Source organism: Kallipyga gabonensis, assembly GCF_001286805.1.
In the GTDB taxonomy this organism is placed as follows: Bacteria; Bacillota; Clostridia; order Tissierellales; family Peptoniphilaceae; genus Kallipyga; species Kallipyga gabonensis.
In genome coordinates this window covers 229,987-286,593 of record NZ_CXYV01000002.1, presented here as the reverse complement: position 1 = coordinate 286,593, position 56,607 = coordinate 229,987, and the positions used below count along the sequence as shown (strand labels likewise).

Below are 56,607 nucleotides of genomic sequence, written 5' to 3'. Positions count from 1 at the left end.
TCGGAGGCGGAAGCCCCGTTGGAAGCGACGCCATTGGGACCGCCACTGGGCTCACCGCTACCGCCTGCGAGGCCACCGCCAGCAGCGGCACCAGCCCCGCCGGCACCACCAGCGACACCATCGCCACCGGACCTACCAGCCCCGCTGGAAACCGACTGGTTCTTCTTGGCTTCCTCCGCCATCTGCTGAGCATTGGTCTGGGAGAACTGGCCCATTCCCTGTCCCATGGCGTTCATACCGACCCCCATGCCCATGAAGGTTTGACCGGCACCGGCTTCATTTGATCCCGCTGCTTCCAGGCCGCGGGCGATGGACCCTTGGACGTAACCTTCCCGGATGGAGGGATCGCCAAGCATTGCCCCCTTGTTCCGCATCTCGACTAGCTTGCGGGATTCTTCGTCATAGGAGATAGAGGCAATGGCCACATTTTCCACCACCATCCCTCTTTCTTTCCGCCACTTGTCGTCCAGGACTTCCTGCATATAGTCAGCCAGTTCCTGGCCGTGGGAGTTGATATAGACGATTCGTTCTCCTTCACGGGAGAAGCGGTTTAAGGCAGTCTGGAAGGCCGTCAGGAACTCATTGCGGTACTGTTCATTGACATCCTGCATGGTCACGGAGGCCGTCGCATCGTGGTCGGCTACCTCCCTATAGAAGAGAATGGGGTCGACAACCCGGATGGTGTAGGTGCCGAAAGCCCGGAGAAAGAGCTCCGCATTATAGGTATTATCAAAGTAGGAAACGGGGCTGGGGGTGCCGAACTTAATTCCCCGAATTTCCTGGAGGTTGATATAATAAGCTTGTTGCTTCAGCGGGGTTGAACCGGAAAAGCGGAAACGATTGAAGGACTCCTTCACCCATTCGCCCAATTCCCCATTCATAATGGAGGGCATGGAGGAATGGTCCACCTTGAAATAGCCGGGCTCTGCCGTGTAGTCGATGATCTTTCCACCATCGATGAGGAGCATGCATTGGTTAACGCCGACGTGAATGATGGAGCCATTGGAAATCGTATCGGGGGTCTTCGTTGTGTTGGAATTTCTCCGATCATCCTTTGACCGGGAGACTCCGGGTGCGGTGATGACTTCCGGCCCCATGTAGGCCGATTCCACCGTTTCCAGCCAGGCATCGCCTAAACCGCCACCGATGGCCCCTGCCGCTGCTTTAATTAATCCCATTCTTTCCTCCTTGCACTCAATTCAAATGCGGGTTTTTCGCCCGGCTCTCCCGCCGGATTTTCCGACATCAATGACAGCTTTGTCGGTGGAAAGGGACAGGATGGGTAAAAATGAACAAGTCCCAAATCCAACCTTAAAAAATGTATACCCAATTCCGGGGATTCAAGATCGGATCAATGAAGAAAGGAAGCCTATGAAAAACAATAAAAACAGGAAACCCAGTAAGATAACTTACTATTATATTATCGTCCTGGCTGCCCTGATTTTAGCCCAAATTTTTTTGGTTCCCGGCCTCCGACAAAAGCAGGTCAAGGAGGTACCCTTCTCCGCCTTTGTTGAGGATTTGAACAAGAACCGGGTCACCAAAGTCTCTCTCAAGGAAAACCGTTACGTCTTTGAAGCCAAGGACGACAAGGGGAATACTCAGGTTTATGAAACCGGGCCATGGAACGACCCCAGCTTAACGGAAACCCTCAAAGAAAAAGGGGTGGAATTCGGAGCGATAATACCTTCAACGCCCAATCCCATTCTGACCTTCCTTATTACCTTCTTGATTCCCCTGGCGATTTTCTGGTTCATTGGTCGCCAGCTCATGAAGAACATGACCGGATCGAACGCCATGTCCTTCGGCAAGTCCAATGCCAAGGTTTATGTCAAAGCGGAAACCGGCAAGTCCTTCGCCGATGTGGCCGGTCAGGATGAAGCCAAGGAATCCCTCAATGAAGTGGTGGACTTTCTGGACAATTCCAGCAAATATGAGCAAATCGGGGCCCTTTGTCCCAAGGGCGTCCTCCTGGTTGGCCCCCCGGGCACCGGAAAGACCCTCCTTGCCCAGGCTGTGGCCGGGGAGGCGGATGTTCCCTTCTTTATCATTTCGGGTTCGGAATTTGTTGAGCTCTTTGTCGGTATGGGAGCCTCCAAGGTCCGGGATCTATTTAAGGAAGCTAAGAAAAAAGCTCCCTGCATCGTCTTTATCGACGAGATCGATGCTATCGGCAAGCGTCGGGATGGACGGGGTTTAGGCGGAAACGACGAGCGGGAGCAGACCCTCAACCAGCTCCTCTCAGAGATGGACGGCTTTGATGCCAATACCGGAGTGGTCATTTTAGCAGCCACCAACCGGCCGGAAATCTTGGATCCCGCCCTGACCCGACCCGGCCGTTTTGACCGGACAGTTCGTGTGGAACTTCCGGACGTTCGGGGCAGGGAAGACATCCTCAAGGTTCACGCCAAAGATGTCCGCATGGTCGAGGATGTGAATTTTGCCCAGGTCGCCCGGATGACAGCGGGAACTTCCGGTGCCGATTTAGCCAATATCATTAACGAAGGGGCTCTCCGGGCGGTCCGTCAGGGACGGTCCAAGGTGACGACCGAAGACCTCATCGAATCCGTTGAGACGGTCATTGCCGGTCAGCAGAAGAAGAACGCCGTCATCACCGACCGGGACAAAAAGATCATCGCCTACCACGAAGTCGGTCATGCCCTGGTTGCCGCCATGCAGAAGCTATCTGCCCCGGTGACTAAAATCACCATTATCCCCAGAACATCCGGTGCCCTGGGCTATACTATGCAGGTGGATGAAGAGGAAAAGGTCCTGGAAACTCAGGAGGACCTGGCCAAACGGATCCAAGTCCTGACCGGGGGGCGGTCAGCGGAAGAATTGGTCTTCCATACCCGGACAACCGGAGCTTCCAACGACATCCTTCAGGCCACCCGTTTAGCCCGGGCCATGGTTACCCGGTTCGGAATGACGGAGGAGTTCGGTTTTCTCGCTTTGGAAACGGTCACTTCTCCCTATCTGAGCAGCGACACCGACCTCATGGCCGGTCCCGGAACCGCCTCGGAAGTGGACAAGATGGTCCAGACCATCATCAGTCAGGCTCATGAGGAGGCCTATGCTACCTTAGAGAAATACGAACGTCAGCTCCACGACATCGCCGGCTATCTCCTGGAAAAAGAAACCATCACCGGAGAGGAATTTATGGACATCCTCAACCGGTCCCTGGAATTCTACGGGATGGAGAGTTTGGAAGAAAAGAAGACAGAAGAGGAGAACCATGACCAAAGGAATGAATAAGGAAAAAGTCTTTATCACGGGTCACCAAAACCCGGATACGGACTCCATTTGTTCGGCGCTGGCCTATGCCGAGCTCAAGAACCGGATCGGGGATGTCGAAGCCATCCCGGTCCGCCTGGGAGAACTCAACCAGGAAACCCGCTTTGTCCTGGATTATTTTGGAGCCAAGCCGCCCCAGTACCTGGAGTCCATCCAACCCATCTTGGGTGACATCAATTTCGACTCCTCCTACGGAATTTCTCCGGGAACCTCCCTCTACCAGGCCACGGAAATCATCCAAGCCAACTTCCAGAACAACCTGGCGGTGGTGGATGAGGAAGAGAAGCTGATCGGGATCATTGCCCTGTCCAACATTGCCAACTCCTATGCCAACATTTGGAATGACAACATCCTGGGCCGGTCCCAAACGCCTCTTTCCAACATCATGGATGTCCTTTCCGCTGAGATCCAATACCTCCCGGATGACCCCCGGACCATCTCCGGCGACATTGCCATCTACGCCATGAGCCACGTGGACAATGAACTCATTAAAGAAAATGACATTGTTCTGGTGGGTGACCGGGAAAATGCCCAGGAAGACGCCATCAAGAAGGGGGTTGCCCTCCTCATCCTGACCAACAACACCAAGCTGAGCGAGGACCTGGCCCGCCTGGCCGAGGACTACCGGGTCACCGTCCTTTCCACGGGCCTCTCCACCTTTACCGCCACCCGCCTCCTTCCCCAGGCCGTTCCGGTGGGCTTCCTCATGACGACCGAAAACATGGTCTACTTTCATACCACCGACTTCCTTCCGGATGTCCAGCAGAAGATGGCCACAACCCGCTTCCGGTCCTACCCCATCGTGGATTCCCAGAACCGGGTCGTCGGATCCATCTCCCGTTACCACTTGATCAACACGGAAAAGAAAAAGGTCATCCTGGTCGACCACAACGAAGCTTCCCAGTCCATCCCCGACCTCAACCAGGCGGAGATCCTGGAGATCATCGACCACCACCGGGTGGCCAACGTGACCACGGCCGGTCCCATTTACTTCCGCAATGTCCCGGTAGGCTGCACCTCCACCATCATCTCCCAGATTTATTATGAGCAGGGGATCCGCCCCTCCCGTCTGGCCGCCGGCCTCATGTGCTCGGCCATCATCTCGGACACACTCCTCTTCCGGTCACCGACCACGACCGAAGCCGACCGTCAGGCTGTCGCCCGCCTGGCCCCTATTGCCGGAATCGATCCGGAAGATTATGCCATGGAAATGTTCACCGCCGGGACCGACCTGACTTTCAAAAAGGCCAAGGACATCCTGACCGAGGACGTGAAATTCTTCGACATCCACAAGCACAAGATCCGGGTTGCCCAGGTCTTCACCATGGAAGACAATATCCAAGGGGAGATCACCGACAAGCTCTACAAGGAGATGAACCGAATCCTCAAGGAGCAGGGGGACGACACCTACCTCCTCCTCATGACCAACATCTTCCGGGAGTCCTCCCGGGTCATGGTGGCTGGGGACCATGCCGACCTGGTGGCCAAGGAATTCGGCACCAATCTTGTGGACCACACCTTTGTAGCTGATGGCCTCCTCTCCCGGAAAAAGCAGCTCATCCCCAAACTCAACCATGCCCTTTCCGAGGTCGATGGCCATGAATAAGCCCGGGGCCATAAACCATCGCCGAATAGTTGCCGGCGGACAGGAGCCGGAAGGCCTGGGGGTTTCCCAAGTCAAGGCCGACCGGGAAACGGAGCTTATCCCTGTCCGGGTCCAGGGCTCGGAGGAGGTCCTTGACCGGGCGGGAGCCCTCATCCGCCAGGGGGAACTGGTCGTCTTCCCGACCGAGACAGTCTACGGCCTGGGGGCGGACGGGCTCAACCCGGAAGCCGTCCGGTCCATCTTCCGGGCCAAGGGCCGGCCTTCCGATAATCCCCTCATCCTCCACATCGCCGACTTTGACCAGTTGCCGGCCCTGGTGGACCAGGACCTGGCCCCCTTCCAAGAGCTCATGGAGGACCTCTGGCCCGGGCCCATGACCCTGGTCTTCCGCCGGTCCGCCCTCATCCCCGACCAGGTCACGGCCGGCGGGGATACGGTGGGGATCCGGATGCCCTCCCACCCCATCGGACGGGCCTTCCTCCGGGCGGCTCAAAGACCGGTGGCCGCCCCTTCGGCCAACCTCTCGGGTCGGCCCTCGCCCACCAATGCCCGGGATGTTTACCAGGACATGGCGGGTCGCCTCCCCCTCATTCTGGACGGTGGCCCCTGTGACATCGGGATCGAATCCACCGTCGTGGACCTGACGGTGGAACCCGCCCAGGTCCTCCGGCCGGGCTTCTATACGCCGGACATCCTGGCTCCCTACTTACCGGGAGTGGCCCTGGATCCGGGCCTGGGCCCCGGCCAGATCCTGCCCAAATCCCCCGGGCAAAAATATAAACATTATGCACCGCAGGCAGAAATGACCCTTTTTGTGGATAAAAGTGATAGTATGGAAAAGGCAGTAAGCGATATTGTCACTCGTTATTTGGAGGCGGAGTCTCCCGGTCAGGTGGGTCTCCTCCTTTTTGAGGAGGATGTTGACCCCGTCCGGGAAGCGGTCAAGTCGGCCGGCGGCCCGGAGCCCTATATCATCACTCAGGGTACCCGGTCCGATCTCAGCGAGATGGGACATAGCCTCTTCACCAACCTGCGACGATTTGATATGGCCGGGATGGCGGTCATTCTTGCCATGGGAGTTCCCCCCCTGGGTTACGGAGAATCCATCATGAACCGGATGCGGAAGGCGGCGGCCGGTCGCGTCATCGAAGAATAGGAGGAAATATGGAAAATGTCAGAGTCCTGGACCACCCTTTAATCAAGCACAAGCTCACCATTCTCAGGAACAAAAATACGGGGACCAATGAATTCCGCAAGCTGGTGGGGGAGATCGCCATCCTGGCCGGCTATGAGGCAACCAAGAACCTTTCTCTGGAAGAAATTGAAATTGAAACCCCCATGGAGAAGACCACAGGTTACCAGTTGTCCGGAAAAAAACTCTGCTTCGTTCCCATCCTTCGTGCCGGCTTGGGTATGGTGGACGCCTTTCTGACCATTGTTCCCTCTGCTCGGGTGGGTCATGTCGGCCTCTACCGGGATCCCGAGACCCATAAGCCGGTGGAATACTATTTCAAAATGCCGGCGGATGTGAAGGATCGGGAGATCTTTGTCCTGGACCCCATGCTGGCCACCGGCGGATCCATGATCGACACCATCTCTTCCCTGAAAAAATATGGCTGCGAGTCCATCCATGCTGTTGCCATCATCGGGGCACCCGAGGGAATCAAGGCCGTCCATGATGCCCACCCGGACGTGGACATCACTCTGGCCGGCCTGGATCGCCAGCTCAATGAGGATGCCTATATCCTTCCGGGCTTGGGCGATGCGGGCGACCGCCTCTTCGGGACGAAATAAAGAAGGTATTTGGAATCATTTCCCGAAAAGAAGGAATTCGAAGAGACACGAGCGAGGATAAATATGACTTATATTAGAGTTCGAAGGAGTGAGCCCCTTCGGGGGACGGTTCCCATCTCCGGGGCAAAGAATGCCGCCCTGCCGATTTTAGCCGCCTCCCTCCTCGGCAACCAGGAGATTATCCTGGAGAATATTCCCCCCTTACGGGACGTTGACGTCATGGTCGAGGTCCTGCGGTCCCTCAATGCCAAAGTGGACTACATTGGAGAGGATGTCATCCGGATCGACCCCACCACCGTCGACCGGTATGAGGCCCCCTATGACCTAGTCAACCGGATGCGGGCCTCCTTCATCGTCATGGGCCCCCTCCTGACCAAGTTCGGACGAACCAAGATCGGCCTGCCGGGCGGCTGCTCCATCGGCAAGCGACCGGTTGACCTCCACCTCAAGGGCTTCGCCGCCCTGGGTGCAGAGATCGACCAGGAGCCCAACGTCATCGGAGCCAAGGCCCCCTCCAGTGGCCTGGTGGGCGGACGAATTTACCTGGACTTCCCCTCTGTTGGAGCCACCCAGAACATCATGCTGGCGGCCTCCATGGCCAGGGGGGAAACCATCATTGAAAACGCGGCCAAGGAGCCGGAAAACGTGGACCTGGCCAACTTCATCAACAAGATGGGGGGGAAGATTCGGGGAGCCGGGACATCGACCGTGGTCATCCAGGGGGTGGACCACCTGACCGGTGCCCGCCATTCCATCATCCCCGACCGGATTGAGGCAGCGACCTTCCTGGTCGGAGCCGCTATGACCGGAGGCGAGGTGACGGTGGAAAATGTCCTTAGCGAACACATCCGCCCCGTCCTGGCCAAGCTGAGAGAGGCCGGTTGTGACATCAATGAAGATGAGGACCAGGACAGGATCACCATCCACGCCTCCGGCCGACCCAAGGCCATCAACATCCGAACCCTTCCTTATCCGGGCCTGCCCACGGACGTCCAGGCCCAATTCATGGCCATGATGACCACGGCCAAGGGTCAATCCAAGGTGGATGAGACGGTTTTTGAAAACCGCTTCATGCACGTGGACGAGCTCAATAAGATGGGGGCATTGATCCTGACCGAGGGCAACGAGGCCATCATCCGGGGGGTCGACCACCTGGTGGGAACCAAGGTCCAGGCCACGGACCTTCGGGCGGGTGCAGCTTTGGTCTTAGCCGGCCTGATTGCTGAAGGCGAAACTCAGGTTTACAATGTCTTCCATTTAGACCGGGGTTACTACAAGTTTGAAGAGAAACTCCGTGGCCTGGGAGCCGATATTTTCCGGATGGAGGAGGACGACTAGGCCGGAGGGCCGGGTCAAGAAAGGAAAAACCATGCAGGTTGAAGGGGTTGTGGACCGGGTCCGCTATCACAGTCGGGAGAACGGATTCACCGTCTTCGTGCTATCCACGGGAGACGGTCCCTTAACTTGCGTGGGGAGTTTTTTGGACATCAATCCGGGGGAGGCCTATGTCCTGGACGGGGACCTGGCCATCCACCCCAAGTTCGGTGCCCAATTTTCGGCAACAAGCTGGACAAAGAAGGAGCCATCAACGAGAGAACAGTTGGTGGCTTATTTGTCGTCCGGACTTTTTCCCCATATCGGAGAAAGCCGTGCTGAAAAATTGGTAGATCTTTACGGGGAGAAGACCCTGGAAACCATCACGGATCATCCCGAGGCTCTTAGGAAAATTCGGGGGATTGGGAAGAAGAGGGCGGAGGAAATCCACGGGGTCCTTCTTGACCAGGCCGCTAACCGGGCCTCCATGATCTACCTTCAGTCCCTGGATTTGGGGATGAAGCTGGCCTCCCGGATTCTGGACAAGTATGGGAGGAATACGGAAGCCATCATCCGGGAAAATCCCTACCGCCTGGCCGAGGACATTGATGGAGTGGGTTTCTTAACCGCCGACAAGCTGGCCCGGAAGCTGGGGGTGGAGGAGGATTCCTTCTTCCGAACCCTGGCCGGCCTCCACTATCTTTTCCAGACCCGGATGGAGGAAGAGGGGTCTTCCTTTTGGACGGGCGACCGGCTGGAAGAGGAGCTGGAAAAGCTCCTGGGCCTGTCCTCTTCCCACTTGACCCCGGCTTTAGAAAATCTGGAAGCCCAGGGGAGAATTCACCGGGAAGGGGGACCCATCCCCGGCCCTGAGGACCGCTGCTATCCGGACTGGGCTTATTCGGCAGAGCAGGTCACCGCCGGACGTCTGGCCATCCTCATGGAAGAGGACCGGGAGGACCTGGTCATCGATAAGAGCAAGGTCGAAGAGGCCATGGGCCTCCGGCTTTCCGGACTCCAGGAAGAGGCGGTGGATAAGTCCGCCCGGGAGCCCATTTTAGTCATCACCGGGGGACCGGGGACCGGAAAAACCACCATCCTTCGAGCGATCTTAGAGGTCTTTGACCAAAACGGCCTGTCCTCCGACCTGGCTGCACCCACAGGGCGGGCGGCCAAGCGGATGGAGGAGTCCACCGGCCGGTCCGCCTCCACCATCCACAGGCTCCTGGGTTTCAAGGGGTCGGAGGAAGGCGGAGTCATCCCGGAATATGACGGGGACAACCCCCTTCTCCTGGATGCCCTTGTTGTCGATGAAGCTTCCATGATCGACCTCTCCCTCATGGCCACCCTGGTTCAGGCCCTGCCCGATAGGGCCCGGCTGGTCCTGGTGGGAGACGTGGACCAGCTTCCCTCAGTGGGAGCCGGCAATGTCCTCCATGACCTCATTCGGTCCGATGTTATCCCCACGATCAAGTTGGACCGGATCTACCGCCAATCCAAAGAGTCCCTCATCGTCTCCAACGCCCACCGGATCCACCATGGCCAGCTTCCGGAGGTTAACGACAAAGAAGGGGATTTCTTCTTTCTTCCGACGGCCACGGACAAGGACGCGGCGGACCTGGTGGAGGACCTGGTTGCCCGCCGCCTGCCCCAGGCCTACGACTGGGATCCTCTCCGGGACATCCAGGTTCTCTCGGCCATGAAGAAGGGAGTCTGCGGGGTCGAGGAGCTCAACCGTAGACTCCAGGCGGCCCTCAACCCCCAAGGGGACCGGGCGGACCATGTGACCTTGGGCAAGGACCGGAGCTTTTGGCCGGGGGACAAGGTCATGCAGGTCAAAAACAACTACAACCTCCTCTGGACAGACGGGGAGGATTGTCAGGGCCAGGGGGTTTACAATGGGGACTTCGGCTTTGTTCAGGTGGTCCTCCCGGAGGGCGAAGGTCTGGTGGTGAACTTTGATGGCCGCCGGGTGACCTATGATCTCCAGACCATGGGGGAGCTGGACCATGCCTTTGCCATCACCATCCACAAGGCCCAGGGGTCGGAATTCCCCTGCCTGGTCCTCCCTATGGTGGCCGGGCCGCCCTTTTTCCTGACCCGGAACCTCCTCTACACCGCCATCACCCGGGCCAGGAAGCTCTGCATCCTGGTGGGAAGCCGGCGGATTATGGAGTCCATGATCCAAAATGACCGGTCGGATGCCCGCCAGACCTCTCTGGACCGGGCCATCGTGGAGAGCATGGAAAGAGGGTCGCCCTTTGATTTTTAGGAGGAAGAATGAGACGGAAAAAAGATGGAACATTTTGGGAGGGAGGACCGGGAGCCCGGCTTTTCGGTCTCCTCTTTGAGGAAGAGGGATTCTGCCTGGCCTGCGGGGAGAGGGGGAGGACCCTGTCCGGGGGCCTCTGCCCCTCCTGCCGGGCGGCCATCGACCTTACCTCTACCTGTCGACAGCTGTGGGAAGATCCGGATTTCCCGGTCTTTTCCGCCTGCTTTTATAATCAATTCCTCCAAGAACAATTTGCCGATTATAAGTTTTCGGGTAAAAGCTATAAGGAAAATATCTTTGTTTCGATCCTTGACGGTTATGTGAAAGACCATCCCATCCTCTCCCGGGCCGGCTGGTTGGCCTACCTTCCCATGCGGAGGCGGCGGGAGACCCTTAGGGCCTACAACCCGGCCCTGAACTTCGCCCGTGGCCTGGCCATGAGTAGGGGGTTAGTCCTGGTTCATGCTCTAAGGAAGGTCCGGGAATCCCGGGAGCAGCACACCCTCTCCCGTCGGGACCGGATGGACAATGTCCGGGAATCCTATGTCCTGGCGGAGGAGGATGGTTTTTTGTCGGCCGAATTTTATCAAGGAGAGGAAAGGTTGACCGGAAGGGTCCGGGTTGAGGATCTGATGGATCGGGAAGGCATCCTGGTGGATGATTTGGTGACAACCGGTCAGACCATGATCGAAGGAGCCCGTCCTCTGATAGAAAGAGGGATCCCTCTTTACGGCCTCAGTCTGGCTTCAGCTTCCTACCCTACCAGTGACCAAAAGGAGAATTGATATGAAAACCGTGCTCGTGGAACCATTGACCATCAGCCAAGACATCCTGGACTCTTTCCGGGAGGCTTTGGGACAGGATGGACACTTTTTTACCGCCTATGAGACCAAGCCCACCTCCACTCAGGAATGGTTGGACCGGGTGGGGGATGCCGACCAGGTCATCCTGGCCAACACCCCCATGCCGGAGGAAGTGGTGGAGTCGGCCAAAAACCTCAAATACATCAACGTGGCCTTTACGGGATTGGACCACATCCCCCTGGCGGCTTGCAAGGCCAGGGGGATCCAGGTGTCCAATGCCGCCGGCTATTCGGACGAAGGGGTGGCAGAGCTGGTTGTCGGGATGACCATTGCCCTCCTCCGGCAAATCAAAGAAGCCGACCGGGCCATCCGCCGGGGAGGCAAAGCGGCGGACTTCCTGGGCGGGGAGGTTGCCGGCCGGACGGTGGGGATCATCGGGACCGGGAAGATCGGGACCCGGGTGGCCCAGGTCTTTCAGGCCCTGGGGGCCCGCCTAGTCGGCTACAACCGGTCCGTCCACCGGGACCTGGTGGATATGGGGATGGACTACCTGAGCCTGGAGGACCTCCTCCGCCGGTCAGACATCGTCACGGTCCACCTCCCCCAGAACGAGGAGACCCGAGACACCATCACCGCCAGGGAGCTGGCCCTCATGAAGGAGACGGCCATCCTCATCAACTGCGCCCGGGGACCCATCGTCAACAGCAGGGACCTGGCCCGGACCCTGGGCGAGGGGAAGATCGCCGGAGCCGGGGTGGACGTCTTTGACCGGGAGCCTCCCTTGGATGAATCCGAGCCCCTGTTAACGGCTCCCAATGTCCTCCTGACCCCCCATGTGGCCTACTTCACCCAAGAGGCCATGGCCAAGCGGGCTGAGATCGTTCTGAAGAATGCCAAAGACTTCCTGGAGGGCCGGCCGGTCCAAAGCCGGATCCTGTAATAGAAAGAGAGAAGCGATTTGAACATCTATCTTGTCCGTCACGGCAGATCCCTGTCCAATATGGCCAATACCTACAGCGACGGGTCCACAGAGCTGGATCCTCAGTATCTGGATGAACTCAAGCCGGCCAAGGCCTATTTGAATAAAATCCATTTTGATGGGGTTTTCACCTCCGACTACACCCGTTGCATCCAGACGGCCGAGGCCCTGGGCTATCCGGATGCGGTTCGTGAGCCCCGCCTTCGGGAGCGGTCCTTCGGGGTTTTCGAGGGTCTGACACCGACCCAGGTTTGGGACAAGTATCAGGCGGACTATGCCGCCCTCTGTGCCAATCCCGTTACCTATGCGGCTCCGGAGGGGGAGACCTATGAGGAGGTCTGCCGGCGGGTTTGGTCGGTCTTGGACGAGCTGTCGGCCAAGGAGCGGGCCTCCTTTGTGGCCACCCCCTATGGGATGAGGCCGGATCCGGCTTTCAATGAAAACTACCTCCTGGTCTGCCACTACAATGTCCTTTCCTCGGCCTTGGGCTGGGTCATGGGGACCAACCAGTCCCTCAAGGGCCTGGCTCCCCAGAATGGGGCCATCCTCCAGGTCCAGGTTTATGGGCCGGTTAAGTCCGTCCGCCTCCCCCGGATGGAATTTTTGGCGGAAGAATAGGACAAAAAAAAGACCCTGGCCAATTTCCTGACCAGGGTTTTATCATTGATCGCCGGTATCGGATCTCTCCCGAAAATCCTCCATATAGCCCATAACCTTGACCACATACCGGTCCGTTTCTCCATAGGGGATCCGATAGAGGGTCCGGCCATCCTTGGAATACTCCGGATCCTCCAGCCATTTTTGGGTGATGTTGGGGCCGGCATTGTAGGCGGCCAGGACGGTGGGGATGACCCCGTCAAAGCGCTTCATCAGGTAGGCGAGGTACCAACAACCATAGTCGATGTTGGTTTCCGGCTGATAGAGGTCGTCGGGATCAAAGTCCAGCCCCCTTTTTCTGGCAATGAAGCGGCCGGTATCGGGCATGACCTGCATGAGCCCTCGGGCACCGACCGAGGACTCGGCCTTGGGCTTGAAGGCGGATTCCTGCTGGATGACTCCGGCCACTAGGTAGGGGGAGAGGCCATATTCCCGGGCCTTGGGGATGAAGAGGTCGTGGTAGGGGAGGTCGGAAACGGTATGCCTCCGGTAGGCCAGGGGCCCCCAATTGACCAGATAATAGAAGAAGGCCATAGCCAGGACCAGGATCAGGAGGAGGTAGAAGGGGGCCCTTGACCGCTTGAGGGGGTCGGGCCGCCTCCGCCGGCTGGACCGGACAGAGGGTCTATGGGGCTTGGGGGTCTTTTTCTGCATAATCTTCCTCCTGATGGTCTGTAGTTCTTTATAGTTACCCATTCGGAATGAATAAATAAAACAAATGAGGAGAAAAGAATGAAAACACCCTATATTATTTGCTATGGTTTTCACGGCGACCGCTTCGAGAGGTTAAAAGACCTGGCCACACGGTCGGGCTTCGGCCTCCGGCCGGTGTCGGATGAGGAGTTCTCCATGACGGTGGAGGAGCTTTTGGTGGATGGCCCCATTGATAATGACCGGGTCCATGAGCCCGTGGCTGAGCGGGACCTGGAGCATGAGCTCTTTGTGGGCATGGGAGGAGAGGCCCTGTCGGACTTCCTGGACCTCTGCCAGGATGAGGATTTCTACATTCCCCTCAAGGCCGGCCTGACCGAGACCAACCGGAAGTGGCCCTATGCCAAGCTGGTGGAGGAAAATGCCCAGGAGCATGAGTTTATGAAGCGAATGACCCTGGCCAACAAGGGGCTGGTCGTTGCCCAAGCCCTCCATGAGGAGGAGGCGGATGAGGAGCTCATGGCTCTGGCCAAGGAGATGGAGGACTTTCTGAATGAGCCCAGGGAAGAGGACATCCCCCGCTTTGATGACCTCTATCCCCGCTTTATGAATAAGGTCCAGGCCCTGCTCAAGGAAAGAAAGAAAATCTGATGGTCATCGATGTGGTGGTGGCCGTCTTCTGCGACCGCCCGGAAAGGCCCGGGCGGATCTTCGGGACGGAGAAGGGCTATGGCCCCTATAAAGGCTACTGGGAGTTTCCGGGCGGGAAGGTCAAGCCCGGGGAGAGCCCGGAGGAGGCCCTCCGGCGGGAGATCCGGGAGGAGCTGGACGTGGACATGGAAATCCTGGGCCTCTACCGGAAGGCGGTCCATGACTACCCGGAATACCGGGTCAAGCTCTCCCTCTATTGGGCCAGGCCTCTGGGGGAGATGACCCTGGTGGAAGCCGGCCAAGGGCGGTGGTTGACGGGGGAGGAATTGGATCCTTCGGCCTGGCTGGAGGGGACCCGCCCCATCATTGAAGAGCTGAAAGAGGTGATGGGAAAAGATTCTATTTCTCCGGATTCACCCCTTGGAGAAAACGCAGACCCTCTTCAAAAACACTAGACCAGAAGATCCAGTCATGGTCGCCTTCTTCGAAGTGGATATGGGCTCTGACCCCTTCCTTTTCCAGCTTTTCCGCCAGGCGGAGGTTGGAGGGGTAGAGGAAGTCCGATTTTCCACAGAAGAGGGCGATTTTTCCATTTTTAGGGAAGGTCCGGTCAAAGAGGGAGTCAAAGGAATCTTGGAGGATGGGGTCCAGACTCTCTTGACCAACTCGGTAGGGGTCAGCTTTGGACAATTCTTGCATGAGGGGGATGTCGAAGGCCCCCGAAAAAGAAGCACAGGAGGAAAAGAGGTCGGGGTGCTTGGCGTAGAGGTTAGCCGCTCCATAGCCCCCCATGGATACGCCGAGGACGGACCAGCGGGACCGGTCGGGGAGTTTGAAATGGCGGTCGAGGTAGTCGGGGAGCTCTTCGGTGATGTAGTCCTCATAAGGATAGACGCCGTTAAGGTAGAAGGACCGATCGGCCTGGGGGAGGACGAAGGTCATGTTGTAGGTGTCGGCAAAAAACTGGATGGGGGTCTTGGCGTAGAGCTGTTCATAGCCGGCGGAAAGGGCATGAAGGCCAAAGACCAGTCGGGGTTCCAGGCCCGGCAGGGTGTAGGGCGTACCTTCTTCCGGCATCACCATAATGAAGGGGTTAGATTTGCCCAGGGTCTGGGAGCGAAAGCTGCAGTGAATGGTGGACATGGTTGCCTCCTTAGTCGCGTAATCTTATCGTCGGGTTAAGTGGTTTTCAGCGAAACGAACAGTTTTGACCAGGTAGTCCATGGCCTCCACCGGATAGTTTCCGGCAGCAGTCTCGCCAGTGATCATGACAGCACTCGCCCCGTCCCAAACCGCATTGGCAATGTCGGAAACTTCTGCTCGAGTGGGGAGGGGGCGGGTCATCATGGAATCCAGCATCTGGGTGACGACCATGAAGGGGCGGCCCGCCTGCCGGCATTTCTCCGCCACTTTTTTTTGGACCCAGGGAAGCTCCCAAAGGGGAAGAGCCGTGCCTAGGTCCCCTCGAGCGATGACCATGGTGTCGGCCAGGGGGATGAGGTCGTCGAGGGCATCAAGGCCTTGGCGGTTCTCCAGCTTGGCCAGGATCCGGACCTCCGGGTTCCCCGACCTATCCAGAGCCTCCCTCAGGTCTACGAGGTCCTGGGCCGACCGGACAAAGGGAAGCATGACCTCGCCCACCCTCATGTCGGAAAAGAGGGACATATTCTCCCTATCCGCCTGTGTTAGGGCCGGCATGGGGACCCGGCAACCTGGCAGAGCCAGGCTCTTCCGCCCGCCCAGGAGACCGGCTTGGCGGACCCGGGCCATGAGTCGCCCCTCCCCGGGGAGGACTTCCAGGAGGATCTTCCCGTCATCCACCCGAATCTCCTGGCCGGGCCGGAGGAAGTCTTTGCATTCGTTTGGGAGGACCGGGCCATCTGCCTCATCCTCTCGGGCCGGGCTATCCCCTGAAAAATAGAGGGGGAGGACCTGGCCCTTTTCCAAAGGAAGAGGCTGGGACCGGATCCCCGTTCGGAGCTCCGGTCCCTGGAGGTCGACCAAGAGCGAGACCCTCCGCCCGGCCTCTCTTTCCGCCTCATGAAGAACGCGGATCCATGGCTCTGCCTGGGCCAGGCCGGTGTGGGACAGGTTGAGGCGGATCCCGGTCATCCCGGCCAGGATCATCTCTTTCAGACAGGACACCTGGGCACAAGCCGGGCCCAGGGTCCCATAGATTTCAATCATGCCAACCTCCTTTTTGTTGCTGTGGTCGTAAAATCGTGTGATTTTGCTGGACTCATTTTATCACAGGGAGGGGTGGGTTCCGGCGGAGGTGCCCTGGCTCGGTCCCCCTAGTGAGTCATAAGAAGGGGAAAAAGAATAGAACGATGAAGTTTGGGCACTATTTTCAAGTTGTACTTGAAAATAGTGCCCAAACTTGTTAGGATAAAACCGATAAGGGGGTGGTGAAATGATCCATAGGGAAATGACAAAGGAATTATTAAAATTAGCTGATCAAGTACCTGTCGTTACCGTTATCGGTCCCAGGCAATCGGGGAAGACAACCTTGGTGAAATCAAGCTTTCCCGAATATAACTATGTAAACCTGGAGGATCCCGTTAACCGGATTTTAGCAAAAGAGGATTATCGGGGATTTTTTTACACCTATGGAGAACCTCTGATTATTGATGAAGTCCAAAGGGTTCCGGAACTCCTTTCAGCACTACAGGTTATGGTTGATGAGGACAGGGGGAAGAATGGCCGCTTTATCCTGACCGGGAGCCATCAACCCAGCTTGCAGAGGGGAGTCGCCCAATCCCTTGCCGGAAGAACGGGGATTCTTTCCTTACTGCCTCTAAGCATGCGTGAGCTTGCCCAGGAAAAACAACTGGAGAAGTTATCTACAGACCAGCTGTTGATCAATGGTTTTATGCCCGAATTATATCGAGAGGGAACCAGAGAGCCAAGCGTATATTATCGTGACTATTTGAACACCTATGTTGAAAAGGACTTACGTGAAATGTTGGAAATTAGGAATTTAGATAAATTCCTACGATTTCTTACGCTCTTGGCTGGCAGGGTGGGCCAGGTGGTCAACTTGTCCGGTCTGTCCGGGGAAGTCGGCGTATCATCCACAAGCTTGTCGGAATGGCTTTCTGTCCTTGAAGCCTCCTATATCATATTCCGGTTAAAACCCTATTTTTCCAATATCACAAAGCAAATCATCAAATCTCCAAAGATTTACTTTACGGAAATCGGCCTCGCTTCCTATCTTTTAGGAATAGAAACCGAGAACCAGGCAAGTCGAGATCCCCTGCGTGGAAATTTGTTTGAGAATCTGATTGTTTCAGAATTTCTCAAATCCAGACTCAATCAGAATCAAAATCCGAATATTTTCTATATGAGAACGGCAAAAGGCGTGGAAGTGGATGTCATTATGAAAAAAGAAGAGAAGCTTTATCCCTGCGAAATCAAGACCGCCATGACACCCAACCGCTCTTTTTCTAAGAATCTATTATCTTTTGTGGAAGCCGAAGAGACGGCACTCAACCCGAAGGTCATTTATACCGGGAAATCCTATCCCATGTTTAATGGAGTGGAATACGTCAACTATCAGGACCTACAACATTATTTGCTATGAAGAGGGCAGGGTGCCCTAGTCCTAGGAGGGCACCTCATTTTCCCCATGTTTCTGGATCAATTCCTCACCTCTCCATCTCATAGAAATTCAAAGTCACCATCTTATCCAGCTTTTCCAGGTGGACTTCTTCTCTTTTCAGAAAGACAAATCCCGTTTTTTCGATCACCCGGTTTGAGCCGATATTTTCAATCCTTGCCCTGATAAGTATCTTTTGATAACCACGCCCAAAGAGATAGCCAACCATGGCTTTACAAGCCTCTGTCATATAGCCGTTTCCCCAGTATTTCCTGGCTGAGGAATACCCGATTTCAGGGTATCCTTCGGGGGTAATTCTGGCTACATCGATCATTCCCATCACTTCAGTGCTATCTTTTTTCACGATGGCAAATCGGATCGTATCTTCATCTTCATATTGGCGTAACCAGAGGTCTAAAATTTTTTTGGTATCCTCTTTTGTTCGATGAGTAGGGAAGGTGACGTATTTCGACACCTCTTCATCGGATGCCCAGGCAAAAATGGCATCTAAGTCGCTTTCCTGAAGCTTTCTAAGAATAAGTCTTTCTGTTTCGATCATTATCGCTTCCTCCCTGATTGTTTGAACGGATAGAAATCATGCGTTATGAGCGCATGGTGATAGGGCTTTTGGTGTTTTTATATTTTATCCCTAAAATGATGATAAAGGTAGATTTTAGAGGCCCAACATTTTCCCCCTCAATCCCCGGTTCTCCCAGGTAAGGAGGCTCCGCCTGGCCTCCTTAATCCTCGATTCCGCCAAATGAGGGGGCCACCGGGATTACCGTCCGCTTCATAGAGCCTCCTGGGGCCCCCCAGCCCCCACTCCGCCCCAAAAACCCCTCCAAAAAATTGGACAAGGGACCTCTTTTTTTGCTATACTAGTTGAAATTTTGGGTGCAATTGCATAAATCGAGAGGAGTACGATCTTGAAAGAACCATCGAAGAAAGTAGAACTCGGTAAGGAAGCCATTTGGGATGTCCGGTCCCTCTCCATCGGGACCCGGGGCCTCTTAGGACTCCAACATATGTTCGCCATGTTTGGGGCGACCATCTTAGTTCCTCTGTTGACCGGTTTGGATATTTCGACCACCTTGTTTATGGCAGGTCTAGGGACTTTATTATTTCATTTATTAACCAAGGGCAAGGTTCCTGCTTTTCTCGGATCCTCTTTCGCTTTTATCGGAGGCTACGCGGCAGTAGCACCAATGATCAACGATGCGCCCAATCTGGATATGCTCCCCTATGCGTGTGGGGGTGTTTTTTTTGCCGGTCTGGTCTATGTGGTCATTGCGGGCTTAGTGAAAGCCTTCGGGGTTTCCCGGGTCATGAAGTACTTCCCCCCTGTGGTCACCGGGCCCATCATCATCTCCATCGGGTTGACTCTGGCCCCCTCTGCCGTGGGGAACGCCTCCACAGACTGGCTCCTGGCCGCCGTCGCCATTGCGGTCATCGTCTACTTCAACATTTGGGGTAAGGGCATGGCCCGGATTATCCCCATCATCCTGGCCATCGTTGCCTCCTATGTGGTTGCCCTCCTTTTGAACCGGGTGGACTTCTCCTCCATGCAGGCAGCTCAGACGGTGGCCCTCCCTCTGGATCCCAGCCGGTTCATGAAGCTGGACCCCTCCGCCATCATCTCCATCACCCCCATCGCCCTGGCGACCATGATGGAACATATCGGTGATATTACGGCCATCTCCGCCACCGTCAAGAAAAATTACCTTAAGGATCCCGGCCTCCACCGGACCCTCCTGGGTGACGGCCTGGCCACCTCATTAGCCTCGGCCTTCGGTGCCCCGGCCAACACCACCTACGGAGAAAACACCGGCGTCTTGGTCCTGACCCGGGTCTATGACCCCGCCGTCATGCGCCTGGCTGCCGTCTTCGCCATCATTCTCTCCTTCTTCCCTGTAGTCTCCGGCTTTATCCGGTCCATCCCCATGGCCATCATCGGCGGGGTTTCCCTCATCCTCTACGGAATGATCTCCGCCGTTGGAGTACGGAACCTGGTCGAGAACCAGGTGGACTTCACCAAGTCCCGGAATCTCATTGTCGCAGCCTCCATCTTCGTCTCCGCCTTGGGCTTCACCGGCAGCGTATCCGGACTTTCCTTCGATGTTTTCGGCACTACCATCACCCTGTCCGGCCTGGCCATCGCCGCTTTGGTAGGCATCATCCTGAACGCCCTCCTTCCCGGCAAGGATTACAATTTCTCCGATGATAAACCCAGACCAACCGGCGTCAACTTCTCCGGAACGGATGCGACCTTCAAGGGTAAGCCTTTCAATTGGTCCTACAGCGATGGCGAAGAACCCACCGGCCAATTCGACTAACGACAATAATCACATCATGAAAAGCCCGGTAAAAGGAAGCTTCAATCGGGCTTTTTTTCTATGGTAAAATGAAGTGACATGGATCGGTAAGGAGGTCATGATGGGGGAAAATTACCAATTACAATTAGACCATATCCTTGAGCAAATTCAGCAGGAAGGCCGGGTCCCCCGCCTCCTTCTTCATTCCTGCTGCGGGCCCTGTTCCACCTACGTTTTGGAGTATTTGTCGGACTATTTTGACATTACGGTCTACTATTACAACCCCAACATTTATCCCAAAGAGGAGTATGACTTCCGGGAAGCCGAACAGGAGGGCCTCATCCGTCGTCTGCCCAGCAAGTACCCCATCCATTTTCAGAAGGCTGCCTACGATCCGGAGGACTACTACCAAAAGGTCCGGGGCCATGAAGGAGATCCCGAAAGAGGGGACCGGTGCAGCCTCTGCTACCGACTCCGCCTGGAAGAGGCCGCCCGATGGGCCAGGAAAGGGAGTTATGATTACTTCACCACCACCCTTTCCCTTTCACCCCACAAGGACGCTCAAAGGCTCAACGAAATCGGAAGGGTTCTGGAGGAAGAATACGGGGTGGCCTACCTCTATTCGGACTTCAAGAAAAGAAACGGCTTTAAGCGGTCTAAAGAGCTGACGGATGAATATGGGATGTACCGGCAAGATTACTGCGGTTGCCTTTTTTCCTACCAAGCCCGCCAGGCTCATGAGGCGGAAAAAATTTGGCAAGATAAAGAGAGAAAGGGGGAGGGTGGCCCTGCCACCCAAGCATGATGAAAACGTGGATTCAAGATAATCAAGAGAAGATTTTTGATAAGGTTGCGATCATTTATAAGGTATTGGCCATAGTTTCCGGAATCGGGATGGCTTTGAAGATTCTTTCCGTTTTGGGGATCGGCCTGGTCGGGACCATCTTCTCCTTCGGCCTCTTCCTTCCCATCGCCGGGGTCATGGCCATCATCGCCATCCCCGTGATTCTCCTCCTATTCGGGGTAAGGGTATATCTTTTTTGGATGGCAGGCCAATTTGCCCAGGCCCTGCCCATCAAGGCCGACCGACTCAAGCAATATGCCGGGATCCTCCTGGTCTTTGCCATCATTGGCCTCGTCTTCTCCGGCGATTCCTCTTTTGCCAAGACCATGGCCCTGGGGGAGATTCTTTTCCATGGCTTTGTTTTATACACCCTCTCTGTCATGGACCAAGGGGATCGCTTTTCAGGGGATGACCAATACCGTCGTCCCCTGTAGAAAAATGTCACCACAAGAATTCGATAGTTAAATATATTTTATCAATGAAAGGAGACTGGCATGAGCCGTGCAGATCAGATTTTCAAAGAAAATTGTCGAGAGATCCTCAACCATGGTGTATCGGATGAGGGGATGGAGGTTCGTCCCCATTGGCAGGATGGAAGTCCCGCCCACACCATCAAAAAATTCGGCCTGGTCAACCGCTACGACCTGACCAAGGAATTCCCCATCCAGACCATCCGAAAGATCAACTTCAAGGCCCTCTATGATGAGCTGCTTTGGATCTGGCAGAAGAAGTCCAACAAGGTCAAGGACCTGGGGTCCAAGATTTGGGACCAGTGGGCCGATGAAAAGGGGACCATCGGCAAGGCCTATGGCTACCAATTGGGCCTAAAGCACAAGTATCCCGAAGGGGAGATGGACCAGGTGGACCGGGTCCTCTTTAACCTCAAGAACAACCCCGCTTCCCGGCGGATCCTGACCAACATCTTCAACTTTGAAGACCTCCATGAGATGGCCCTCTACCCCTGTGCCTATTCCATGACCTTCAACGTTTCCGGCGATACCCTGAACGCCATCCTGAACCAGCGGTCCCAGGATATGTTGGTGGCCAATTCCTGGAACGTCTCCCAGTATGCCCTCCTGGTCCATATGTTCGCCCAGGTTTCAGGCCTCAAGGCCGGCGAGCTGGTCCATGTCATCGCCGATGCCCATATCTATGACCGCCACATCCCCATCGTGGAGAAGCTCCTGGACCAGGAAGATTTCCCTGCCCCCAAGCTGGTCATCGATGAGTCCATCACCGACTTCTATGCCTTCGATGCCGACTCCTTCCGTCTGGAGGGCTATGAGCATGGCCCCAATGTCAAGGGGATTCCAGTTGCGGAATAAATAATCCCTTCATAAAAAGAAAAGCCTCCCCTCCGACCGGCTTATGCCTTTCGGAGGGGAGGTTTTTACTTTTATGCTTATTTCAAAAGATCGGTAACCTGGCCGAGGTTGAGTTCAAAGGAGACACCACGCTGGAGATAGTTTGGTTGGTGACGGGTGTTGAGCATGGCATCATGAACGAATTTGGAAGCGAAGGCAACAGCACTTTCCAGATCCTTTCCGGTATAGAGGGCGGCGATCAGGGAAGAAGCGTAGAGATCTCCGGTCCCGTGGATGAAGAAATCCAGGAGGTCTTCCGAAACGGCGGTCATTTCGCTGTCCTGGCCTTGGATGTAGTTGATGATCTTCCCCTCTTTTTGGATGCCTTTCAGAACAACCATCTTAGCCCCCATTTCCAGTAAAGCATCCAGAATGGTGCGGACTTGTTTTTCATCGGGACTTTGACCGGGGTAGTCCATCCCGGTTAATATGCCGGCTTCGGTCAGGTTGGGAAGGAGGAGGTCCGCTCCATCCACCAGGTCTTTCATCTTTTCACACATCTCTTCCGTGTAGGTCGGATACCGCTGACCACCATCGCCCATGACGGGATCGACGAAACGGAGGGCGTTAGGATAATTTTTGTAGATTGACTGGATAATTTCTACTTGTTCGGCCGAACCCAGGAAGCCTGAATATACCCCATCCAGGTCCATCTCGGCTCCACCCTTCCAGTGGTCGAGAACCTGGGGCAAAAAGTCAGTGGTATCATGCATGACGAAGTCCGGATAGAGCGTGTGGGTGGAGAAGAGTGAGGTGGGCAGGGGGCAGACATCAACACCGGCTGCGGACAGGAGGGGGATAGCTACTCCAAGGGAACATTTTCCATAACCGCATAGGTCATGAACCGCTGCCACTCTGGGAATATACTTTCCCTGACGCTGGTAGAGAACGACTTCATTATTTTTTTTCATTCTTACCTCCTAAAAGAGATTTATCCGTGCCCTTGTAGTTTACTCCTGAAAAGGTTTGTAGACAATGGCAAAAGCTCATTTTTATTATTCAATATATTCATAAAGAGGCAAAGAGAACAGAATACATTTTGCTTTGCCGTAACATGAACTTTACATTCACAATCTACAATTAACAATGAGCATTCCTGTTTGTGTGGATTGCCCCAAAATTAGTGAAAATGAAGGGAGAACGTATGTATTCCAAATCATCAAAGGGCTTACGCTTTCTTGCCGGCCTCCTGGCCCTGGCTCTGGTCCTGACCTTTGCCCTGCCCATGAGGGCCTTTGCGGAAGAGGCTCAGGAAAACAAGATCCTGTCCATCAACGCCCATGTTGGGGACTACTCGCAGTGTTCTGCAAATGGCTTTGGAGCGAACATTTCCTTTGCTACCAAGACGGATGGCCCGGGAAAACTCCAAGTCAAAAAGGGCGATGTCGTCGTCTTTGAAGAAAGCCTGGCCAATGGTCGCAAGGACGGTGATCCCTACTTTGACAGGAAGGATCATTCCAAGGTTGACCACTCCACCAACGACTATGTCTATACTTACCAATTTGAACTCAAGGATCTGGAGGCCGATACCTTCTACACCTATACCGTTGAAGCCCTGGGTCAGACCCAGGAGGGTCAGTTCAAAACCGCCATCGGGAAGAACCAGGCGGGTCACGTCCGTTTTGCCTATCTGGGCGACCCCCAGGTCCATAACAGCAAGCACGGGGAGGCCACCGGGGCCATCTTCAACTTGATCTCCGAGATCTCCGCCAAGAACCCGCTCGACTTCATCTACATTGCCGGAGACCATACGGACAAGGGCTATGAGGTCCAATCCAAGGTGGACACGCCCAAGGATGCCAATGACAAGAAGGCATCGGGACTGCCTTTCGGGTATGAATGGGAAGACTTCTTTAATAATAAGGGCCAGTATCCCAATGCCACCCAGAAGGCCCTCCTCAACCACCTCCTCCTCTCCACCCAAGGGAACCACGACACCACCGACTTCAACGGTCGGATCAATGTCCCTGACCCCGTCTACAACAATGAAAAGGACACCGATTTTGTCAAGGGTGTCTATTCCTACGTCGCCGGTCCCATGAAGTTCATTGTTCTCAACAATGCTTCCTATGAGACCCAGGACCTGGCCAACAATGCCAACTTCCAGAAGATGATGGCCTACCTCAAGCAGGAAGTGAAGTCAGCCAAGGAAGAGGGCCTATGGACCGTGGTCGGCTTCCACAAGCCCCTCTATACCGGGGCCTCCCACATCAGTGATGACGATGTGGCCGCCTACCGCAAGGCCATGAACAAGGTCTTCACCGACTTAGATATTGACCTGGTACTAAACGGCCATGACCATGTCTACTCCCGTGGCTTCATCAATGCCCAAGGGGAAAAGGCGACCCAAGCCAACACCGCAGCGGAAGGAAATGTCTTCTACCATGTTATGAACGCCCCCTTCCATATGGTTTCCGAGCATGCTGGCGGTCTCAAGTGGTATGAAGCGGTTGACTATACCAAGGACATCACCAAGGGCGACCCCCTGACCCCGGACTACAAGTTCCTGGATAAGAACGGGGCAAAAGAAGTTCCCCCCTCCAGCGAGAAAAAAGATACCACCGTGGTCATTGTGGATATGACGGCCGACCGTGCCGAATTCACCACCTACAAGCTTCATTATGACCAGAAGACCTCCAAGGTGGACAAGGAGGCCTATATCTATGACCAGTTCACCGTCCTCCGCCGTCAGGCTCCCCAGCGGGTTGCCGGGTCCAACCGTCTGGAAACGGCCCTGGCCAATGCCCAGGCCTACCAGAAGGCGGACACCGTCCTCATCGCCCGCAGCGACGATTTTGCCGATGCCCTGTCGGCTTCCGTCTATGCCAAGCTTCTGAAGGCCCCCATCCTCCTGACAAAAACGGATTTCCTCTATGACGGCGTCAAGACGGAAATCGCCAGACTGGGTGCCAAGAAAGCCATCCTGGTCGGCGGAGATAAGGCCCTCTCCATGGCCTGTGAGAAAGAACTCAAGGACATCAAGGGTTTGGAAGTTTCCCGCATTGACGGGAGCGACCGCTATGAAACCTCGGTCAAGTTAGCCGGCCTCATCGCTAAGGCCAACAAGACCGTGGACGGTGTCTACGTCGCCACCGGAACCAACTTTGCCGATGCTCTCTCCGTTTCTCCCCTGGCTGCCAACCAAGTCCGTCCCATCCTCCTTACCCGACCTAATTCCCTGCCCCAATCCGTCAAGGATGGCATCAAGAATCTTGGTGTGAAGAATGTCACCATCTTAGGTGGGAAAAAGGCGGTTTCCCAAGCCGTTGCCACTGCCCTTCCCGGAGCCAGCCGTCTGGAAGGGGAAAACCGCTATGAAACGTCTGCCATGATCGCTGAAAAAATGGTGGAAGCCAAGCTGGCATACCTGGCAACGGGCGAAGAATTTGCCGACGCCCTAGTCGCCGGTCCTGTCGCCGCCGAAAAGCAAGCCCCCATCCTCCTGGTCCAGCCCAAGAAGCTCCCGGACGAGGTGGCTTCCTACCTGAAGAAATCCAAGATCAAGGAAGTCATTGTCCTTGGCGGGGATGCTGCGGTGGATGATGCTGTCGCCAGCGGAGCGGACAATCTTATCAAATAGTTGTTTTCAGATATTTCTCTCCTTAGTCTATAGGGAAAAGGGGAAAGGCCTGGTGGCCTTTCCCCTTTTCCCTTTTTTGTCCCCTCATGTACAATTAATAAGAAAGAAGAAAGGAGGGAACCATGGCGGAGCGAACCTATTTATCCATTGACTTAAAATCGTTTTATGCTTCGGTGGAGTGCGTAGAGAGGGGGATGGACCCCCTGACCACCAACCTCCTGGTGGCCGACCTTTCCCGGACGGACAAGACCATCTGTCTGGCCGTATCGCCGGCCCTGAAGACCTTCGGCCTGCCCGGACGGGTCCGGCTTTATGAGGCCAAGGCTCGGGTGGATGAGGCCAACCGCCTCCGCAGGGCCATAGCCCGGAAGGCGGGCAAGCTGGTCCGAGCCTCCTCCTTTTTTCTCCCGGCCCTGGAAAAGGACCCCTCCCTCGCCGTTGACTTCATCGTCGCCCCGCCCCGGATGGCCCACTACATCGACTTCTCCGCCCGGATCTACCAAATCTACCTCAAGTACATCGCTCCGGAGGACATTGTGGTCTACTCCATCGATGAGGTCTTTATGGATGTCACCGACTACCTGGACCACTACAAACTGACCGCTGAGGACCTGGCCATGAGGATGGTTCGGGATGTCCTGGACTCCACCGGGATCACGGCCACGGCAGGGATCGGCCCCAACCTCTTCCTGGCCAAGATTGCCATGGACCTGGAGGCCAAGAAAATGCCGGCGGATGAGAATGGGGTCCGGATGGCCCGCTTAGATGTGGCCAGCTACCGGGAACACTATTGGGACCACCGGCCCATCACGGATTTTTGGCGGGTGGGGAAGGGGACGGCCCAGCGCCTGGCCAAGTACGGCCTCCACACCATGGGGGATATCGCCCTCTGCTCGGTGGGGGATCCGGGCCATTCCTACAATGAGGACCTCCTCTATGACCTCTTTGGGGTCAATGCGGAGCTACTCATCGACCATGCCTGGGGCTATGAATCCTGCCGAATTTCGGACATCAAGGCCTATGTCCCCCAGTCCAAGTCCCTCTCCCGGGGCCAGGTCCTCTCCACCCCCTATCCCTTTGATAAGGCCCGACTGGTCATGCGGGAGATGGCCGACCTCCTGGCCCTGGATCTGGTGGCCAAGGGTCTGGTGACGGATCAGGTTTCCCTGACGGTGGGCTATGACGTGGTCAACCTCCGGGATCCCCACCTGGCCAAGGCCTACCATGGGGAGGTCAAGAAGGATATGTATGGCCGCCGGGTGCCGAAGAAGGCTCATAAGTCCCTCCCCCTGGGGATGGCGACGGCCGCCTCATCGGTCATTATGGAAGCCCTGACTCGGATCTTCGACCAGGTGGTGGACCCCCGCCTCTATATCCGGCGGCTGTATGTCGTGGCCGACCGAGTCATGGCCGAGGAGGAAGTCGGAAAGGACCAGGCCCGCCAGCTGGATTTCTTTGGCCGGATGGATGAGGCCGGGGAAGAGGGCACCAAGAAGGACTTGGACAAGGAGCACCGGGTTCAGGAAGCCTTGGTGGCAATCAAAAAGAAGTATGGGAAAAATGCGGTCCTTCGAGGGATGAACCTGGAAGAAGGAGCCACAGCCAAGGACAGGAATGACCGGATTGGAGGACATAAGGCATGAAAGACAAATATAAAATGATCGCCCACTTGGGTCCATGGGAGCCCAAAAACCACCCCCGGATGTCCCGGGAAAACCGGGCTGTCCAGTTCTCTCCCTTCCAGGCCTTGACGGGCTATGAGGTCGCCATACAGGAAGCGGGGCGACCGACCCGGGAGAGGACGAAACTCTCCGATGATGAAGTAGATGACATCAACCGGGCCCTGGCCTACCTGGTCGATCGGTTGGCGGAAGGAGCCGGAGGTGGGGCTGGGGATCACCCCCGCATCCGGATCCGGTATTTTCGGAAGGATGATCTAAAGGAAGGCGGTGCCTATCTTGTCAAAGAAGGGCGGGTCGCCGAGATCCAGGCCTACCGGCGAGTCCTCATCTTCGAAGATGGGGAAGAAATTGCCATTGACCAGCTAAAAGAAGTGGAAATCTTGGAGGAGGGAGCCGGGGAAGGCTAACCAGGGCTGCTTTCCCGTGGGAACCTCATGATTCCGCCAGCTCACAGGGCTGCCCTTTCCTGGGAACCTCATGAACCCGCCCTCTCCTAGCCTCGCCAGAGCTAAAAAACCCTGACAATCCGTCAATTTCCGAGAAAATCAGGATCTGGAGCCCTGACAATTTGCAGAATTTCAAAAATAGCAGGGGCGAAAATAGCCCTGATAAAAGACTAGGACCTAAAAATGTCAGGGGGTAAAACCCTGTCAGATTAGAGAATTTCAAGAATATCAGGGTGAAAAAAGGCCCTGTTAATTTGGCAGATCGCGATAATATCAGGGCTTGAAACCCTGATATTCCTTTAATTATCAAGATAATCAGGATTTGGAGCCTCCTGGAGCCGAACAAATCTTGCAAAAGCCAGGACCAAAAGATACCCTAACTATAGAGAAAAAGGATTTAATGGCCCGCATGAAGGACCACTACTCACCGTGCCGGAAGAAAGAGAAGTTTCTTATGGGATTTCTGAGACAAAAGCGAAAGCAAGTCGATCAAGAAAAACTAAGCCGACTTTATCAATCCTACCAACAGAGGCTCTTTTACTTTGCTGTTCGTATTTTGGAGGATCCGATGGCAGCGGAGGATGCTGTGCAGGATGCATTCTTGCGCATTCGTCCTCATTTAGACAAAATTGACGAAGAGGATACCCATAAAACCGGTGCATTCCTGTTTATTGTTGTAAAGCATATTGCCCTTGACTATCTTAAGAAACGAAAGAGGGAGACACTTCTTCCGGCTGAGGAGGTAGAAAAGTATCTGGCACTTGAATGGGATTATTCGGAGAATGGTGATTCCGACTTTGAAGAAGCCTTCCGCAAGCTTTCCTTTGATCATCAAGTAGTTCTTCTTTTGAAATATGATCTGGAGTTTTCCCATATTGATATTGCACAGTTTCTTCATTTATCTGAGGTGACGGTTCGAAAGCGATGTTCGCGAGCGAAAAAAAGATTGAACGTCTTAATGGAAAGGGGGTCGGACCATGAAAAGGAAATTGGATGACGAGTATTTGTATAAGGAAATCCCAAAAATCGTTGAAAAAGATCTTATGAAGCTGCCAAAAGAGGAAGAACTGAATCATGTGTTTTCCGATTCCTTTGAAGAGCGGAAGAAAGAAATCATTGGTTTCCAATCGGAGGAAAAGAAAAAAAGATTCCTTTTTTCATCACCTCGTGCGGTAACCATTGCAGCGGTTTTGACCTTGTGCTTCCTTGTTACGATAGGCTCTGTCCTGGCAGGGGAAATGTCACGAAAGTCAATCTTTCATTTTCTTCGTAAAACATTTACTGACTTTATGACGATTTCTGTCCATGAAGAGCCCCTCCCCGGTGCGTCAAGCGAGAGTGGTTGGATTTGGAAGCCGAAAGAACCCCGGTTTTTGGCACCCGGATTCAAGGAGACCTCTCGAAAGCAAACAGAAGATTTTTTAGAAATTTTCTATCAAAATGCGGCTGGAAATGAGATTTTCTATTCTACACACCCGCTTGTTGATGAGCAGATAATAATTGATACCGAAGATACAATACTTCATCAAGAAAAAATAGGAGGAGTAACCGTTTCCTACTTTGAAAAAAATGGGATGAGCTTTTTCTTTTGGCATGACTATGAATGTCGGTACCAGATATTAGGAGATGTAAAAGCTGATATTTTAATGAAAATCGTTAAAAAAATGTTGGGATCGTAGAATTTTTTAATAAAATATTTATTTTCGGGTCACAAAATGGCCTCCTTCTTCGTTATATAAGTAAGAGCAGAAAGAAGGAGGTTATTTTTTATGAAAAAAAGGAAGAGTTTCTTAATTGCCGGCCTGGCTCTATGTCTATTCAATTTTCCGATTTTTGCTGGAGCAGAGGATTTTAACACAAAAACCAAAGTGGAGGCACCCCGGTTGATCCTACAAAGAATGCAATACCTTTCCACAGCAAATGCTTATTTAACCATTGACTCTACTGGAAAAGCAACTGTGAAATGCCAAATAGTCGGTTATAGGGGGACTACCTCAAGAATTCAAGCGAGGGTATTACTGCAACAACATGTCAATGGTCGTTGGGTACCTCTCAGAGAATTCTCAGAATCTACAAATTTTTATCAACTAACCATTTCTGAAAGCCACAGAGTAAGTAGAGGTTATGCTTATCGAGTGCTTGCTACTATTAAATCTTATAGGGGTTCTGGTGTCGAAAGCAAAACGGTTACAAGTAGTAGCAAATATTATTGAAAGGAGGGAACTTTTTTAATTCTTATGGTAGAAGATTAGATTTTTTGAATGAGATGATGTGACTTGGCAAATGAAAAAACAAAAGGAGTATGTCATGAAAAGAAAATGGACAGTGATACTGACTGTAATTGCTTTATTTGCATTCTTGGTCCCGAGCATTACATTCGCACAGGAGATTCAAGATAATCAGAAAATTTTCAATCAAGAACAAGTGGACAAGCTCAAAATGATAATTGATAAGAAAGAACTGTCTCCTGATAAAACAGCGGATAGCCAAACTGGGTTGTCTGGACAATTAAATAGCGGATTATCATCAGCAAAATCGTATCCGACTCGCAAAGGTGTAATTTTGGTTACAGCTGATGCCTATAAGGGCTTAATCCCAACAGGACATGCAGCAATTGTATATTCCCCGAATAGGGTTGTTGAGTCTTTATCAAGAGGTGTGACGATAGGTAACAACAACTGGTACTCTTCTAAAAAAACGTGCTATGGAGTTACTGTACGAAAAAGTACTGGAATCCAAGATAAAACAGCGGCTGATTGGTGTTATAAACAGATAGGGAAGCCTTATAATTGGAATTACCTCAATACGGGAACTCGGGATTCTTTTTATTGCTCTCAGTTGGTATGGGCATCTTTTTTGGATAACTTTAATATTGATTTGAATACCTCTGATTTTTTGGGTGCTATTCATCCAATGGAGTTAGTTTCAACAGATAAGACGATTATAGTTTATAGAAAATAATCAATTTAAGGAGTAGAACAATGATGTCTAGCCGGATTCAACAGCTGAAAACCGGGAAAAAGCCACAAATTGTAAAGTGTATATTCTTTACAGAGGCCTTGCTCTTTTTTATTCTTTTGAGTGCGTGTTCAGTTAATCATAACAAGACACTATCAGAACTGGATAGGGATTCGATCGATTTTGGCGTAGTTATTACAACGGAGAGTGCATATCATTCGAAAATCTTATGGTTTGACTCGGAATTAGAGGCAGCCCAGGAGCAAGAACTCTCCTACGCGGCCTTGGGATCCCCCTTCTATGTTCCGGTTGAGGATCATGGCGAGCTATTTCTCATCCCTCAGGGTCTTGGAAATCAAAAGGATACAAAAAAAGTGATCGGTGTGAATAAAGGGTCACTTGAAATAACCGAATATCCATTTCAGCATATTGCACTTAATCATATGGCAGCGGCCGATGACAGAGTATATGCTATTAATACGCTAAATGGTGTCAGTTGTTTGGAGGCGTGGGACAAAAAAAATCAATCGAGTAAGACGGTTGAGTTACCAGGGGTCCATTTTTATTGTATATTTGCCGGTAATCATAAGTTATTTGCCTTTGATATGCAGGAGAATCCAGTGGATCCCAACAAGTATATTAGTACAATGCACGTCTATACGAGCGAATTGAACTTGCTGAAGGAAGAGGATATTTCTGAATATGGAATGCTTTCAGGGATTGGTATAGCGGATTCCGAGTATCTCTTTGTTACGGTGAATGTAGATGAAGAGTATGCTCCGATAGGGAAAATCTTAAAAATTCATCAGGATAATTTTACAATCGAAGAGATCTCAACTTCTAAGGATTCACCGCATGCAATTTATCAATACCAACAAGATCTCATCGTCACGCATTACGACCCCGTAGTTGATCAAGGAACGCAGGTGTCGATCATTGAACCGAATGGAAGGGAGACATTTAAGGACCTTAAAGTAACACTAACAAATACGGCTATTGTTGGAAATAGTTTTATTGTTGCCAATCAGGCAGGCATATATCAGTTTCAATTACCTGGTTTTAAATTATTAAATAGCTACCCGTTGAATGTAGCAGATGGTTATTATGTCTCTGCCGTGCTAGCAGTAAACTGATTGAAAGAACAGGAGACTTGTCTTCAATGAACCATGGGCAAGTCGGGTGCCGGAAAGACGACATTGCTCCATATGGTGGCGGGCCTGGATCGGCTCACATCCGGCCATATCTTCTATGATGACCTTGACATTACCCGCCTTAAGGAGCATGAGATGGCCCGGTTTCGGGCTTCTCATATCGGGATCGTCTTACAGAACTTTGCCCTCCTTTTGAATGAAAGCAAATTCGGGATGGAAAGCTGGTTGAGCGAGTCAAGGGTTAATATCCGGGTTTCAGGAATAAGAAAAAAGGCTTGGTCTCCTTTTCAGGGGGCCAAGCCTTTTTTGATGACGTGATTGACTTTTCAGGCCTTAAGGCCGTGCTTGATTTCCTTCCAGTCCATGCTATTGGAAAAGAGAGCGTAGACATTTACCGGTATCCATGTCAGAAGGAAGAACCAGAAAAGAAGGATTCCCTTCCAGTATTCTCGTAGACTCTTCTTGAAGTAGATCGTGATGAAGAGAGCAAGAAGAGTGGGCGGTAGCACAATAAAAAGGAGGTTCACCAGAGTCATGTGCAGGCTAATCGTCACCGCCTTATTCAGAAACTTGAATAGGAGGAAGGTCAGGATGGGCAAAATGACGCTGATGTTTCCCATATAGGTTCCGGTCATCATCATGAGCGAATCAAAAGGATCCTTTCCTTGATCCTTGTAAATGGATTGAATGGTTGGCCAGCCCAATTTTTCAAAGACTTGCTTCACTCCTTTTGCCCAGCGAGTTCGCTGGACGAGAGATTGGGATAGGGTGATCACCTGTTCATCATAAAAGACAGCTTTTGGGGCATAGGCGATATGGTGGCCGGAAAGTGAGTTTTGAACGGTAAACTCAATATCTTCGGTTAGGGTTGAGGTGTTCCATCCTCCGCGTTCGTCCAGGAGGGACTTGCTGACCATAAAGCCTGTACCGGTGATGATGGCATTCATGCCCAGGACGGACCGTGAATGATTATAAAACAGATCGACAAGCAGGAGATAGATGGAATGGGCACTGGAAATATAGGTGGCGGAAGGATTTTGCCCTTCCCGGAAACCCTGGCAGGCTTGGCAGCCGGCATCCAGAACACGATTCATCTCTGCAAGGAAATTCGGATCTACGGTATTGTCAGCATCAAAAAGAAGGTAAGCTTCAAAGTCACGGTCATGGAGATCGATAAAGGTTCGGTGAAGGACATCGCCCTTGTTGCGAATATTCTCATTATATTCAAGGACGGTAGCCCCAGTTTTTTTCGCTTCCTCAACCGTTCGGTCACTGCAATTATTAGCAAGGACAAAGATTTCATAGGCATCATCCGGATAGGCCAGTTTTTCCAGGGATTCTACGCACTGGCGGATGACGGCTTCCTCATTTCTTGCCGGAATAAGAATGGCAAATTTATGGAAGACGTCGGATTCCGGATAGGTTTTTTCCCGACGGAAAAAATTGAGACCGATGACTGCAAAATAGAGTCCATAGAGGTTCACGAGGACGAAAAGAATATACATAATTGCTTTGAGAACAGGCATACTTTCTCCTTGAACCTGATGAAACCGGACGGCCGCTTAATCTTTGTGTCTTACTTCTATCATAGCATAATCTACATTTGTATTAGTTTATTAGCTCAAGCTTTCAGTGTCAATCCTATTTGTCCTTTTCCCTAGTTTATTAGAAGTGTAAATGACCGGTCCATTTCTGATTCTAATGAGGTACAATACATTAGGTATCATCCATGGAAAGTTCTTGCTATTTTCTAGAGAGGGGGAAAGGATTTGCAAGTCAAGAAAGGGAACTTAACTTCAACAAGACCAAATAAAATGAGGAGGCTCGTTGTCAACATCCTCTATCTCACCCTGGCGACCTTTATTATTGCCACCGCCATCTTTTTCTTTCTTATGCCCAGCCGAGCTTCCGTTTCCAGCATCACCGGCCTGGCCATCGTCTTGACCCACTTTATCCCCCTGTCGGTCGCTCAGATTACCATGGCCCTGAATGTGGGCCTTTTGGTAGTGGGCTTTATTTTATTCGGTAGGGAATTCGGGGGAAAGACGGTCTATACTTCGATCTTGCTTCCCCTTTTTCTCCGTCTTTACGAGGTCATCCTTCCCAATAATACGTCTCTGACCGGCGATGCCACTCTCGATGTGGCCTGTTATATCTTTGTGGTTTCGATTGGTCTCAGCATGCTTTTCAATGACAATGCTTCATCCGGCGGGCTTGATATCATTGCAAAGATTCTTCAGCGTTTCCTCCATATGGAGATCGGTCAGGCTCTTTCTCTGGCAGGCATTGTCATCGCTCTTTCATCGGCCCTGGTTTACGACATGAAGACGGTTGCCCTCTCCCTTCTGGGAACCTATCTTAATGGTCTTGTTCTTGACCACTACATCTTTGGTCAGACAGGGAAGAAGCGGGTCTGCATTCTGACCTCGGAGGAAGAGGCAGTACGCCGGTTTATTCTCAGCGACCTTAAAAGTGGAGCAACCATTTATGAGGCTAAAGGTGGGTTGGATCTCCGGCCCCGACGGGAAATCATCACCATTGTAAACAAGCAGGAATATCAGAAGCTCATGACTTTTTTGGAAAAAACGGATCCCAAGGCCTTTGTCACGGTCTATAATGTGACGGAAGTCCGCTATATGCCCAAACCCATTTTGGGTCACGACAATGATCGATAAGAAAACAATCGATGAGAATACAGAAGAAAAAGGAGAGAAAAGATGACCAATAATAAGATTGCTATTCAAGATACGTATGGGGAAAGATTTCAGTATTGCTGGGGATGTGGACCGAAAAATGAGGAGGGTCTACACCTTAAATCCTACCCTTCCGAGAATGGAGAGACTTGTACTTGCCAGGTAAAGCCCGATGAAAAGTTTACCGGTGGGGTCCCGGCGAATTTATTTGGCGGCATGATTGCCATGATTTTCGATTGCCATGGAACCGCATCGGCAGCCTGGTTTGCCCACAAAAACAAGGGTCTGGACCTCACCGAAGACACCATCATCGGCCGCTTTATCACCGCCCATCTGGAGGTCGACTTCCTCCGTCCGGTTCCCATGAATGAGATTGTCACCGTAACCAGTCATTTAGAGGAAATTACCGACCGCAAGGCCATCATCACCATGGAGATGGAGGCCGCCGGCCAGCCCCGGGCCAAGGCCAAGATGGTGGCTGTGGGGGTGAAGAAGGAGATGTAAAATCAGGAAGGGGTCCGGACCTGGGGAGGGATCAAGGGGACGAGAATAGTCTTGATCAGATCATCGATCCGCTCATAATCCGGACCCAGGCCCCCTCCTTCAAAGGTGGCGAAAAGCCGGTAGCCCAGTTGAAATCCGTTTCGCTCATAGGCACGGATTTTTTTGACCGCATTCACCATATAATTGCTGTCGCCGATCAAACCAAAATGCTCCCAATAGAATTCTTTTTCTGCACTCGGATCAAAGAAAGTAAAATCCGGATAGACCGTGGCCCCATCCTCCATGAGGAGTGGGGCCTCATATTTATAAGTCACCCCGGCTTTTTCCAAGGCATCCGCAATAATCTTCTCCGTTTTTGACCGGACCCGCTCATGGTTGTTCGTATAAATCCGGGGATCATCCTGGCGGAAGGACCGCCCCTGATAACTCCTGTTTTTCCATGCCGCCAGCTTCTCCTGCAAGGTCGGCTGGACAGGGGTGATGAGTGCCCTTCGCTCCGGAACAAGTTGTAGAAGTACTTCATCTATGGCCCTGTCAATGTCTTCAATTCGCATTTCCTTGCCCTTGATTGAAGAGAGGAGGGTCCTGACCGACCGGTTGTAAGACTGCTGGGCCAGCCGGCGGGCAAGGTTCATATCGCTCATGGGGATATATCGGCGGGTGGCTTTCCCTTCGATATATCTCTGATGATAGAACTGAGTCCTATGTTTTTCACGCTTGATATACAAGCTCCCATCGATAGCTTCTACTTGGATCTTCTCTAGATTGTCATTCAAAAGCTGAATTTTCTCTTTCCTTTTATTTTTCACAACTTCTCCCTTATGATTATCTGCCTCCGCCATGTGCTTCTTATTCTTTCACATTCAATGTGCAGGCAGAATCCCAAAAATAAGGAGAAAGATCCCGTCAGTAAGCCAAGTTGCCCCCTTATTTGGCGGAATCGAAGGATCGGGGGGCCATGTGGAGCCGCCTCATATGGCGAAATTAGGGGAAAGGGAGGCCATGTGGAGCCGCCTTATTTGGCGGAATCGTGAGAAAGGGAGGCTTCCATGAGCCTCCTCATTTGGCGGAATCAGAAGAAAGGGAGGCTTCCATGAGCCTCCTCATTTGGCGGAATCAGGAGAAAGGGAGGCTTTCATGAGCCGCCTCATTTGGCGAAACCAGGGGAAAGGGAGGCTTCCATGAGCCCCCTTATTTGGCAGAATGGTGGGGAAGGGAGGCTTCCATGAGCCGCCTCATTTGGCGATATCAGAAGAAAGGGGGCCTAGTCCCACCCCAGAGGTCCGCCAGGCGGCCAAAAAAATACATGGCCCCCAAAAATCGGATGGGGAGATCCGGTCTTCAGGGGCCATGCATGAGCCGAAAGGCTTTTTTTAACGTTTATTTCACAGAGATGCGGTAGACTTCTTCGAGAGAGATGGGGACTGAGCTCTCGGGCTGGGTGTTTTTGATTTCTCCACCGAAATAGACTTCGACCGATTTTCCTTCGAGGGCTTGGCCGGCCGGCTCGCCGCCTCCGCCATTTTCCAAATGGTTCATGGGCAGGGAGATAGGCTTAGTGAGTAGATCTTTGAAATAGAAGGCATCATCAATCTCGCTTGCCTCTACCATCAGGGAATCATCTTCTACCCGGCTGACCTTGGCGGTGAAGTGGGCGACCCATTTTGGGATTTGGTTGTTTTCTTCTTTAAGGTCAATATCCCGGAATAGGGTCCATCCATTGTCTGTCTGGACATTAATATATCCTTTTTCCCAAATTTGATAGTTGTAACCCTTGCCGAAGTTGGATTCATCATCATTGACCGGGATTTTGTTTTCTTCCACCGTGCTGTTGATTTTTCCATCGGGCGTCCCGCAGGTAACCATGGCGTTTTTATAACCCGTGTCTCCATAAACCACGCCGCCCACCTTGACCATGGGGCGGGCATCCGCCTCAACTTCTACTGCAGCGGATTCCATCGGCTCACTTTGCTCTTCCGAGTTTTTGCTTTCATTTGAGGCAGGCCCCCCACAGGCGGAAAGGACCACAATCATTAGGGCCAGCAGAAAGAAATTTTTTTTTCTCATAGAAGCCTCCTAAGACAGGTAAAGGTAGAATCCGAAGAACTGGGTGACGGCAGCAGCAAGGACAAAAAGATGCCAGACGACATGATGCCATTTCCAATCCGTCTTCCGGTAGAAGTAGGTTCCGACGGTATAGAGAATGCCGCCGAAGGCGATGAAGAAGAAAAATTTCCAAAGGCCATATTGGATAATGGGCTTGAGGAAGAGGAGACCCAACCAGCCCATGGCAATATACAGAAAGACAGTGACTCGAATCCACTTATCGTAGTTTTTATAGGTGATGATTTTGAAGAGGGTTCCGGCAAGAGCGATGGTCCAAATCAGGGCCATGAAGAGGATTCGGGGGAGTCCCTGGGTCAGGAAAAAGATGGCGGGGGTGAAGGATCCCGCAATGAAGAGGTAGATGGCTGTGTGGTCGAAGATCCGGAGGATGGCCTTGACCTTGGGAGGCTGGACGGCGTGGTAGACGGTGGAACAAAGAAAGAGCCAGATAAAGCAACCGCCATAGATGGCATAGGCAACGATACCGGGGATGGATTGGCGTTGGACCTGGGTTAGGATGAGGATGACAAGAAAAAAGATGCCCAAAGGGATACCAATGCCGTGGGTGATGGAATTCAGGACTTCCAGTTTAAGTCGCATTTTTTCCTGTGTTTCCTTGAGGGTATACTGTCTTTTAGCCTGGTCCATGAGGGCCTCCTTTCTCGGTTTGGGCTTTTTTTCATTATAACGTAAATGGAAAGGAGGAGATGAAGCAAATGTGGATGGTAAAAAGAAAAGAATGAAGACGTTTTTTTTCAGTAGAGGGAAAAATCGTGTATGATAGAGATGGTGTACATTTACATTTTGTGATTTCATTTCTCAAAAGGAGGAAAAGGTATGTCAACGATTCATGGTTTTAACCGGTCCCGAATCAACGCGGACAACAAGGCCATCTCCAGGCTTCGGTCTTTGGTCATGACCCCTTTTTACGGGAACAATGTTATTGAAGTGAATGATATTCAAACGGCTTACGATTTGGCCGTTGAGTCCCCGGGAACCATTGTCACCGATCTGCCCATCTATAAGCCTGAGGTGATGGGCCTGCGGAAGGATTCCAAGGTCCTGCTCTTTAATGACGGTTCAGTCACCGGAAGAGCGGCAGCAGCCCGCCGTATTCAAGGCTTCAAGGGAGTTGATGAAGACGACCTCAACAAGAAGGTCATGGATGCCATCTACGATTCTCGCTGGGGAACCCTCTACCATGCCCAGACCGTCATCGGCCTGGATGAGGACTTCATGGTTCGTGCCCACCTCCTTTTGCCGGAGGGCGAGGAGAACCTCCTCTACAACTGGATGCTGAACTTCCAGCCCCTGACCACCAAGTATGCGGAGATGTATGAAGAATCCAAGGAGATTGAAGAGACCGACATTTATGTCTTCTCCGATCCTCAGTGGTCCCACCCCGACCATCCCATGGGCCTGACCTACTTCGACAGCGAGCACAACTGTGCCGCCCTTCTGGGCATGAAATATTTCGGCGAGCATAAAAAAGGAACCTTGACCCTGGCCTGGTCCATCGCCAATCGCAATGGCTATGCCTCCTGCCACGGCGGTGCCAAGACCATCCTCCATGAAGGGGACGATCCCTACACCATGGCCGTCTTCGGCCTGTCCGGGTCCGGAAAATCCACCATCACCCATGCCAAGCATGGCGACAAGTATGAGATCAAGATCCTCCACGACGACGCCTTTGTCATTAACGTGGCGGAAAAGTACGGGATTGCCATGGAGCCCACCTACTTCGATAAGACCCAGGACTATCCCACCGACTCCCCGGACAACACTTACCTTTTGAGTCTCCAGAACTGCGGAGCCACCGTGGACGATGAGGGCAAGATCGTTCCCATCACCCAGGACATCCGCAACGGCAACGGCCGGGCCATCAAATCCAAGCTCTGGTCTCCCAACCGGGTTGACCGCCTGTCCGACCCCATCGATGCCATCTTCTGGATCATGAAGGATCCCACCCTGCCCCCCCTCCTCCGGGTCAACTCCAAGGTTATGGGCACCCTTATGGGGGCCACCCTCTCCACCAAGAGAACCTCTGCAGAACGCTTGGCCAAGGGCGTGGACCCCACCGCCCTGGTCATTGAGCCCTACGCTAACCCCTTCCGGACCTACCCCTTAGCCAATGACTACCGGAAGTTCCTGGAACTCATCGAAAACGACACCGCCTGCTACATCCTCAACACCGGTTTCTACATGGACAAGAAGATTCCCAAGGAAGTCACCCTGGGCGTCATCGAAAACCTGGTGGAGAAGAAGGACCAGTGGAAGCCCTGGCTGGGTCTGGAAGAGTTCGATTACATGCCGGTAGAAGGCTTCGAGCCGGACAAGCAGGAAGACGGCTACAAGGAAAAAGCCACCCACTCCTTCGAAGTCAAACTTGACTACATCGAGAACCTGGACGACTTCAACCAGCTTCCCGATGAAGCAGCCCAGGCCCTTCGGAAGGTCATTGAAGCCCTGAAGAAGTAGTTACATTGTCTAGGGAGAAAGATCCAGACAAAAGAAAACCCTCGACCCGGTCAATAGCCCGGTCGGGGGTTTATTCTTGTTGGGAAGTTTTTGGCAGGAAAAAGCTAATCCTTGTGGTCGGGATCTTCGCAGAGGTGGGCACGGGAAATCCGGATGATGTCTCGAACATGGTCATCCGACATCCGGTAATAAATATATTTTCCATCCCGACGAGACCGAACCAGGTCCTTATCCCGGAGGATTTTCAGTTGGTGGGAGATGGCAGAGACCGTCAAGTTGAGGGTTTCCGAAAGTTCGCTGACATTCTTTTCCCTTTCTCCCAATTCATGGAGGATCCGGAGGCGGGTAGGATCGCCCAGAACAAAGAAAAAGCGGGCTAAATTTTCATTGTCTACCATCTCTTGTTGGTCCGCACGTTGATTTGACATTTACAACCCCTATTCGTTAGCTTACTATTGTAGTAATTTCTATGAGTAGTGTTTTCTACTCCTATCTTACATTGAATCGAAAGAAAATGCGTCTTTTTATGAAAACAGGTCTTCCCGGGATGATAATTCCCGGCGAGATCCGGAAAGGGAAGGAGAATAAGATGAGAGCACTCGTCCAGTGCGTCAGTCAAGCTTCCGTGGAGGTCGAAGGGGAGATCATCGGGGAGATTGACAAAGGCTACTTGATCTTCCTGGGAGTGGGTCCGGAGGATGGCCCGGAAGAAGTAGAGAAGTTATGGAATAAGATCTACCGTCTCCGGGTCTTCATGGATGACCAGGGGAAAACCAATTGGAACCTGGACAAGGTGGGGGGATCCTGCCTGATTGTCTCCCAGTTCACCCTATACGGGGATTTCAGAAAGGGGAACCGTCCTTCTTTCACCAAGGCTGCCCCGCCTGCCCTAGGTAAAAAACTCTATTTGGACTTTATTGAACGGGCGAAGAAAGATTTGGACCGGGTGGAAGCCGGCGAATTCGGGGCGGATATGAAGGTCCACCTGGTCAATGACGGCCCTTTTACTATCTGGTTGGATACTGCTGAACTTTAGTCCGCTGTGGGTGGGAAATCCAGCCCATCTTCATAGAGCCGGAAGCCTTGACTTTTCGCCACCCGGGTCAAGCGGTTCCGGTCCGGGTTCATGGACCCGATTTTCTTCACCACCTGGTCGGTGAAGGAGTCCACCCGGCGGTTGGCATCGCGAAGGTCATAATAGGTCTGCATTTCCTCATCGTAGTCAGCCAGGGTCTCCAAATAGGGGGACCGGTCTTCATAGCGATCAAGAAAAGTTCGAAGGCTCATGTCCATCCTGGGCTTTTTCTGGGGATTCTGGTTGGGGTAGCCAAAGAGCATGCCCACTACAGGGAAGGTGCCCTGAGGAAGGTCCAGAACCTCCACCAGGCGATCGGGGTCATTGAGGATGGACCCCAGGAAGACCCCACCCAGGCCCATGGATTCCAGGGCCACCATGACATTTTGGGCCATGAGGGCGGCATCGGTGATGGCTTGAGCGAAGAAGTTGATGTCAAAGGCATAGGGGGAAGGAGTGCCCTTTTCTTCGGCGATCCTGGCATTCCGGTAGCCGTCTGCCAGAAAAATCCAGACTTCCGGTGCTCGGGCAATGTAGTCCTGGTGACCGATGTCAGCCAGGGCCTCTTTTTTTCGGGGATCATTAATCCGAATGAGTGAAGCCCATTGAAGACCGATCGATGTGGCGGTGTGTCGGGCGACCTCAAGAAGGACCTGAATCTTTTCTTCCTCTACTTTCCGGTCCGTAAATTCCCGGTAGCTCCTACGATCAAGCATCTGGTCAATCAAGGGGTTGGTATACACAGCGATGTCATCCTTTCTGATCCGGCATTTCATCTTCTTTTTCAGGACTTTCTCCTTTTCTTTCTACCCAATTTGAGCAGGATTTCAGCCCCTTTTATGTTAGAATGTTGAAAAGGAGTTACTTATGGAAATGAAGAAAGTCAGACAATCCAGTTTGCTTAATGCCCTGCTTGCAGCCGGCCTGACGGTGGCTTTGGTTTATTTTACCACCACAGTCATGCCCTTTCTCCATGTCCTTCTCCTCTTTCCCTTTGTCACCCTCTATATTGCTGAAGGACCCAAGTGGACCGGTCTCTCCATGGCCCTTGCCCTGGCTGCTGGTATGGTCCTGGTGGGCTGGGAAGAAAGCCTGGTTCAGGCTGTCTACTTTATTCCGGCAGGCTTTTGCATGGGGGAAATGATTCGACGAAAAAGCGAACCCCGTGATGAGGTTCTTCTGACTTCCCTGGTGATTTTTGCCTCCGTTTTGGGTCAGCTTTTTTTGACGGAAAGGATTGCGGGAACGTCTTGGTTTGAAACCGTCCAGCAAAGCATTCGGGAGGGGGTCGAAGGCCAGCTGGCCGATTTGGGTTCCGGGGTGGCGGAAGCCGACTTGCCGGCCCTTCAATACCAGGTCTCCGTTGCTATGGAAGTCCTGGTCCATTCCATCCCCGGTCTCCTTTACGTTTCCAGTCTATTCACCGCCCTGGTAACCGGACTCCTGTCTCACTTTATTTCTATATCCAGTCAGGCGGACGTCCGTCCCTTTGCCTTGGCGGATTTTGAACTTTCCCGTTTTTGGACCCTGATTCTTCTGGCCGGATTAGGTCTGGGCCTTGTCCTTCCGGGGAATGCTTATTATGGAAATACCGTGGTCGTTGCCCTATCCCTTCTTCTCCTGAATGGAATGGGCTACATCGACTTTCGTCTTCAGTGGCGGATGATCCATTGGATGGGTCGCCTGATCCTATACTTCTTTTTTATGTTCCTGGTCTTTCCCGGCCTCATGGCCCTCTTTCTGGGCATAGGGGACGGTCTTTTGGGCCTGCGAATTAAATTCAGAGAGAAAGGCCAAAATCATGGACAAAACTCCAACGAATAAGAATCACCAGGCGATTCAGCTGGCCCAGTCCAAGCTGATCTTAGCCCCCCTGGCTTCTTTTGTGCTTTCTATTCTTTTGTTTTTCCTTCATCCCCTGGCCGGCATATTCGGATTGATCCTGACGATTCTTTCCTACCTGGTCGCCTCCCGGATGGAAGAAGAGAGCCGACAAAGGGCCCGCCTGGCTGTCGAAAGCATGGATAAAAACTTCGATGAAATCACGAAAAACGCCATCTTCCGGATGCCCTTCCCCATGGCTGTCCTCAATGAAGAAGGATCTTTCCTTTGGTATAACTCCCTTTTTAAGGAAGTCTTCCAAATCCAAACCTCCCTTCTTGGTCAGTCCTACCGGAAGGCCATGGGCGAGATTTCCTTAGAGGGTCTGGGTGAAAGTAAAGAACCCATTTCCCTGACCGTGGGTTCTTCTCACTACAGCTTCTATCACAACATCACATCGGAGGATAGGGAAGACTGCCTTTACCTCCTGTATGGGGTGGACGATAGCCATGAACAAATCATGGAAGCCCGATATGAAGACAACAAGCTGGTCATCTTTTCTATTTTCTTTGATAACTATGACGAGGTTCGGTCCAAAACATCCGAGCAGGATCGCCCCCTTCTCACCGCTCAGGTTGATCGACTCATGAATGCTTATGCCGGTGAACTTGAAGCCGTTTGTATTAAATATGAAAATGACCGTTATATTCTCATTACCAACCAGGCCATGCTGGATAAGGCCAAGAGGGAAAATTTCCACATCCTGGATGACATCAAGACCATCGAAGGAACCGGAATTACCCCGACCCTGTCTCTGGGCATAGCTTACGGGGAATTGACCCCCCAGGAAATTTGGACCGAATCCCGTCAGGCCATGGATATCGCTCTTTCCCGGGGCGGAGACCAGGCCGTCCTCAAGTCAGGGGACCAGTTGGATTACTATGGGGGAAAGAACCAGGCTACCCAACGCTTCACCAAGGTCAAGGCCAGGGTCATGTCCAACACCATTCGCTCCTTCATCCTCAATTCGGATTGGACCTTTATCATGGGCCACGAAAACCCCGATATGGACTCCCTGGGTGCCTGCCTGGGTATGGCCACCTTTACCAAGTCCATCGGAGGGAACCCGCTTATTGTCCTGGGTGAGGTGTCTGCTGCGGTGGAAAACCTCTATGCCAAGGTCATGGAGGAACTGCCGGATGCAGAGGACTTGATCATCAGTCCGGAAGAGGCTATGGAACGGCGGACAGAGTCTTCCCTTATCATCGTGGTCGACAACCATCGCCATGATTCGACGGCTGCTCCGGCCCTACTCGACCAGGGCAACCGGATCATTATCATCGACCACCACCGGAGAGGGGCCGACTATATCCATGAAGCTGAAATCTCCTACATCGAACCTTATGCGTCTTCGGCCTCCGAGATGGTCACGGAGTTGATCTCCTACCTGGATACCAGTCCCAAGCTTCCCCGGGTGGTCGCCGAAGGCTTATTGGCGGGGATTACCGTGGATACGAAAGATTTCTACTACCAGACCGGAACCCGGACCTTTGAGGCGGCAGCTTATCTCAAACGTCAAGGAGCCGATTCCATCGTGATCAAACAGCTTTTCCAGGATGACTTCACCCTAACCCAATACCGGTCGGAGATCCTGGCCAATGCCATTCAATATGAAAACCACACCATGATCGGACGCTTCGAGCGAAAGATGGAGGGAACAACCCTGGTCGCTTCCCAGGCAGCTGATGAGCTCATGGGAATCCGAGGGGTGGAAGCTTCCTTTGTTCTCTGTTATGCCGGAGACAAGGTCCATATTTCAGCCCGGTCCTTCGGGGACGTTTCCGTCCAACTCATCATGGAAGCCTTGGGCGGAGGGGGACATTTGACCGCCGCCGCTACCCAACTCAAGGTCACCATGGATGAGGCGGAAGAAAAGCTCAAAGAAGCCATCCATAACTATTTTAAGGAGGAAGATAATGAAAGCCATTTTGCTTAAAGATGTAGAAGGAACCGGAAAAGAAGGCGAACTCGTTGATGTCAAGCCCGGCTATTTTAACAACTTTCTGGCCAAGCAGGGGCTGGCCCTTCAAGCTACGCCGGCTGTGGTCAAAAAGTGGAAGAAGAGGGAAGCCCAGAAAGCCCGGGAAGAGGAAGCCCGCCGCCAGGAGGCTCTGAAATTGGACGAGAAGATCGGTCAATCCAAAGTCACCATTAAAGCCAAGGCCGGAGAAGCCGGTAAGCTCTTCGGTTCAATCACTTCTCAGGACATTGCTGAGGCCCTGAAGAAGCAGGTGGGGATTGATGTGGACAAGAAAAAGATTGAAATCGCTGAACCCCTGAAGACTCTGGGTGGACATAAGGTGGACATCCGCATTTATCCGGAAATGGTCTCCCAGCTCCAGGTCTATATTGAAGAGGCATAAGATGGCCGATCAAGAGAAGAAGCTTACACAGCCTGCGAACCTGGACGCCGAGCGTGCGGTTCTGGGCTGTATTTTTTACAACAACCCCGATATCAATATCGTCAGCCAAAAGCTCCTTCCTGAAGATTTCTACCACCCCCAGCATGTCGAGATTTATGAGGCCATGTTGGCTCTTTCGAGTGCCCATGAACCCATCGACTACACCACCCTCAAAGAGGAATTAACCCGGCGAAAGACCCTGAGTGAAGAGGAAATTCTCAACCTTCTCTTCTCTTTAAGCTCCCCCAACTACTATTCTTCCCGGATCAACAGCTACATTGATATTGTCAAGAAGAATGCCAACCTCCGAGCCCTGATTGCTTTCGGAGAAGACATCCGCCGCCGGTCCTTTGACGGGTCTGAGGGTCCGGACGCCATCCTGGAGTCGGCCGAAAGTCGCCTCTTGGAGATCAATGAGTACCGGCTCTATACCGGCCTGACCCCCTTGAGCGAAACCATGGATACGACCCTGGCCAAGGTCTTCGATCTTTCCCTCCACAAGGGGGACCTGACGGGGATTACAACCGGCTACCGGGATTTGGATGAGACCCTATCCGGCTTCCAGCCTTCCGATCTCATCCTTCTCGCTGCCCGGCCTTCCATGGGGAAGACCTCCTTAGGTCTGAATATGGCCTACCATGCGGCTCGCTTCCAGGACAAGGAAGGGATCCATCCCTATAAGGTGGCGGTTTTTTCCCTGGAAATGTCCAAGCTCCAGCTCTCCCAGCGTCTCCTCTCTATGGCTACGGGAATCAACCTAAAGAAGATTATCTCCGGCGACCTGGAAGCCGACCGGGATTTTGACATCCTGACCCGGGGGGTGGACCGGCTCAAGGACCTGTCCATCTATATTGATGACACTTCTTCACTTTCTGTCCAGGCCCTCCGGTCCAAGTGCCGGCGGCTCAAGATGGAAACCGGTCTGGACCTGGTGGTCATCGACTACCTCCAGCTCATGACGGTGGATGATGGTCGGCGGAATGAGAACCGTCAACAGGAAATTACCACCATCTCCCGGGGACTCAAGGCTCTGGCCAAGGAGATGGACTGCCCGGTTCTGGCCCTCTCCCAGCTGTCCCGTAAGACCGAGTCCCGGGAAGGCTCCCGGCCGGTCATGTCGGACATGAGAGAGTCAGGGGCCATCGAGCAGGATGCCGATGTGGTCCTCCTTCTCTACCGGGAAGACTACTACAATCCCGACACTGACCACCCCAACATCACCGAGCTCACCATTGCCAAGCATCGCAACGGTCCTACAGGCAAGGTCAATCTCTTTTTCAAAAAGGAGCAGACCATGTTCTATTCGGTGGACTACAAAGAGGGGCCGGACGCCTAGCGGGCCGGTCAAGCAGAAAGGCTTGCCATGAAACTTCAATTCGATTTATCCTCGGTGGACTTTCGGGTCACGCCGGTTGAAAATCTTTTTCTACAAACCTATCTTCCTTTAGCCGACGGCAACGCCCTCAAGGTCTACCTCTATGGCTGGAAGGCCTGCTACCAGACGGAAAGGGCCGTCCTCTCCGATGGAGATATTGCTCAGGCCCTATCCATGACAGATGAAGAGGTCATTGACGCTCTCAACTACTGGATTGACCAGGGCTTGGTGGAAGAGGATCGCCAGGAGGGTCACCCCGTCTTCCGCTTCAAGTCCATCCTCCTCCTCTATGCGGGGATCGATGAGGCCAAGGAGGAGGGGGCTGACCCTGGCCCCCTTCCCGTGGAGGATCCGGATCCGGCCGCCTTCCTGAGTCCGGACGACCGGGCCCGGAAGACCATGATGGACGACCTGGAGGACTTCCTTTCAGAGGGCCATGCCTACCGGGTCCGACTCAAGGCCAATGAAATCCAGGCCATCCACCAGGTCCTCAACACCTATAAGCTGAGCCCGGACTTTTACCTCTATGCCTATAAAAAAGCGGTCAACCATGCTGAAGCTTCCTCCCGGTCTTTCAACTATGTGACCGCCATCGTGGAGAACTGGGTTCGCTTTGAAGGGATCACCGATAAGGAGGCCCTGGATAAATTCCTGGACAAGGAAGCCCGGGACAAGGAGGGCAAGGAAGGCCGGCGGCCCGGCCCGAAAAAAGGAGGGGCGGAAAACACCTCCCAAAGCAAGAAGATGTCCCGGAAGGACCGGGAGGAATGGGTCAGGGAGGCCATGGAGAAGTCCAGACGGCGTTCGCTAAGGGGGAATGAGTGATGGATGTGCATGAGATTTTAGCCGCTCGACGGAAGAGGGCGGAAGGGGACCGGGAGGAACGAGTGCGGGCCCTCTACCGGGACCACCCGGACCTGGCAGACCTTCGAGAAGAGAAAATCCGTTTAGGGAAGGATATGGTTCAGGCTGTTCTCGCCGGTGATCAGGTGAGGGCAGGGGAGGACCGGAAAAAGATAGAGAAAGCCGGCAAGGCCTTTGACCGAGCTCTCCAAGCCCTCCGCCTTCCGGCCGACTACCTGGAGGTCCACTATGCTTGCCCCGACTGCCGGGATACCGGCTTTGTGGACGGGGTTTCCTGCCACTGCCGGAACCTCCTCATCCTCAACAAGCTCTATGAGAAGTCCTCCATCGGCGACCTCCTCCGCCGCCAGAACTTTGACCACTTCGACCTGGACCTTTTCCGGAAGGACCGTCAGGAGGGGGAGGACCTTTCTCCCTATGAGAATATGAAGGTTATCCTCAAGGACATCCGGGAGGACTACATCCCTTATTTTGGAGATAAATCGCCTTCCCTTTATTTCTTTGGCCGGGTGGGGACGGGCAAGACCTACCTGGTCAATGCTATCGCCAAGGCCCTCCTGGACCGGGGGAAGACCGTCTTTTACCAAACGGCCTATGACCTCCTGGAATTTATGGTGGACTATTCCTTCACCCGCCAGGAGGACCGGGGGAGTTTGAAGGAAAAACGGGACTATATCTTTGATGCAGACCTTTTGGTCATCGACGACCTGGGGACGGAGAACATCAACTCCATGACCAAGTCGGCCCTTTTCGAGGTGATCAACGGCCGGATGATTCGTCAGAAGCCGACCATCATCTCCTCCAACCTCCAGCCCTATGAGCTGGGCAAGCGATACGATGACCGAATTTTCTCCCGAATCGGGAATGAATACATCCTCTACGAGGTTTATGGATCCGATTTGCGGGGGAACCCGGGCCGACAGGCCTAGAAGGGAGGAAGCATGCGAGCGGTAAGCGGAGAGGAAATGCGGCGGATTGACCACTATGCCATCGAGCAGCTGGAAATCCCCTCCATTGTCCTCATGGAAAATGCAGCGAGGGCGGCCATGGACCAGGTGGACTTAAACCGCCGGCATTCTTTCGCCATCCTTTGCGGGATGGGGAACAATGGTGGCGACGGCTTGGCCATGGGCCGGAACCTCATGAGCCGGGGCAAGCGGGTCCGTTTTTATCTGGTGGGGTCTCTGGAAAAAGCCAGTCCCGACTTTATGACCAACTACCGGATCCTCCAGCATATGGGGGCCGACCTTCGCTTCCTGGAGACTTTGGGACAGGTTCAGGACCTCCCCCGGGAGCTCCAGGACTTCAACACCCTGATCGATGCTCTCTTCGGCACCGGCCTCAACCGCCCCCTCCGGGACATGGCCCCGGTCATCATCGAAATCATGAATGAATCCCGGATCTTCACCATCTCCCTGGATATGCCCTCCGGCCTGGATGCCACCACCGGCCAGTCCTATGGGGCCTACGTCCAGGCCTCCGCCGTCCTCACCTTCGAATGCATGAAGGAGGGGCTGGAGAAACTTGCTTCACGGGGGGTCCCCGTCCGGGTCCTCCCCATCGGCATCCCCCGCCAGGCCAAGGCCTTTGTCCTGGGGGAGGATTTTGACAAGGAGTAGGCGGCTTGGGGGCTCATGTCGGCCCCTTGCGTTGACAAGGGCCCCCCGACCATGGTAGTCTTAGTTGAACTGAATGAGCGTAGGGGAGCTTTTGCTGAGAACGGTAGGACCGGACCCGCAACCTGACCTGGGTAATGCCAGCGTAGGCCGACGTGAAATGGATTGATTCCAGTCTTCTCCCTGTGGAGGAGACTTTTTTTATGGAGGAAAGGGATGAAGAAAACCGGGAAGTATTTCAAATCAATCATGGGGATCGTCTTGGTCCTTCTCCTTTGGCAGTTGGTTTCCAGCCTCCATCCCATGGGGAAATTCATGCTGCCGGGGCCCATCGATGTTTTCCACTCCTTTGTAGACCATTGGCCCCTCATGCGCCACCATGCGGGAACCACCCTTCTGGAGGCCGCCATCGGCCTGGCCATCGGGGTCAGCCTGGGCTTTGTCTTTGCCCTCCTCATGGAGCGTTTCCCTCTTCTCTATGACATGTTCTATCCGGTCCTGATCATCAGCCAGACTATCCCCACCGTGGCCATCGCCCCCCTTCTCGTCATTTGGTTCGGCTTCGACCTCCTGCCTAAAGTCATCATTGTCGTGATCTCCACCCTCTTCCCCATCACCATCGGCCTACTGGATGGATTTCACGCTATCGACCCGGACTACATCCAGCTTCTCGATTCCATGGGGGCCAGTCACGGCCAGATGTTCCGCTACGTCAAGCTCCCCTTTGCCCAGAGTCACTTTTTCTCGGGCCTCCGGATCGCCGTGACCTACTCCATCGTCGGGGCGGTCATCGCCGAGTGGTTGGGCGGCAATGACGGACTGGGGGTCTATATGACCCGGGCGAGGAAGTCCTATTCCTATGATGAGATGTTCGCCATCATCATTTTTATCACCGCCCTCAGCCTTCTTTTGATGGCCGGGGTCAACCTACTGGAAGGGCTTGTTATGCCCTGGAAAAGAAAAGAAAGGAAGTCATCATGACAAAGAAAAAATTGGGCTACCTCCTCATGGCCCTCCTATTGGTCGTCTTTACGGCCTGCGGGTCCAAGGATGGCCAGGAAGCCCCCGCCTCCTCCGGTGAGAGCGAAAGCCAATCCAGCCAATCCGAGGAAACGAGCGGAGAAGAAAAGGAAATGACCAAGCTGACCTTCGTCTTGGACTACACCCCCAACACCAACCATACCGGGATCTATGTGGCCCAGAAGCTGGGTTATTTCAAGGATGAGGGTCTGGAAGTTGACATCATCCAACCGCCGGAGGACGGCGCTCCCGCCCTGGTGGCCGCCGGAAATGCCCAGTTCGGCGTGGACTACCAGGACACCATCGGCCCGGCCTTTGCCCGGGAAAACCCCCTGCCCGTGACCAACATCGCCGCATTAATCCAGCACAATACCTCCGGTCTGATTTCCTTAAAGGAAAATCCGGTCAACCAGCCCAAAGACCTGGAAGGCAAGACCTATGCCAGCTGGGGCCTGCCCATTGAACAGGCCATGGTCAAGGACGTCATTAAGAAGGACGGGGGCGATCCGGACAAGCTGAATATTATTACCGGGAACGCCGCATCCATCTTCTCCATGGAAGGATCCGACTACCAGGCCATCTGGGTCTTCTATGCCTGGGACGGGATTGCCGCCAAGGTGAAGAACATTGATTCCGTCTACTTCCCCTTCCGGGATTTCAACGAAACCTTCGACTACTATACGCCGACCCTGATCGCCAACAACGACTATCTTAAGGAACATCCGGAGATCGCCAAGGCCTTCCTCCGGGCGGTGGAAAAGGGCTACAAGTACGCCATCGAAAATCCGGAGAAGGCCGCGGAGATCCTTGTCGAAGCCGCACCGGAGTTGGATAAGGACGTGGTTGTCGAGAGTCAGAAATACCTGGCCGACAAGTACATCGACGATGCTCCCTACTGGGGACAGATCGATAAGGACCGTTGGAACCGCTTCTATACCTGGCTCTACCAGGAGAAGTTGATCGACAAAGAAATTCCGGCCGACTTCGGCTTCACCAACGAATACCTCCCTGGATTCCAGAAATGAGCCTCCTGGAGATCAGGGACCTGGGGAAGAGTTTTGAGGGGAGGCCCATCATCCGGGACATCTCCCTGGACCTGGAGGAAGGGGAGACCCTGGCCCTCCTGGGGGACAGCGGGGTGGGCAAGTCCACCCTCTTCAATGTGATCGCCGGCTTCCTCCAGCCCGACCGGGGGGACATCCTCCTGGATGGCCGGTCCATCCTGGGGCAGACGGGCCACTTCAGCTACATGCTCCAAAAGGACCTCCTCCTACCCCACATGAAAATCGTGGATAATGTCAGCCTCCCCCTCCGGATTCGCGGGATCGCCAAGAAGGAGGCCCGGGAAAAGGCCAACCCCTACTTCCGGGAATTCGGCCTGGAGGGGACCCAGACCTATTACCCCGCCCAGCTTTCGGGGGGCATGCGTCAACGGGCCGCCTTCCTCCGGACCTACCTGGCCGAGGGCCGGATCATGCTCCTGGATGAGCCCTTCAGCGCCCTTGATGGGGTCACGAAAAAGGACCTGATCACCTGGTACCGGGAGGCCAAGGACCACTTCCACTTGACCACCCTCTTCATCACCCACGATATTGAAGAGGCCCTCCTCCTGGCGGATGAGATCCTCCTCCTCCAGGGAAAGCCCGGCACCATCAGCCGGCGCTTCCGACCCAACCTGGTCAAGAAGGAGGGGATGGAGCTGGAAGAGGACTTCTTCCGCCAAAAGACCGAGATCATCACGTGCTTCCAGGAGGGGTATTCAGTGAAGTAAGAAAAAGAGTCTCTTTGGAGGACTTCAATTAGAGATTGAATTCCAAAAAATTATCGGCGTAATCGGTACAATACCGGTTACGCCGATTCTTATTTTTTGAGTGGGCTATTAATTGTCCTAAAGTGATTCTATGATTTAGCACTCAGCTCCTTAACGAGTTTCGTCGGTATGTTTACGGAAACGTAATATGCTAGATGGTAGTAAAGAAACGATTGCTTGACCTCACATTGTACGCCCAATAATATTCTGGGATTTATAGCGAAGGAAAATTGAAATGATTAATATAAGAAAACTTGAATCGGAATTATGGGAATCTGCGAATTTATTACGTGCAGGTTCTAATTTAACTTCAAATCAATATTGTATGCCTGTGCTTGGACTGATTTTCCTACGCTACGCATTAAGCAGATTCAAGATGGTTAAAGCAGAAATCTTAAAAGGACGTCCATCTCGTGGTGGTCGAGTTATTCCTGTTGAGGCTAGTGACTTTGCGGCCAAGAGTGCGTTATTTCTTCCTAAAGAAGCACAGTATGATTATTTGCTAAATCTTCCAGAAGATATTTCCGCTGCCGGACTATTGAATAAAGACGGTCACAGCATGAATAGTTTAGGAGAAGTTGTCAATAACGCCATGCAGCTCATTGAGGATCAGAGTGAGCAATTAGTCGGTGTGCTTCCTAAAAGCTATACTGATCTTTCTGATGAGATTTTATCAGAACTTCTTCGCATATTTAATAACTCTGCGCTTGATGAAGTCGGGGTGTCCCGGCTGTTTTTTATAGGAGAAAGTGTCGATGAAGCAAATCACAAATAAAGAATACGAAGAGTGGCAGAAGTACAAAGCTGAAAAAGCAAAGGGTCATGTGCTGCTGCCGGATACCGTCCGATTCATCTGCGAGGCCAACGGCTATGATGCAGAGAAGATCGGCCAGCACTTCCTTGAAATCCTGCCGAAGATCTGCCCGCCTGAAGAGAGATAGCATACTGCTGATCTCTTGCAAAGATGTTTATGCTGGTGGAAATGTTCATTTTTCTCCGGTATAATCCAATTAAAATCCAACGAAAGGGGTGATCACATATGAAAAACAATCGTGTATGGAGGGCCCACGAAACTTGACCCTCCAATAAAAAACTGGAGGATTCATAATTTGAAAGAAAAAGCCCGTGTTATAGGACACACCAGCCTGTTTAATGAACAGGCACTCTCATTGGAAAAGTTGTTAAATGAACTGCAATATCCGCACCACATTGGGAAGGTTGTAAAAGAAAAGCTGGAAAAGCCGGATATTGCTGAAATCGCAAGCATCGCCTATTCGGGCGAAGGGTTCGATTATCCACTATGCAAGAGGATGCCTCTTACAAGACTTGCAGTCGTGACTTGGCTGTTACAGAAGACGTATGGAGAGTATAAGGCAATAGGGGTTGCTGATGATATTATCTTCGAGACCTTTAGAGATGTTACGCTTCATGCTACCCTGTATTATCAGAAAACAGAGAAGGTCGGAATAAGTAAGGAAGATGTCATTTGGTTTCGCCACTTAATGAATGTCAACATGTTCAAAGTTGGAGTTTTGCAATTTCAGCCTTTTGAAATGATTTATCTTGATGAAGAGACTATTGGCGAGCACTATATGACTTTCTCAAAAGAGAAAAAACTATCGCTACCAAATGGAGCACCGGTAATCAATTGTCATATTCAGCGCAATGCTGATCTTTCGTCGGATCGGGTAACAGCGTCGTTGCAGGATGCGAAGGATTTCTTTATGCGGGTATTCCCGAAAAAGCAGTTTCAAGCATTCCTGTGTTATAGTTGGTTGCTCTATCCGCAAATGGCCAAGAGACTCTCTCCGGAGTCAAGGATCAGGAAATTCTATCAACTGTTTATGATTATTGGTGAATGCAACGATTCCGAGCAAGCGATAGAAAATCTATTTGCCGACGGAAAACGCAAGAGGCTGCCACAGATGAGTTCACTTCAAAAAATGGCCATGGATCATCTGGATTGGTTCGGCTTTGCTTGCGGGATTATCAAATGGAATAACAACTAAACAGAAAAACGCCTCCGAGCCGATTTGGTTCAGCGGCGTTGCTGCGTCTATGAGGTTATGCCTTGATCTCGGTGCCGTCCTTGAAGGTCACCCGGATATCCTTTTTGCTGTGAACGGTGATGTAGTCTACCATCGCCAGCCAGTCTGTTTCCCGAAACTCCGTCAGCGGCTCCCGGCTCCGTAGCTCTTTCAGGTAGGCTTCGATCTGGTGCCTTCTGGCCGTGCGCTCGGCAATCAGGTCTGTGACCTCTGTGTGTCGAGCCTTGGCTTTATCAAACCGGGCCACCAGAGCGTCGTACCGTTTCTGGTATTCAGCCTGATCGAGGGCGACGTGAGCGTTCTCCTTGATGCACTCTTCGATGAGCTTGGCAGCGATGTTGATTTCAGCTTCCAGCTCCGAAAGTTCACTCTCAAGGGCCGTGGTATCGAGGCTCTTGGCAAGGACCTGCTCGTATATGGCTATAAACTGTTCCTTCTGGTCAATTACCTGATTGGCGGCCCGGAGGAACAGTTCTTTTATTTCATCCTCGGTGAGTGTCGGGGTGGTGCATTTTTGACCATCGAACTTGTGATTGCACTGACAGATGACCTTCCGGTAGGCGTCGTTGCTGTGCCAGGCCTTCGGCCCGTACCAGCTGCCGCAATCTCCGCACTTGACCTTGCTGGAAAAGATGCTGACCGAGCTCTTGCGGTTCCGTCCCTTTTTGCGGGTAGCCATCAGGGTCTGAACCATCTCGAAGGTCTCCGGATCGATAATGGCCTCGTGATTTGTACATTTGTAAATGATGTAAGACCAAAAAACTAAGTTGAGATCTCCTGTGTGCTATCCTCATTACTGGCGGGCTAGCCCGTTTGAAATTTCAGCTTGGCATAGAGTTCAATGAGGGAGATGGTTGGATTTCGTCGATAAACATAGAGAGAATCCTTTGCAAATAGAAGATTGTTTATATATACTATAAGTGCAAACGATTTCAGAGTAAAGGAGGAGAGAATGATATCTTTTAGTTTGATTGTCTGCTTCATTCTGGGGCTTGCAAGCCTGGTTTATCCTTTCCTCGTCAAACATGCAAAAGACAAGGACGGAGAAGATGCAAAAACCATCATGATTTCGCTTATTCTTTTTTTAGGTGGAAGCCTGTTTGGAAATATTTTTATAGCAATATTAGAGGATACCGCTTCCGTGCAAGATGCAGGGGGATTTTTGCTAAAGCTAGAAGGAATCATGCTATTCATCTATATTCTATCTCAATATTTCTTACAGAGAAAAGGGAGCAGAACAGCCCTGGTGATTGTGAGTTTAACAGCGATCATAGGTTATCTTTCACAATATGTTACGGTATATCATGCCATGATCGGGGCGAAATGGATTACCGATGAAATATGTGAAATGTCTGATTTAACCCAAATCGTGGTAATGATAGGAATTGTTGAGGTTATCTTCATCATTCTCATTCAAAAGATGTTTACTAACCACTCATTTGATACGAATAAGAGAGTGTGAACAAAGCCGAGCAAGCTTCCTGCTCGGCTTTATTTATTATCACTTCGTCTCGGTAAGGGCGTGATTTCGCTAACTTCCTTGAAAACACCGCTGGAAGTTAGCCTCCACCATCGCCTCCACTTCCTCCCTCTCCCTCCCCTTCTCCTTGGCCAGGAAGTCCAGGATGTCCTCCACCAAGTCGGGCCAGCCATATTCCCCTCGGACCCACTCCAGGGATCCGGGCCCATCCGTTTCCGTCAGGATCCGGTCCATGGGGACCATGGCCACCAGGTCCCTGGTCAGCGGAGAATCCATAAAGTCCGAGCTGATGGTGAAGTAGGCCCCCAGGTCCAGGTAGGCAGGGACCAAGTCCAGGGGTCCGCTGTACCAGTGGATGAGGTGGGCAGGGACGTCCGCCCTTCGGACCTCATCCAGGACCTCCTTCTCACATCCCTTGGTGTGAAGGTTGACGGTCAGGGATCTTTCCTTCGCCTCATCCAGGAAAAAGCGGAGGACCCGGACCTGGTCCGGAAGCCGGCTCTCCGGCGGCGCCCAAACCCGGTCCAGGCCAATCTCTCCGATGAAATCGCAGTCGTCAAAGTAGGGTTCCAAGCCCTCCAGACTGGTGTCGGGCCGGACCATCCAGGGGTGGATTCCAAAGCCCTTCTTGATCAGGGGATGGTCCCGGGCCAGGTCCTTCAGCCAGTCATAGGAGGCGGTATCCATGGAAACCCCAAGGGTCAGGATCTCCTTCTCTTCAATAATATTCAGGGCCCGGGGGAGCTGATCTCCGTAGGACTCCATATGGTCATGTGCATTGATGAGCATGCTGTCTTCCTTTCGTGTGAGTGGGGGCGGCGAAGATATTTGCCATAGATCGTCTGCTTTTATCAGCCATTCAGCCTTTGAAATGCGTATTTGCAGACCAATATCATTAGCCCCTTCTTATTTTACAGGAAGGGGTTGATATTTTCCCTGAAAGTTTATCGATGAGAATATCACTGATCAACGACAGTACATCGCAGATGGAGCCAAGGTTTCATTGGACAACATTATCTTTGATGGTCAGGAAAAGGGAGATGCTAGGCCAAGGCTACCATAGAAAAAGGTAACGACCACCAAAGAGTTTTTCTCTTGGCGGTTTTTTATGGAATGAGGAAAATATGGGATGGTTTTAAGGGGATGTACCTGCGGGTCATAGTGGTGGTTTAAGGAAAAATGGGAAATCACCACTATTTTATTCGTCAAAAGATAGTGGTGATTTGCCGAAAAAGTCAAACCACCACTACTTAGACGGAAGAATCACTGCAATGGTTCGCCGAAAACCTTAAATTGAGA

56 protein-coding genes and 1 pseudogene (1 of these 57 only partly in view) are annotated in these 56,607 nt (G+C 52.7%); 43 read left to right on the top strand and 14 right to left on the bottom strand.

Annotated features, from left to right (window positions below; genetic code table 11):
* Window positions 1-1,178, bottom strand: partial view of an SPFH domain-containing protein gene (locus BN2373_RS02795; protein ID WP_053942655.1) — the 5' portion only. The gene continues 199 nt to the left of window position 1, outside the view; 1,178 of the gene's 1,377 nt are visible here — the first part of the coding sequence; the start codon lies at window positions 1,176-1,178; the stop codon falls past the left edge of the window.
* Window positions 1,179-1,371: 193 nt separating this feature from the next.
* Between BN2373_RS02795 and ftsH the strand changes: the two genes are divergently transcribed.
* From ftsH to BN2373_RS02750, 9 genes are all read left to right on the top strand, one after another.
* On the top strand, window positions 1,372-3,255 hold the full coding sequence (gene ftsH / locus BN2373_RS02790; protein ID WP_053943484.1) for an ATP-dependent zinc metalloprotease FtsH: 1,884 nt from the start codon (window positions 1,372-1,374) through the stop codon (window positions 3,253-3,255).
* On the top strand, window positions 3,236-4,900 hold the full coding sequence (locus BN2373_RS02785) for a putative manganese-dependent inorganic diphosphatase (protein ID WP_238379616.1): 1,665 nt from the start codon (window positions 3,236-3,238) through the stop codon (window positions 4,898-4,900). The genes ftsH and BN2373_RS02785 overlap by 20 nt, the downstream gene beginning before the upstream one ends.
* Window positions 4,893-6,056 (top strand): L-threonylcarbamoyladenylate synthase, encoded by a 1,164-nt coding sequence (locus BN2373_RS02780; RefSeq protein WP_082337979.1) that lies wholly within the window; start codon window positions 4,893-4,895, stop codon window positions 6,054-6,056. The genes BN2373_RS02785 and BN2373_RS02780 overlap by 8 nt, the downstream gene beginning before the upstream one ends.
* A gap of 8 nt (window positions 6,057-6,064) precedes the next feature.
* Complete coding sequence (upp, locus tag BN2373_RS02775; protein ID WP_019133691.1) at window positions 6,065-6,694, top strand: uracil phosphoribosyltransferase; 630 nt, start codon at window positions 6,065-6,067, stop codon at window positions 6,692-6,694.
* 63 nt (window positions 6,695-6,757) lie between these two features.
* Window positions 6,758-8,032, top strand: coding sequence for a UDP-N-acetylglucosamine 1-carboxyvinyltransferase (murA, locus tag BN2373_RS02770; RefSeq protein ID WP_053942654.1), 1,275 nt, complete (start codon window positions 6,758-6,760; stop codon window positions 8,030-8,032).
* Between the two features lie 31 nt (window positions 8,033-8,063).
* The gene (gene recD2 / locus BN2373_RS02765) at window positions 8,064-10,280 is read left to right on the top strand and encodes an SF1B family DNA helicase RecD2 (RefSeq protein WP_053942653.1); all 2,217 of its coding nucleotides are present in this window, start codon (window positions 8,064-8,066) and stop codon (window positions 10,278-10,280) included.
* 8 nt (window positions 10,281-10,288) lie between these two features.
* On the top strand, window positions 10,289-11,065 hold the full coding sequence (locus tag BN2373_RS02760; RefSeq protein ID WP_053942652.1) for a ComF family protein: 777 nt from the start codon (window positions 10,289-10,291) through the stop codon (window positions 11,063-11,065).
* Between the two features lies 1 nt (window position 11,066).
* Window positions 11,067-12,023, top strand: a complete 957-nt coding sequence (locus BN2373_RS02755) for an NAD(P)-dependent oxidoreductase (protein WP_053942651.1) — start codon at window positions 11,067-11,069, stop codon at window positions 12,021-12,023.
* Between the two features lie 18 nt (window positions 12,024-12,041).
* Window positions 12,042-12,680 carry a histidine phosphatase family protein gene (locus BN2373_RS02750; protein WP_053942650.1) on the top strand — a complete coding sequence of 213 codons (639 nt, stop codon included), beginning with the start codon at window positions 12,042-12,044 and terminating at the stop codon, window positions 12,678-12,680.
* Window positions 12,681-12,722: 42 nt separating this feature from the next.
* Here the strand turns inward: BN2373_RS02750 and BN2373_RS02745 are convergent, their stop codons facing one another.
* Window positions 12,723-13,373 (bottom strand): lytic transglycosylase domain-containing protein, encoded by a 651-nt coding sequence (locus tag BN2373_RS02745; RefSeq protein WP_053942649.1) that lies wholly within the window; start codon window positions 13,371-13,373, stop codon window positions 12,723-12,725.
* A 78-nt stretch (window positions 13,374-13,451) separates the two neighbouring features.
* Between BN2373_RS02745 and BN2373_RS02740 the strand changes: the two genes are divergently transcribed.
* Window positions 13,452-14,021 (top strand): DUF3783 domain-containing protein, encoded by a 570-nt coding sequence (locus BN2373_RS02740; protein WP_053942648.1) that lies wholly within the window; start codon window positions 13,452-13,454, stop codon window positions 14,019-14,021.
* Window positions 14,021-14,476 (top strand): (deoxy)nucleoside triphosphate pyrophosphohydrolase, encoded by a 456-nt coding sequence (locus BN2373_RS02735; RefSeq protein WP_074017950.1) that lies wholly within the window; start codon window positions 14,021-14,023, stop codon window positions 14,474-14,476. Before BN2373_RS02740 ends, BN2373_RS02735 begins: the two co-directional genes overlap by 1 nt.
* Here BN2373_RS02735 and BN2373_RS02730 read toward each other — a convergent pair.
* Both BN2373_RS02730 and pyk read right to left on the bottom strand, forming a co-directional pair.
* Window positions 14,421-15,164 carry an alpha/beta hydrolase gene (locus BN2373_RS02730; RefSeq protein WP_053942647.1) on the bottom strand — a complete coding sequence of 248 codons (744 nt, stop codon included), beginning with the start codon at window positions 15,162-15,164 and terminating at the stop codon, window positions 14,421-14,423. The genes BN2373_RS02735 and BN2373_RS02730 overlap by 56 nt on opposite strands.
* A gap of 24 nt (window positions 15,165-15,188) precedes the next feature.
* Window positions 15,189-16,208 (bottom strand): pyruvate kinase, encoded by a 1,020-nt coding sequence (gene pyk / locus BN2373_RS02725; RefSeq protein ID WP_074017949.1) that lies wholly within the window; start codon window positions 16,206-16,208, stop codon window positions 15,189-15,191.
* A 226-nt stretch (window positions 16,209-16,434) separates the two neighbouring features.
* On the opposite strand from pyk, the gene BN2373_RS02720 reads away from it, so the two are divergent.
* The gene (locus BN2373_RS02720; RefSeq protein WP_053942646.1) at window positions 16,435-17,604 is read left to right on the top strand and encodes an ATP-binding protein; all 1,170 of its coding nucleotides are present in this window, start codon (window positions 16,435-16,437) and stop codon (window positions 17,602-17,604) included.
* Window positions 17,605-17,668: 64 nt separating this feature from the next.
* On the opposite strand, the gene BN2373_RS02715 is transcribed toward BN2373_RS02720, so the two are convergent.
* The gene (locus BN2373_RS02715) at window positions 17,669-18,178 is read right to left on the bottom strand and encodes a GNAT family N-acetyltransferase (protein WP_053942645.1); all 510 of its coding nucleotides are present in this window, start codon (window positions 18,176-18,178) and stop codon (window positions 17,669-17,671) included.
* Between the two features lie 367 nt (window positions 18,179-18,545).
* Here BN2373_RS02715 and BN2373_RS02710 point away from each other — a divergent pair, with 367 nt between their 5' ends.
* The 4 genes from BN2373_RS02710 (at window position 18,546) to thyA (ending at window position 22,100) form a co-directional block, all read left to right on the top strand.
* Window positions 18,546-19,952 carry a uracil-xanthine permease family protein gene (locus BN2373_RS02710; protein WP_053942644.1) on the top strand — a complete coding sequence of 469 codons (1,407 nt, stop codon included), beginning with the start codon at window positions 18,546-18,548 and terminating at the stop codon, window positions 19,950-19,952.
* Between the two features lie 100 nt (window positions 19,953-20,052).
* Entirely contained in the window at window positions 20,053-20,736 is a 684-nt protein-coding gene (locus tag BN2373_RS02705; RefSeq protein WP_420795647.1) for an epoxyqueuosine reductase QueH, read from the top strand.
* Window positions 20,737-20,825: 89 nt separating this feature from the next.
* Window positions 20,826-21,209, top strand: a complete 384-nt coding sequence (locus BN2373_RS02700; protein ID WP_162200045.1) for a hypothetical protein — start codon at window positions 20,826-20,828, stop codon at window positions 21,207-21,209.
* Window positions 21,210-21,269: 60 nt separating this feature from the next.
* Window positions 21,270-22,100 carry a thymidylate synthase gene (gene thyA, locus BN2373_RS02695; protein WP_053942641.1) on the top strand — a complete coding sequence of 277 codons (831 nt, stop codon included), beginning with the start codon at window positions 21,270-21,272 and terminating at the stop codon, window positions 22,098-22,100.
* 77 nt (window positions 22,101-22,177) lie between these two features.
* On the opposite strand, the gene BN2373_RS02690 is transcribed toward thyA, so the two are convergent.
* The gene (locus BN2373_RS02690; protein ID WP_053942640.1) at window positions 22,178-23,050 is read right to left on the bottom strand and encodes a pyridoxamine kinase; all 873 of its coding nucleotides are present in this window, start codon (window positions 23,048-23,050) and stop codon (window positions 22,178-22,180) included.
* A gap of 233 nt (window positions 23,051-23,283) precedes the next feature.
* Between BN2373_RS02690 and BN2373_RS02685 the strand changes: the two genes are divergently transcribed.
* The 9 genes from BN2373_RS02685 (at window position 23,284) to BN2373_RS02640 (ending at window position 32,274) form a co-directional block, all read left to right on the top strand.
* On the top strand, window positions 23,284-25,719 hold the full coding sequence (locus BN2373_RS02685) for a cell wall-binding repeat-containing protein (protein ID WP_053942639.1): 2,436 nt from the start codon (window positions 23,284-23,286) through the stop codon (window positions 25,717-25,719).
* A gap of 122 nt (window positions 25,720-25,841) precedes the next feature.
* Window positions 25,842-27,362, top strand: coding sequence for a Y-family DNA polymerase (locus BN2373_RS02680; RefSeq protein WP_053942638.1), 1,521 nt, complete (start codon window positions 25,842-25,844; stop codon window positions 27,360-27,362).
* Window positions 27,359-27,808 carry a hypothetical protein gene (locus tag BN2373_RS02675; protein ID WP_053942637.1) on the top strand — a complete coding sequence of 150 codons (450 nt, stop codon included), beginning with the start codon at window positions 27,359-27,361 and terminating at the stop codon, window positions 27,806-27,808. Before BN2373_RS02680 ends, BN2373_RS02675 begins: the two co-directional genes overlap by 4 nt.
* Window positions 27,809-28,247: 439 nt before the next feature.
* Window positions 28,248-28,844 carry an RNA polymerase sigma factor gene (locus BN2373_RS02665; RefSeq protein ID WP_053942635.1) on the top strand — a complete coding sequence of 199 codons (597 nt, stop codon included), beginning with the start codon at window positions 28,248-28,250 and terminating at the stop codon, window positions 28,842-28,844.
* Window positions 28,825-29,526, top strand: a complete 702-nt coding sequence (locus BN2373_RS02660; RefSeq protein ID WP_053942634.1) for a DUF4367 domain-containing protein — start codon at window positions 28,825-28,827, stop codon at window positions 29,524-29,526. Before BN2373_RS02665 ends, BN2373_RS02660 begins: the two co-directional genes overlap by 20 nt.
* A 90-nt stretch (window positions 29,527-29,616) precedes the next feature.
* Window positions 29,617-30,060 (top strand): hypothetical protein, encoded by a 444-nt coding sequence (locus tag BN2373_RS02655; RefSeq protein ID WP_053942633.1) that lies wholly within the window; start codon window positions 29,617-29,619, stop codon window positions 30,058-30,060.
* A gap of 94 nt (window positions 30,061-30,154) precedes the next feature.
* Window positions 30,155-30,808, top strand: coding sequence for a YiiX/YebB-like N1pC/P60 family cysteine hydrolase (locus BN2373_RS02650; RefSeq protein ID WP_053942632.1), 654 nt, complete (start codon window positions 30,155-30,157; stop codon window positions 30,806-30,808).
* Window positions 30,809-30,831: 23 nt separating this feature from the next.
* Complete coding sequence (locus BN2373_RS02645) at window positions 30,832-31,938, top strand: hypothetical protein (protein WP_154826114.1); 1,107 nt, start codon at window positions 30,832-30,834, stop codon at window positions 31,936-31,938.
* Between the two features lie 33 nt (window positions 31,939-31,971).
* Window positions 31,972-32,274 carry an ATP-binding cassette domain-containing protein gene (locus BN2373_RS02640; protein ID WP_053942630.1) on the top strand — a complete coding sequence of 101 codons (303 nt, stop codon included), beginning with the start codon at window positions 31,972-31,974 and terminating at the stop codon, window positions 32,272-32,274.
* An 8-nt stretch (window positions 32,275-32,282) separates the two neighbouring features.
* Here the strand turns inward: BN2373_RS02640 and BN2373_RS02635 are convergent, their stop codons facing one another.
* Complete coding sequence (locus BN2373_RS02635) at window positions 32,283-33,482, bottom strand: glycosyltransferase family 2 protein (protein ID WP_053942629.1); 1,200 nt, start codon at window positions 33,480-33,482, stop codon at window positions 32,283-32,285.
* A 288-nt stretch (window positions 33,483-33,770) separates the two neighbouring features.
* On the opposite strand from BN2373_RS02635, the gene BN2373_RS02630 reads away from it, so the two are divergent.
* Entirely contained in the window at window positions 33,771-34,631 is an 861-nt protein-coding gene (locus tag BN2373_RS02630) for a YitT family protein (RefSeq protein ID WP_053942628.1), read from the top strand.
* A 42-nt stretch (window positions 34,632-34,673) separates the two neighbouring features.
* The gene (locus BN2373_RS02625; RefSeq protein WP_053942627.1) at window positions 34,674-35,153 is read left to right on the top strand and encodes a thioesterase family protein; all 480 of its coding nucleotides are present in this window, start codon (window positions 34,674-34,676) and stop codon (window positions 35,151-35,153) included.
* Window positions 35,154-35,155: 2 nt separating this feature from the next.
* Here the strand turns inward: BN2373_RS02625 and BN2373_RS02620 are convergent, their stop codons facing one another.
* The 3 genes from BN2373_RS02620 to trhA all read right to left on the bottom strand — a co-directional run bounded on the left by BN2373_RS02620 (window position 35,156) and on the right by trhA (window position 37,907).
* Window positions 35,156-35,962, bottom strand: coding sequence for a PDDEXK family nuclease (locus BN2373_RS02620; RefSeq protein WP_154826113.1), 807 nt, complete (start codon window positions 35,960-35,962; stop codon window positions 35,156-35,158).
* 571 nt (window positions 35,963-36,533) lie between these two features.
* Window positions 36,534-37,220, bottom strand: coding sequence for a hypothetical protein (locus tag BN2373_RS02615; RefSeq protein ID WP_053942625.1), 687 nt, complete (start codon window positions 37,218-37,220; stop codon window positions 36,534-36,536).
* A gap of 9 nt (window positions 37,221-37,229) precedes the next feature.
* Complete coding sequence (trhA, locus tag BN2373_RS02610) at window positions 37,230-37,907, bottom strand: PAQR family membrane homeostasis protein TrhA (protein WP_074017946.1); 678 nt, start codon at window positions 37,905-37,907, stop codon at window positions 37,230-37,232.
* A gap of 189 nt (window positions 37,908-38,096) precedes the next feature.
* Between trhA and BN2373_RS02605 the strand changes: the two genes are divergently transcribed.
* Window positions 38,097-39,737 carry a phosphoenolpyruvate carboxykinase (ATP) gene (locus BN2373_RS02605; RefSeq protein WP_053942624.1) on the top strand — a complete coding sequence of 547 codons (1,641 nt, stop codon included), beginning with the start codon at window positions 38,097-38,099 and terminating at the stop codon, window positions 39,735-39,737.
* A 104-nt stretch (window positions 39,738-39,841) separates the two neighbouring features.
* Here the strand turns inward: BN2373_RS02605 and BN2373_RS02600 are convergent, their stop codons facing one another.
* Window positions 39,842-40,165: an ArsR/SmtB family transcription factor gene (locus tag BN2373_RS02600; protein ID WP_074017945.1), complete on the bottom strand. Its 324-nt coding sequence runs from the start codon at window positions 40,163-40,165 to the stop codon at window positions 39,842-39,844.
* Between the two features lie 161 nt (window positions 40,166-40,326).
* Here BN2373_RS02600 and dtd point away from each other — a divergent pair, with 161 nt between their 5' ends.
* On the top strand, window positions 40,327-40,773 hold the full coding sequence (gene dtd / locus BN2373_RS02595) for a D-aminoacyl-tRNA deacylase (RefSeq protein ID WP_053943478.1): 447 nt from the start codon (window positions 40,327-40,329) through the stop codon (window positions 40,771-40,773).
* Here the strand turns inward: dtd and BN2373_RS02590 are convergent.
* Window positions 40,770-41,588, bottom strand: a complete 819-nt coding sequence (locus BN2373_RS02590; RefSeq protein WP_154826112.1) for an NADPH-dependent oxidoreductase — start codon at window positions 41,586-41,588, stop codon at window positions 40,770-40,772. The genes dtd and BN2373_RS02590 overlap by 4 nt on opposite strands.
* Before the next feature lie 91 nt (window positions 41,589-41,679).
* Here BN2373_RS02590 and BN2373_RS02585 point away from each other — a divergent pair, with 91 nt between their 5' ends.
* From BN2373_RS02585 to BN2373_RS02525, 13 genes and pseudogenes are all read left to right on the top strand, one after another.
* Entirely contained in the window at window positions 41,680-42,636 is a 957-nt protein-coding gene (locus tag BN2373_RS02585; RefSeq protein ID WP_053942623.1) for a DUF2232 domain-containing protein, read from the top strand.
* Entirely contained in the window at window positions 42,614-44,629 is a 2,016-nt protein-coding gene (locus tag BN2373_RS02580) for a DHH family phosphoesterase (RefSeq protein ID WP_053942622.1), read from the top strand. Before BN2373_RS02585 ends, BN2373_RS02580 begins: the two co-directional genes overlap by 23 nt.
* Entirely contained in the window at window positions 44,610-45,056 is a 447-nt protein-coding gene (gene rplI / locus BN2373_RS02575; protein WP_053942621.1) for a 50S ribosomal protein L9, read from the top strand. The genes BN2373_RS02580 and rplI overlap by 20 nt, the downstream gene beginning before the upstream one ends.
* A gap of 1 nt (window position 45,057) precedes the next feature.
* Window positions 45,058-46,431, top strand: coding sequence for a replicative DNA helicase (dnaB, locus tag BN2373_RS02570; RefSeq protein WP_053942620.1), 1,374 nt, complete (start codon window positions 45,058-45,060; stop codon window positions 46,429-46,431).
* A gap of 27 nt (window positions 46,432-46,458) precedes the next feature.
* A complete protein-coding gene (locus BN2373_RS02565) occupies window positions 46,459-47,295 on the top strand; it encodes a DnaD domain protein (RefSeq protein WP_053942619.1) in 837 nt (278 codons plus the stop codon).
* Entirely contained in the window at window positions 47,295-48,263 is a 969-nt protein-coding gene (locus BN2373_RS02560) for an ATP-binding protein (protein WP_053942618.1), read from the top strand. The genes BN2373_RS02565 and BN2373_RS02560 overlap by 1 nt, the downstream gene beginning before the upstream one ends.
* Before the next feature lie 12 nt (window positions 48,264-48,275).
* Window positions 48,276-48,953, top strand: a complete 678-nt coding sequence (locus BN2373_RS02555) for an NAD(P)H-hydrate epimerase (RefSeq protein ID WP_053942617.1) — start codon at window positions 48,276-48,278, stop codon at window positions 48,951-48,953.
* A gap of 213 nt (window positions 48,954-49,166) precedes the next feature.
* Window positions 49,167-49,931, top strand: coding sequence for an ABC transporter permease (locus BN2373_RS02550; protein WP_053942616.1), 765 nt, complete (start codon window positions 49,167-49,169; stop codon window positions 49,929-49,931).
* Complete coding sequence (locus BN2373_RS02545; RefSeq protein ID WP_053942615.1) at window positions 49,928-50,995, top strand: ABC transporter substrate-binding protein; 1,068 nt, start codon at window positions 49,928-49,930, stop codon at window positions 50,993-50,995. Before BN2373_RS02550 ends, BN2373_RS02545 begins: the two co-directional genes overlap by 4 nt.
* A complete protein-coding gene (locus BN2373_RS02540) occupies window positions 50,992-51,741 on the top strand; it encodes an ATP-binding cassette domain-containing protein (protein ID WP_053942614.1) in 750 nt (249 codons plus the stop codon). The genes BN2373_RS02545 and BN2373_RS02540 overlap by 4 nt, the downstream gene beginning before the upstream one ends.
* 274 nt (window positions 51,742-52,015) lie before the next feature.
* A pseudogene (locus BN2373_RS02535) lies at window positions 52,016-52,501 on the top strand (type I restriction-modification system subunit M N-terminal domain-containing protein); the annotation flags it as partial.
* Window positions 52,502-52,535: 34 nt separating this feature from the next.
* Entirely contained in the window at window positions 52,536-52,721 is a 186-nt protein-coding gene (locus tag BN2373_RS02530; RefSeq protein ID WP_019133743.1) for a hypothetical protein, read from the top strand.
* 168 nt (window positions 52,722-52,889) lie between these two features.
* Window positions 52,890-53,789: an acyltransferase domain-containing protein gene (locus BN2373_RS02525; RefSeq protein ID WP_053942612.1), complete on the top strand. Its 900-nt coding sequence runs from the start codon at window positions 52,890-52,892 to the stop codon at window positions 53,787-53,789.
* 55 nt (window positions 53,790-53,844) lie between these two features.
* Here the strand turns inward: BN2373_RS02525 and BN2373_RS02520 are convergent, their stop codons facing one another.
* Window positions 53,845-54,522, bottom strand: a complete 678-nt coding sequence (locus BN2373_RS02520) for a recombinase zinc ribbon domain-containing protein (protein WP_053942611.1) — start codon at window positions 54,520-54,522, stop codon at window positions 53,845-53,847.
* 258 nt (window positions 54,523-54,780) lie between these two features.
* On the opposite strand from BN2373_RS02520, the gene BN2373_RS02515 reads away from it, so the two are divergent.
* Window positions 54,781-55,290 carry a hypothetical protein gene (locus tag BN2373_RS02515; protein WP_053942610.1) on the top strand — a complete coding sequence of 170 codons (510 nt, stop codon included), beginning with the start codon at window positions 54,781-54,783 and terminating at the stop codon, window positions 55,288-55,290.
* Between the two features lie 69 nt (window positions 55,291-55,359).
* Here the strand turns inward: BN2373_RS02515 and BN2373_RS02510 are convergent, their stop codons facing one another.
* Window positions 55,360-56,097, bottom strand: coding sequence for a TatD family hydrolase (locus BN2373_RS02510; protein ID WP_053942609.1), 738 nt, complete (start codon window positions 56,095-56,097; stop codon window positions 55,360-55,362).
* Window positions 56,098-56,607 lie beyond the last annotated feature (510 nt).

Coding starts and splice junctions, on each gene's coding strand:
- ftsH (WP_053943484.1), top strand. CDS start 1,372: ATGAAAAACAATAAAAACAGGAAACCCAGTAAGATAACTTACTATTAT.
- BN2373_RS02785 (WP_238379616.1), top strand. CDS start 3,236: ATGACCAAAGGAATGAATAAGGAAAAAGTCTTTATCACGGGTCACCAA.
- BN2373_RS02780 (WP_082337979.1), top strand. CDS start 4,893: ATGAATAAGCCCGGGGCCATAAACCATCGCCGAATAGTTGCCGGCGGA.
- upp (WP_019133691.1), top strand. CDS start 6,065: ATGGAAAATGTCAGAGTCCTGGACCACCCTTTAATCAAGCACAAGCTC.
- murA (WP_053942654.1), top strand. CDS start 6,758: ATGACTTATATTAGAGTTCGAAGGAGTGAGCCCCTTCGGGGGACGGTT.
- recD2 (WP_053942653.1), top strand. CDS start 8,064: ATGCAGGTTGAAGGGGTTGTGGACCGGGTCCGCTATCACAGTCGGGAG.
- BN2373_RS02760 (WP_053942652.1), top strand. CDS start 10,289: ATGAGACGGAAAAAAGATGGAACATTTTGGGAGGGAGGACCGGGAGCC.
- BN2373_RS02755 (WP_053942651.1), top strand. CDS start 11,067: ATGAAAACCGTGCTCGTGGAACCATTGACCATCAGCCAAGACATCCTG.
- BN2373_RS02745 (WP_053942649.1), bottom strand. CDS start 13,373: ATGCAGAAAAAGACCCCCAAGCCCCATAGACCCTCTGTCCGGTCCAGC.
- BN2373_RS02740 (WP_053942648.1), top strand. CDS start 13,452: ATGAAAACACCCTATATTATTTGCTATGGTTTTCACGGCGACCGCTTC.
- BN2373_RS02735 (WP_074017950.1), top strand. CDS start 14,021: ATGGTCATCGATGTGGTGGTGGCCGTCTTCTGCGACCGCCCGGAAAGG.
- BN2373_RS02730 (WP_053942647.1), bottom strand. CDS start 15,164: ATGTCCACCATTCACTGCAGCTTTCGCTCCCAGACCCTGGGCAAATCT.
- pyk (WP_074017949.1), bottom strand. CDS start 16,208: ATGATTGAAATCTATGGGACCCTGGGCCCGGCTTGTGCCCAGGTGTCC.
- BN2373_RS02720 (WP_053942646.1), top strand. CDS start 16,435: ATGATCCATAGGGAAATGACAAAGGAATTATTAAAATTAGCTGATCAA.
- BN2373_RS02715 (WP_053942645.1), bottom strand. CDS start 18,178: ATGATCGAAACAGAAAGACTTATTCTTAGAAAGCTTCAGGAAAGCGAC.
- BN2373_RS02705 (WP_420795647.1), top strand. CDS start 20,053: ATGGGGGAAAATTACCAATTACAATTAGACCATATCCTTGAGCAAATT.
- BN2373_RS02700 (WP_162200045.1), top strand. CDS start 20,826: ATGGCTTTGAAGATTCTTTCCGTTTTGGGGATCGGCCTGGTCGGGACC.
- thyA (WP_053942641.1), top strand. CDS start 21,270: ATGAGCCGTGCAGATCAGATTTTCAAAGAAAATTGTCGAGAGATCCTC.
- BN2373_RS02690 (WP_053942640.1), bottom strand. CDS start 23,050: ATGAAAAAAAATAATGAAGTCGTTCTCTACCAGCGTCAGGGAAAGTAT.
- BN2373_RS02685 (WP_053942639.1), top strand. CDS start 23,284: ATGTATTCCAAATCATCAAAGGGCTTACGCTTTCTTGCCGGCCTCCTG.
- BN2373_RS02680 (WP_053942638.1), top strand. CDS start 25,842: ATGGCGGAGCGAACCTATTTATCCATTGACTTAAAATCGTTTTATGCT.
- BN2373_RS02675 (WP_053942637.1), top strand. CDS start 27,359: ATGAAAGACAAATATAAAATGATCGCCCACTTGGGTCCATGGGAGCCC.
- BN2373_RS02665 (WP_053942635.1), top strand. CDS start 28,248: ATGGCCCGCATGAAGGACCACTACTCACCGTGCCGGAAGAAAGAGAAG.
- BN2373_RS02660 (WP_053942634.1), top strand. CDS start 28,825: ATGAAAAGGAAATTGGATGACGAGTATTTGTATAAGGAAATCCCAAAA.
- BN2373_RS02655 (WP_053942633.1), top strand. CDS start 29,617: ATGAAAAAAAGGAAGAGTTTCTTAATTGCCGGCCTGGCTCTATGTCTA.
- BN2373_RS02650 (WP_053942632.1), top strand. CDS start 30,155: ATGAAAAGAAAATGGACAGTGATACTGACTGTAATTGCTTTATTTGCA.
- BN2373_RS02645 (WP_154826114.1), top strand. CDS start 30,832: ATGTCTAGCCGGATTCAACAGCTGAAAACCGGGAAAAAGCCACAAATT.
- BN2373_RS02640 (WP_053942630.1), top strand. CDS start 31,972: ATGGGCAAGTCGGGTGCCGGAAAGACGACATTGCTCCATATGGTGGCG.
- BN2373_RS02635 (WP_053942629.1), bottom strand. CDS start 33,482: ATGCCTGTTCTCAAAGCAATTATGTATATTCTTTTCGTCCTCGTGAAC.
- BN2373_RS02630 (WP_053942628.1), top strand. CDS start 33,771: ATGAGGAGGCTCGTTGTCAACATCCTCTATCTCACCCTGGCGACCTTT.
- BN2373_RS02625 (WP_053942627.1), top strand. CDS start 34,674: ATGACCAATAATAAGATTGCTATTCAAGATACGTATGGGGAAAGATTT.
- BN2373_RS02615 (WP_053942625.1), bottom strand. CDS start 37,220: ATGAGAAAAAAAAATTTCTTTCTGCTGGCCCTAATGATTGTGGTCCTT.
- trhA (WP_074017946.1), bottom strand. CDS start 37,907: ATGGACCAGGCTAAAAGACAGTATACCCTCAAGGAAACACAGGAAAAA.
- BN2373_RS02605 (WP_053942624.1), top strand. CDS start 38,097: ATGTCAACGATTCATGGTTTTAACCGGTCCCGAATCAACGCGGACAAC.
- BN2373_RS02600 (WP_074017945.1), bottom strand. CDS start 40,165: ATGTCAAATCAACGTGCGGACCAACAAGAGATGGTAGACAATGAAAAT.
- dtd (WP_053943478.1), top strand. CDS start 40,327: ATGAGAGCACTCGTCCAGTGCGTCAGTCAAGCTTCCGTGGAGGTCGAA.
- BN2373_RS02590 (WP_154826112.1), bottom strand. CDS start 41,588: ATGAAATGCCGGATCAGAAAGGATGACATCGCTGTGTATACCAACCCC.
- BN2373_RS02585 (WP_053942623.1), top strand. CDS start 41,680: ATGGAAATGAAGAAAGTCAGACAATCCAGTTTGCTTAATGCCCTGCTT.
- BN2373_RS02580 (WP_053942622.1), top strand. CDS start 42,614: ATGGACAAAACTCCAACGAATAAGAATCACCAGGCGATTCAGCTGGCC.
- rplI (WP_053942621.1), top strand. CDS start 44,610: ATGAAAGCCATTTTGCTTAAAGATGTAGAAGGAACCGGAAAAGAAGGC.
- dnaB (WP_053942620.1), top strand. CDS start 45,058: ATGGCCGATCAAGAGAAGAAGCTTACACAGCCTGCGAACCTGGACGCC.
- BN2373_RS02565 (WP_053942619.1), top strand. CDS start 46,459: ATGAAACTTCAATTCGATTTATCCTCGGTGGACTTTCGGGTCACGCCG.
- BN2373_RS02560 (WP_053942618.1), top strand. CDS start 47,295: ATGGATGTGCATGAGATTTTAGCCGCTCGACGGAAGAGGGCGGAAGGG.
- BN2373_RS02555 (WP_053942617.1), top strand. CDS start 48,276: ATGCGAGCGGTAAGCGGAGAGGAAATGCGGCGGATTGACCACTATGCC.
- BN2373_RS02550 (WP_053942616.1), top strand. CDS start 49,167: ATGAAGAAAACCGGGAAGTATTTCAAATCAATCATGGGGATCGTCTTG.
- BN2373_RS02545 (WP_053942615.1), top strand. CDS start 49,928: ATGACAAAGAAAAAATTGGGCTACCTCCTCATGGCCCTCCTATTGGTC.
- BN2373_RS02540 (WP_053942614.1), top strand. CDS start 50,992: ATGAGCCTCCTGGAGATCAGGGACCTGGGGAAGAGTTTTGAGGGGAGG.
- BN2373_RS02530 (WP_019133743.1), top strand. CDS start 52,536: ATGAAGCAAATCACAAATAAAGAATACGAAGAGTGGCAGAAGTACAAA.
- BN2373_RS02520 (WP_053942611.1), bottom strand. CDS start 54,522: ATGGTTCAGACCCTGATGGCTACCCGCAAAAAGGGACGGAACCGCAAG.
- BN2373_RS02515 (WP_053942610.1), top strand. CDS start 54,781: ATGATATCTTTTAGTTTGATTGTCTGCTTCATTCTGGGGCTTGCAAGC.
- BN2373_RS02510 (WP_053942609.1), bottom strand. CDS start 56,097: ATGCTCATCAATGCACATGACCATATGGAGTCCTACGGAGATCAGCTC.